At 57.3% G+C, this 57,671-nt stretch carries 47 protein-coding genes, 1 tRNA gene and 1 pseudogene (2 of these 49 only partly in view); 31 read left to right on the plus strand and 18 right to left on the minus strand.

All coding sequences use genetic code 11. The features are described from left to right. The 3 genes in view from gcvP to SynPROSU1_RS13045 are tightly spaced (at most 56 nt apart) and all read right to left on the minus strand, a layout consistent with a single transcriptional unit that may run on beyond the window. On the minus strand, positions 1-390 hold the 5' portion of the coding sequence (gene gcvP, locus SynPROSU1_RS13035; protein ID WP_186570869.1) for an aminomethyl-transferring glycine dehydrogenase. 2,481 nt of this gene lie to the left of the window's left edge; only the first 390 of its 2,871 coding nucleotides appear in the window; the start codon lies at positions 388-390; its stop codon lies off the left edge, out of view. Positions 391-446: 56 nt separating this feature from the next. After that, positions 447-836: a glycine cleavage system protein GcvH gene (gene gcvH, locus SynPROSU1_RS13040; protein WP_186570870.1), complete on the minus strand. Its 390-nt coding sequence runs from the start codon at positions 834-836 to the stop codon at positions 447-449. A 10-nt stretch (positions 837-846) separates the two neighbouring features. After that, positions 847-2,127 (minus strand): methionine gamma-lyase family protein, encoded by a 1,281-nt coding sequence (locus tag SynPROSU1_RS13045; protein ID WP_186570871.1) that lies wholly within the window; start codon positions 2,125-2,127, stop codon positions 847-849. 211 nt (positions 2,128-2,338) lie between these two features. Between SynPROSU1_RS13045 and SynPROSU1_RS13050 the strand changes: the two genes are divergently transcribed. The 10 genes from SynPROSU1_RS13050 (at position 2,339) to SynPROSU1_RS13095 (ending at position 27,646) form a co-directional block, all read left to right on the plus strand. Further along, complete coding sequence (locus SynPROSU1_RS13050) at positions 2,339-3,196, plus strand: acyl-CoA desaturase (protein ID WP_370586285.1); 858 nt, start codon at positions 2,339-2,341, stop codon at positions 3,194-3,196. Positions 3,197-3,528: 332 nt separating this feature from the next. Beyond that, positions 3,529-16,914, plus strand: coding sequence for a SwmB domain-containing protein (locus tag SynPROSU1_RS13055; RefSeq protein ID WP_186570873.1), 13,386 nt, complete (start codon positions 3,529-3,531; stop codon positions 16,912-16,914). Between the two features lie 65 nt (positions 16,915-16,979). Beyond that, positions 16,980-17,438 carry a 50S ribosomal protein L9 gene (gene rplI / locus SynPROSU1_RS13060; protein ID WP_186570874.1) on the plus strand — a complete coding sequence of 153 codons (459 nt, stop codon included), beginning with the start codon at positions 16,980-16,982 and terminating at the stop codon, positions 17,436-17,438. Between the two features lie 70 nt (positions 17,439-17,508). Then, positions 17,509-18,915, plus strand: coding sequence for a replicative DNA helicase (gene dnaB / locus SynPROSU1_RS13065; RefSeq protein WP_166016292.1), 1,407 nt, complete (start codon positions 17,509-17,511; stop codon positions 18,913-18,915). Between the two features lie 85 nt (positions 18,916-19,000). Next, entirely contained in the window at positions 19,001-19,966 is a 966-nt protein-coding gene (locus SynPROSU1_RS13070; RefSeq protein WP_186570875.1) for a helix-turn-helix domain-containing protein, read from the plus strand. A gap of 97 nt (positions 19,967-20,063) precedes the next feature. Continuing rightward, the gene (locus tag SynPROSU1_RS13075) at positions 20,064-23,870 is read left to right on the plus strand and encodes an Ig-like domain-containing protein (RefSeq protein WP_186570876.1); all 3,807 of its coding nucleotides are present in this window, start codon (positions 20,064-20,066) and stop codon (positions 23,868-23,870) included. A gap of 27 nt (positions 23,871-23,897) precedes the next feature. Further along, entirely contained in the window at positions 23,898-25,829 is a 1,932-nt protein-coding gene (mnmG, locus tag SynPROSU1_RS13080; protein WP_186570877.1) for a tRNA uridine-5-carboxymethylaminomethyl(34) synthesis enzyme MnmG, read from the plus strand. Between the two features lie 24 nt (positions 25,830-25,853). Next, positions 25,854-26,522 carry a pilus assembly protein PilZ gene (locus SynPROSU1_RS13085; protein ID WP_255444690.1) on the plus strand — a complete coding sequence of 223 codons (669 nt, stop codon included), beginning with the start codon at positions 25,854-25,856 and terminating at the stop codon, positions 26,520-26,522. Beyond that, complete coding sequence (locus SynPROSU1_RS13090) at positions 26,519-27,118, plus strand: chorismate lyase (RefSeq protein ID WP_186572407.1); 600 nt, start codon at positions 26,519-26,521, stop codon at positions 27,116-27,118. The genes SynPROSU1_RS13085 and SynPROSU1_RS13090 overlap by 4 nt, the downstream gene beginning before the upstream one ends. Positions 27,119-27,208: 90 nt before the next feature. Further along, positions 27,209-27,646: a hypothetical protein gene (locus SynPROSU1_RS13095; RefSeq protein ID WP_186570878.1), complete on the plus strand. Its 438-nt coding sequence runs from the start codon at positions 27,209-27,211 to the stop codon at positions 27,644-27,646. Here SynPROSU1_RS13095 and SynPROSU1_RS13100 read toward each other — a convergent pair. Together SynPROSU1_RS13100 and SynPROSU1_RS13105 are read right to left on the minus strand one after the other, a co-directional pair. Continuing rightward, entirely contained in the window at positions 27,643-28,200 is a 558-nt protein-coding gene (locus SynPROSU1_RS13100; protein ID WP_186570879.1) for a hypothetical protein, read from the minus strand. The two genes, SynPROSU1_RS13095 and SynPROSU1_RS13100, sit on opposite strands and share 4 nt — an antisense overlap. A gap of 105 nt (positions 28,201-28,305) precedes the next feature. Then, entirely contained in the window at positions 28,306-28,881 is a 576-nt protein-coding gene (locus tag SynPROSU1_RS13105; protein WP_186570880.1) for a SprT family zinc-dependent metalloprotease, read from the minus strand. Between the two features lie 44 nt (positions 28,882-28,925). On the opposite strand from SynPROSU1_RS13105, the gene SynPROSU1_RS13110 reads away from it, so the two are divergent. Genes SynPROSU1_RS13110 through SynPROSU1_RS13120 form a run of 3 tightly spaced genes read left to right on the plus strand, consistent with a single transcriptional unit; the run spans position 28,926 to position 31,562 of the window. Next, a complete protein-coding gene (locus SynPROSU1_RS13110) occupies positions 28,926-29,345 on the plus strand; it encodes a hypothetical protein (RefSeq protein WP_186570881.1) in 420 nt (139 codons plus the stop codon). Further along, positions 29,338-31,380 carry an NAD-dependent DNA ligase LigA gene (ligA, locus tag SynPROSU1_RS13115; protein ID WP_186570882.1) on the plus strand — a complete coding sequence of 681 codons (2,043 nt, stop codon included), beginning with the start codon at positions 29,338-29,340 and terminating at the stop codon, positions 31,378-31,380. Before SynPROSU1_RS13110 ends, ligA begins: the two co-directional genes overlap by 8 nt. Beyond that, on the plus strand, positions 31,377-31,562 hold the full coding sequence (locus SynPROSU1_RS13120) for a hypothetical protein (protein WP_186570883.1): 186 nt from the start codon (positions 31,377-31,379) through the stop codon (positions 31,560-31,562). Before ligA ends, SynPROSU1_RS13120 begins: the two co-directional genes overlap by 4 nt. Here the strand turns inward: SynPROSU1_RS13120 and SynPROSU1_RS13125 are convergent. From SynPROSU1_RS13125 to SynPROSU1_RS13150, 6 genes and pseudogenes are all read right to left on the minus strand, one after another. Next, entirely contained in the window at positions 31,538-32,161 is a 624-nt protein-coding gene (locus tag SynPROSU1_RS13125; RefSeq protein WP_186570884.1) for a TVP38/TMEM64 family protein, read from the minus strand. The genes SynPROSU1_RS13120 and SynPROSU1_RS13125 overlap by 25 nt on opposite strands. A 34-nt stretch (positions 32,162-32,195) precedes the next feature. Beyond that, on the minus strand, positions 32,196-32,984 hold the full coding sequence (locus SynPROSU1_RS13130) for an ABC transporter permease (protein WP_186570885.1): 789 nt from the start codon (positions 32,982-32,984) through the stop codon (positions 32,196-32,198). After that, positions 32,984-33,781 carry an ABC-2 family transporter protein gene (locus SynPROSU1_RS13135; protein ID WP_186570886.1) on the minus strand — a complete coding sequence of 266 codons (798 nt, stop codon included), beginning with the start codon at positions 33,779-33,781 and terminating at the stop codon, positions 32,984-32,986. The genes SynPROSU1_RS13130 and SynPROSU1_RS13135 overlap by 1 nt, the downstream gene beginning before the upstream one ends. Beyond that, a complete protein-coding gene (locus SynPROSU1_RS13140) occupies positions 33,781-34,755 on the minus strand; it encodes an ATP-binding cassette domain-containing protein (RefSeq protein WP_186572408.1) in 975 nt (324 codons plus the stop codon). Before SynPROSU1_RS13140 ends, SynPROSU1_RS13135 begins: the two co-directional genes overlap by 1 nt. A gap of 323 nt (positions 34,756-35,078) precedes the next feature. Next, positions 35,079-35,426 (minus strand): putative quinol monooxygenase, encoded by a 348-nt coding sequence (locus tag SynPROSU1_RS13145; protein ID WP_186570887.1) that lies wholly within the window; start codon positions 35,424-35,426, stop codon positions 35,079-35,081. Positions 35,427-35,813: 387 nt separating this feature from the next. Next, positions 35,814-36,047: pseudogene (locus tag SynPROSU1_RS13150) on the minus strand (hypothetical protein); the annotation flags it as partial. Positions 36,048-36,306: 259 nt separating this feature from the next. On the opposite strand from SynPROSU1_RS13150, the gene SynPROSU1_RS13155 reads away from it, so the two are divergent. Further along, on the plus strand, positions 36,307-38,682 hold the full coding sequence (locus SynPROSU1_RS13155; RefSeq protein WP_186570888.1) for a S8 family serine peptidase: 2,376 nt from the start codon (positions 36,307-36,309) through the stop codon (positions 38,680-38,682). A 93-nt stretch (positions 38,683-38,775) separates the two neighbouring features. On the opposite strand, the gene SynPROSU1_RS13160 is transcribed toward SynPROSU1_RS13155, so the two are convergent. Next, complete coding sequence (locus tag SynPROSU1_RS13160; protein WP_186570889.1) at positions 38,776-41,520, minus strand: valine--tRNA ligase; 2,745 nt, start codon at positions 41,518-41,520, stop codon at positions 38,776-38,778. A 126-nt stretch (positions 41,521-41,646) separates the two neighbouring features. Between SynPROSU1_RS13160 and SynPROSU1_RS13165 the strand changes: the two genes are divergently transcribed. The 4 genes from SynPROSU1_RS13165 to SynPROSU1_RS13180 all read left to right on the plus strand — a co-directional run bounded on the left by SynPROSU1_RS13165 (position 41,647) and on the right by SynPROSU1_RS13180 (position 46,984). After that, positions 41,647-42,876, plus strand: coding sequence for an extracellular solute-binding protein (locus SynPROSU1_RS13165; RefSeq protein WP_255444692.1), 1,230 nt, complete (start codon positions 41,647-41,649; stop codon positions 42,874-42,876). After that, a complete protein-coding gene (locus SynPROSU1_RS13170; RefSeq protein WP_186570890.1) occupies positions 42,873-44,147 on the plus strand; it encodes a mechanosensitive ion channel family protein in 1,275 nt (424 codons plus the stop codon). Before SynPROSU1_RS13165 ends, SynPROSU1_RS13170 begins: the two co-directional genes overlap by 4 nt. A 264-nt stretch (positions 44,148-44,411) precedes the next feature. Continuing rightward, complete coding sequence (locus tag SynPROSU1_RS13175) at positions 44,412-45,662, plus strand: extracellular solute-binding protein (protein WP_186570891.1); 1,251 nt, start codon at positions 44,412-44,414, stop codon at positions 45,660-45,662. After that, positions 45,659-46,984: a mechanosensitive ion channel family protein gene (locus SynPROSU1_RS13180; protein ID WP_186570892.1), complete on the plus strand. Its 1,326-nt coding sequence runs from the start codon at positions 45,659-45,661 to the stop codon at positions 46,982-46,984. Before SynPROSU1_RS13175 ends, SynPROSU1_RS13180 begins: the two co-directional genes overlap by 4 nt. Here SynPROSU1_RS13180 and SynPROSU1_RS13185 read toward each other — a convergent pair. Continuing rightward, positions 46,964-47,587, minus strand: coding sequence for a 2OG-Fe(II) oxygenase (locus SynPROSU1_RS13185; protein WP_186570893.1), 624 nt, complete (start codon positions 47,585-47,587; stop codon positions 46,964-46,966). The two genes, SynPROSU1_RS13180 and SynPROSU1_RS13185, sit on opposite strands and share 21 nt — an antisense overlap. Continuing rightward, entirely contained in the window at positions 47,584-48,036 is a 453-nt protein-coding gene (locus tag SynPROSU1_RS13190) for a protein phosphatase (RefSeq protein ID WP_186572410.1), read from the minus strand. Before SynPROSU1_RS13190 ends, SynPROSU1_RS13185 begins: the two co-directional genes overlap by 4 nt. Before the next feature lie 54 nt (positions 48,037-48,090). Here SynPROSU1_RS13190 and SynPROSU1_RS13195 point away from each other — a divergent pair, with 54 nt between their 5' ends. The 8 genes from SynPROSU1_RS13195 (at position 48,091) to SynPROSU1_RS13230 (ending at position 53,560) form a co-directional block, all read left to right on the plus strand. Beyond that, positions 48,091-48,348 (plus strand): hypothetical protein, encoded by a 258-nt coding sequence (locus SynPROSU1_RS13195; protein ID WP_011365486.1) that lies wholly within the window; start codon positions 48,091-48,093, stop codon positions 48,346-48,348. Positions 48,349-48,447: 99 nt separating this feature from the next. Then, a complete protein-coding gene (locus tag SynPROSU1_RS13200; RefSeq protein ID WP_186570894.1) occupies positions 48,448-49,356 on the plus strand; it encodes an oxidoreductase in 909 nt (302 codons plus the stop codon). A gap of 37 nt (positions 49,357-49,393) precedes the next feature. Continuing rightward, on the plus strand, positions 49,394-51,322 hold the full coding sequence (locus SynPROSU1_RS13205) for a 4Fe-4S binding protein (protein ID WP_186572411.1): 1,929 nt from the start codon (positions 49,394-49,396) through the stop codon (positions 51,320-51,322). 4 nt (positions 51,323-51,326) lie between these two features. Then, positions 51,327-51,737, plus strand: a complete 411-nt coding sequence (locus SynPROSU1_RS13210) for a transcriptional repressor (RefSeq protein ID WP_186570895.1) — start codon at positions 51,327-51,329, stop codon at positions 51,735-51,737. After that, entirely contained in the window at positions 51,734-52,471 is a 738-nt protein-coding gene (locus tag SynPROSU1_RS13215) for an MBL fold metallo-hydrolase (protein ID WP_186570896.1), read from the plus strand. Before SynPROSU1_RS13210 ends, SynPROSU1_RS13215 begins: the two co-directional genes overlap by 4 nt. A gap of 38 nt (positions 52,472-52,509) precedes the next feature. Further along, the gene (locus SynPROSU1_RS13220; protein ID WP_186570897.1) at positions 52,510-52,746 is read left to right on the plus strand and encodes a chlorophyll a/b-binding protein; all 237 of its coding nucleotides are present in this window, start codon (positions 52,510-52,512) and stop codon (positions 52,744-52,746) included. A gap of 96 nt (positions 52,747-52,842) precedes the next feature. Continuing rightward, on the plus strand, positions 52,843-53,142 hold the full coding sequence (locus tag SynPROSU1_RS13225; RefSeq protein ID WP_186570898.1) for a TIGR03894 family protein: 300 nt from the start codon (positions 52,843-52,845) through the stop codon (positions 53,140-53,142). A 100-nt stretch (positions 53,143-53,242) separates the two neighbouring features. Continuing rightward, complete coding sequence (locus SynPROSU1_RS13230; RefSeq protein ID WP_186570899.1) at positions 53,243-53,560, plus strand: hypothetical protein; 318 nt, start codon at positions 53,243-53,245, stop codon at positions 53,558-53,560. Between the two features lie 33 nt (positions 53,561-53,593). Here SynPROSU1_RS13230 and SynPROSU1_RS13235 read toward each other — a convergent pair whose 3' ends face one another. Both SynPROSU1_RS13235 and SynPROSU1_RS13240 read right to left on the minus strand, forming a co-directional pair. Further along, entirely contained in the window at positions 53,594-53,836 is a 243-nt protein-coding gene (locus SynPROSU1_RS13235; protein WP_186572412.1) for a hypothetical protein, read from the minus strand. Between the two features lie 7 nt (positions 53,837-53,843). Next, complete coding sequence (locus SynPROSU1_RS13240) at positions 53,844-54,029, minus strand: hypothetical protein (RefSeq protein ID WP_186570900.1); 186 nt, start codon at positions 54,027-54,029, stop codon at positions 53,844-53,846. A gap of 232 nt (positions 54,030-54,261) precedes the next feature. On the opposite strand from SynPROSU1_RS13240, the gene SynPROSU1_RS13245 reads away from it, so the two are divergent. Next, entirely contained in the window at positions 54,262-54,435 is a 174-nt protein-coding gene (locus SynPROSU1_RS13245; protein ID WP_186570901.1) for a hypothetical protein, read from the plus strand. Between the two features lie 105 nt (positions 54,436-54,540). Continuing rightward, positions 54,541-54,930: a putative quinol monooxygenase gene (locus tag SynPROSU1_RS13250; RefSeq protein WP_186570902.1), complete on the plus strand. Its 390-nt coding sequence runs from the start codon at positions 54,541-54,543 to the stop codon at positions 54,928-54,930. Between the two features lie 426 nt (positions 54,931-55,356). On the opposite strand, the gene SynPROSU1_RS13255 is transcribed toward SynPROSU1_RS13250, so the two are convergent. Next, positions 55,357-55,428 (minus strand) — tRNA-Val (locus tag SynPROSU1_RS13255). 58 nt (positions 55,429-55,486) lie between these two features. Here SynPROSU1_RS13255 and SynPROSU1_RS13260 point away from each other — a divergent pair. Both SynPROSU1_RS13260 and mazG read left to right on the plus strand, forming a co-directional pair. Next, positions 55,487-55,969, plus strand: a complete 483-nt coding sequence (locus tag SynPROSU1_RS13260; protein WP_186570903.1) for a metal-binding protein — start codon at positions 55,487-55,489, stop codon at positions 55,967-55,969. A gap of 33 nt (positions 55,970-56,002) precedes the next feature. Then, a complete protein-coding gene (gene mazG, locus SynPROSU1_RS13265; RefSeq protein ID WP_186570904.1) occupies positions 56,003-56,836 on the plus strand; it encodes a nucleoside triphosphate pyrophosphohydrolase in 834 nt (277 codons plus the stop codon). Between the two features lie 4 nt (positions 56,837-56,840). Here mazG and arfB read toward each other — a convergent pair whose 3' ends face one another. Then, entirely contained in the window at positions 56,841-57,275 is a 435-nt protein-coding gene (gene arfB, locus SynPROSU1_RS13270) for an alternative ribosome rescue aminoacyl-tRNA hydrolase ArfB (protein WP_186570905.1), read from the minus strand. Between the two features lie 304 nt (positions 57,276-57,579). Here arfB and speE point away from each other — a divergent pair, with 304 nt between their 5' ends. Further along, positions 57,580-57,671: the start of a polyamine aminopropyltransferase gene (gene speE / locus SynPROSU1_RS13275; protein ID WP_186572413.1), read on the plus strand. 751 nt of this gene lie beyond the right edge of the window; the window shows 92 of its 843 coding nt (coding positions 1-92); it begins with the start codon at positions 57,580-57,582; its stop codon lies off the right edge, out of view.

A 57,671-nucleotide genomic window follows, 5' to 3' on the forward strand; every position in this document is an offset into this window, starting at 1 on the left:
GAGCTCACTGATCAGGGTCTGAAAGTTCAGCAGGGCCTCGAGCCGCCCCTGGGCGATTTCCGCCTGATACGGGGTGTAGGCGGTGTACCAAGCCGGATTTTCAAAAACGTGACGCTGAATCAGGGCCGGGGTTGCAGTGCCGTAGTAACCCAGCCCAATCAGGGAGCGTCGCACCGTGTTGGTCTCGCTCAGCTGCTTGAGCTGCCTGAGCGCTTCCGCCTCGCCACAACCCTCGGGCAACGCCTCATAGGGCGGCCCTGGATCAAGGATGTCGTCGGGCACGACATCAGCGATGAACTCCTGCAGATCGCTGTAGCCGAGTGCATTCAGCATCCGGATCTGTTCCGCCTCACTCGGGCCGATATGCCGCTGCGAAAAAGGAGAAATCAACGTCTGAAGCAGCGGCTCACAGGGGAGATCGTAAGAGCCGCATCCCGCCCTTGAGGTCAGCCGGCGTTGACCTTGGCGCTGTAGGCCTCCGCGGTCATCAGGCTCTCGAGCTCAGAGGGATCCGCCGGTCGCAGCACCAGCAGCCAGCCCTCGCCATGGGGATCGTTCTGCAGTTCCTCCGGACTGGCCAGCACCGCTTCATTGCGTTGCACCACCTCACCGGCAATGGGCGCGTACATGTCTTCGACGGCCTTCACCGATTCCACCGATCCGAAGCTGGTGCCCTTCGCCAGGTTGGAGCCCACGTCCGGCAGATCGACAAACACGATGTCGCCCAGTTGATCAACGGCGAAGGCGCTAATGCCCACCCTCACCAGCTCGCCATCGGCGTTGGCGTATTCGTGGCTGTCGGCGAAGCGGAAAGAGGCGGGGAACTCAAACGCCATCGACGCAGTTTCAGGTTTCCCCAGTTTGCGGGAGATTGATCAGGCCTGCCGCATTCAGGTCACACAATGCACGGGACAAAGCCAGGCGGATGTGAGCCCGATGGGTGCCGCCCTGCACATAGAGGTTGAAGGGTTCCCGCAGCGGCGCATCCGCCGAAAATTCACTGGTGGAGCCGTCGATGAACGTCCCTCCTGCCATCACCAGATCAGAGGCATAGCCAGGCATCGAGGCAGGAACCGGATCGAGATAAGCACCAACCGGTGACATGGCCTGGAACGCTCGACACACGACTTTGAGGGCTTCCGGACTGCCCAGCCGAACCGCCTGAATCAAATCGCTGCGCACCGCGCCCGGCCTCGGGTTCACAGGGAACCCCAGCCGCTCGAACACTCCCGCCACAAGGTCCGCACCGATCAAGGCCTCCGACACCATCTGCGGCGCCAGGAACAGCCCCTGCAGCACCAGCCGCTGCAGGTCAAATCCTGTGCCGCCCTCACTGCCGATCCCCGGAGCCGTGAGCCTGCAGCAGGCCTGCTCAACAAGATCTGCCCGGCCAGCGATGTACCCGCCGGTGGGAGCAATGGTGCCGCCGAGGTTCTTGATCAAGGAACCAGCGATGAGATCCGCCCCAACAGCCGTTGGCTCCTGCTCCTCCACCAACTCTCCGTAACAGTTGTCGACAAAGACCACGCAGTTCGGCTGGCGCGCATGGATGCGGTCACACAGCCCTGCGATCTGATCAACCGTGACCGAGGGACGCCAGCTGTAACCACAACTGCGCTGGATCAGCACCATCCGACAGGGCTGCTCCAAGACCTGGCTTAACGCCACCTCGTCCACGACCCCGTCGGGCTGCAGGTCGATTTCGTCGTATGAGACCCCGAACTCCGCCAGGGAGCCCTGGCCCTGACCGCGAAGACCGATCACCTCTTCCAAGGTGTCGTAGGGGCGCCCAGTAATCGACAACAGACGATCACCGGGCCTCAGCACCCCAAACAACGCTGCCGCAATCGCATGGGTGCCGCTCACAAATTGCAGGCGCACTGCCGCAGCTTCGGCCCCCAGGACCCGGGCAAAGACCCGATCCACCACCTCACGCCCTTGGTCACCATGGCCATAACCAGTGAGCGAAGCAAAGTGCTGAGGGCCCACACGCTCTGCCGACAGCGCATCGAGGATCCGTTGCAAACGGAGCTCCACGGACGCGGTCCTCGCTGCGGCAAGTTCAGCCTGATCCCTCGCCACCACTTCGATCAGATGATTTGCAGTTGCACCAATCACCCGTTGCATTGCTGAGTCCTTGCCTTCATAGGTCCTGGCCGACGCCGGTCTTCCGAACGCGCATGTCTCTGCAATGCGTGAACTCCTTTAGATTTCTGTCATTAACGGCACCATCCGCTCCAAGGTTTCCCTGTCTGAGCGGCTTGTCAATTTCAGGAGAATCCGATTGGTTTCCTCGCAAACAGCTGACACCCGTGAGCTTCGCCAGCGGGCAGCGGTGATGGCACGGCGTGAGCCTCTGCCCGCCCGTCAGCGAAAACTGAAGATGGGTACCACCAGTTTCATGCTGGTGATGCACGTGCTCGCCACCGTGGCGCTGCTCCCGCGCTTCTGGAGCTGGCAGGGCGTTGTGGCCTTCGGCGTTCTCTATTGGATGACCGTTTTGGGCGTCACCCTGGGCCTGCACCGTCTGGTGGCGCACCGCAGCATGGTGGTGCCGGTGTGGGTTGAGCGCATCCTGGTGCTGATGGGCACCCTCGCCTGCCAGAGCGGCCCGATCGAATGGGTGGGTCTGCATCGCCATCACCATCGCTTTTCGGATCAGCCGACTGATCACCATGACGCCGGGCGCGGACTTTGGTGGAGCCACAGCGAGTGGATGCTGCATGACATCCCTGCACTGAAGGAATTGGACCGCTACGCCGGCGACCTTCAATGCGATCCGTTTTATCGCTGGCTTGATCGCTGGTTCCTACTCCTACAAATCCCCCTGGGACTGGGCCTGTACTGGTTTGGTGAAGCTGCACAAGTGCATGGCGGCGGCCTTGGCTTGGTCCTGTGGGCCATCCCACTGCGCCTCGTGGTCGTCTATCACGTGACTTGGCTGGTGAACTCCGCCACCCACGCCTTCGGATACCGCAACTTCGACTGCCCTGACCTGTCCCGCAACTGCTGGTGGGTTGCTTTGCTCTCCTTCGGAGAGGGCTGGCACAACAACCACCACGCTCATCCGGCGAGCGCTCGTCACGGTCTGCGCTGGTTTGAATTCGATTTCACCTGGCAACACGTGCGGCTGCTCAAGCGCCTTGGCCTGGCAAGCAGGGTTCGCACTGCTCGATACGTTCCTGGAAATTCATAACCGCCTGACAAACTCGCGCTCTGCCTGATAATTCAATTCATAAAAAGCCCTGCTCGCGGTCAGAGCAGGGCTTTTTTGTGCATGGCAATCATGCCTAAATCAGTCCTTCGCCCACATCCACTCGGCGGCAGCCAATAACAAGAATCCTCAGAAATCGCTAGCCATTGCTGGTCCATATCGGACATTTTTTGAATCGATCAGACGAAGCAATCAGAGATCACCATCAAACATGAGCGGTACAGATCGAGCATTTTTTCGTATCCCTCAGCTGGGGGATACGGGACCTCACTGGAAACACTCATAATCCATTCATAAGGGACTAAACAAAGGCAATGCCTTACGTTGACGGGCTAAATGTTGAGCTATACCAAGGGATTAACTTTGACAGCCTAGTTGCAACAAATATCGAGGAAACGATCAACCTTGATGACAGTTATGACACGGGGGATGGAGATGAATGGTCAATACGTGCCCAAGGAGAAATCCAAGCCTGGACGACAGGAACAAATCGCTGGTACACACTTAGCGACGACAGAGTTCGCATCTGGATCAACGGTGAACTGGCAGTCAACAACCCGACCGACCACCCTCAGACGTACGACTTAGTTACAGCAACAGGCCTCACAAATGGCCAGTGGTACAGCATAAAAATTGAATTCGCTGAGAACACTGAGGTAGGGAGATTAGCGCTTCGTCAGTATTCGAACTACACCCAACTCGTCCCCAAAGAACAACTTCGCTTCAATACAAGCGCACCCACCTTCCAATCAGCGGCTACATCCACTGATGGAACCAAAGTTGTCCTCACATACGACAAAGCACTCTCCTACGAGGAGGCAAGCGACTGGGCAAGCGCCACCTCCTCCACCACTGCAGCCACCTCCGACTTTGCAGTCACAACAGACGGCTCCGCTAACGCCGTCACCGCTGTTGCCATCTCAGGCTCCACCGTTGAGCTCACCCTCACCAACACCGTCAAAAACGATCAGACGGTCACCGTTGCTTATACCGATCCAACATCCGGTAACGACGCCAATGCTGTTCAAGACAACACTGGCAATGACGCTGCCTCTCTAACCAGCACCTCCGTCACCAACAACTCCACCGAGGCGGCACCCCTCTTTTCCTCCGCTGCCACCTCAACCGACGGAACCAAAGTCATCCTCACCTACGACGAGGCACTCGACTCCACAACAGCCGCAACATCCGACTTCGAGGTCACAACAGACGGCTCCGCTAACGCCGTCACCGCTGTTGCCGTCTCAGGCTCCACCGTTGAGCTCACACTCACCAACACCGTCAAAAACGATCAGACGGTCACCGTTGCCTACACCGATCCAACATCCGGTAACGACGCCAATGCTGTTCAAGACAGCTCTGGTAATGACGCCGCATCGCTGAGCAGCACTTCGGTCACCAACAACTCCACCGTTGCTGGCACCGTCACCAACAACTCCACCGTTGCTGGCACCGCTCCCACCTTGTCCTCCGCTGCCACCAACAGCGACGGCACCAAAGTTGTCCTCACCTACAACGAGGCCCTTTCCTCCACAACCGCAGCCACCTCCGCATTCGCCGTCACGACCGATGGCTCCGCTAACGCCGTCACTGCCGTTGCCATCTCAGGCTCCACCGTTGAGCTCACCCTCACCAACACCGTCAAAAACGATCAGGCGGTCACCGTTGCTTATACCGATCCATCCGGCTCAAACGACGCCAATGCCGTTCAAGACAGCTCTGGGAATGACGCCGCATCGCTGAGCAGCACTTCGGTCACCAACAACTCCACCGTTGCAGGCACCGCTCCCACCTTCTCCTCCGCTGCCACCAACACCGCCGGCACCAAAGTCGTCCTCACCTACAACGAGGCACTCGACTCCACAACTGCAGTCACCTCAGCCTTCGCGGTCACAACCGATGGCAGTGCTAACGCCGTCACCGCCGTTGCCATCTCAGGCTCGACCGTTGAGCTCACACTCACCAACACCATCAAAAACGATCAGGCGGTCACCGTTGCCTACACCGATCCAACCTCCGGCAACGACGCCAATGCCGTTCAAGACAGCTCTGGCAATGACGCCGCTTCTCTAACCAGCACTTCGGTCACCAACAACTCCACAGTTGCAGGCACCGCTCCCACCTTCTCCTCCTCTGCCACCAACTCCGCCGGCACCAAAGTTGTCCTCACCTACAACGAGGCCCTCGACTCCACAACTGCAGCAACATCCGACTTCGCGGTCACAACCGATGGCGCCGCTAACGCCGTCACCGCCGTTGCCGTCTCAGGCTCCACCGTTGAGCTCACCATTACGCGGACTATCGCGAGTTGGCAGACGGTCACCGTTGCCTACACCGATCCAACATCCGGCAACGACGCCAATGCTGTTCAAGACAGCGCCGGCAATGACGCGGCCTCTCTAACCAGCACCTCCGTTACCAATAACTCAACGCAAAAGTTTGCACAAATCGGCAGCAACATCAATGGAGACACATCATCCGATTTCTTCGGACGAGCCGTTTCATTATCCAACGATGGAACAATCATCGCCGTTGGAGCAAGCACTGGAGCAGGTGATAACGCAAATGCTGGCCACGCTCAAATCTATGAATGGAATTCAGGAACATCTGCTTGGGACCAACGCGGAAGCACCATCAATGGAGAGAGCAGTGGAGACAAGTTCGGCGAATCAATTGCACTCTCCGGCGACGGCAGCATTGTAGTCATCGGTGCCAGCAATCATGACACACCTTCACGCGATATAGGCTACGTTCAAGCCTACGAATGGGACGGTTCGAACTGGAATCAACTTGGGGCTGATATTCAAGGAGAAGCACAAGATGACTTCAGCGGATTTTGTCTCTCGCTATCAGACGACGGCACCATTGTTGCTATCGGCGCAGGCTCAAACGATGGCGGCGGCGACATGTCGGGCCATACACGCATCTACAAATATGACGGCACTGATTGGAACCAACTGGGAGCCGATCTTGATGGAGCCGCTGCTGGCGACAGAACCGGAGAAGCAGTAGCCATTTCCGGAGATGGCCAAACCATTGCCATCGGTGCTTACAAAAGCGACAGCAATGGAACTGACTCGGGCCATACCAGCATCTACCGCTTGAACGGCTCGGCTTGGGGAGCCTTGGGCAGCGACATCATTGGCGAAGCAGCAGGAGACGAAAGTGGCGGCAGAGCGATTGCACTATCTGAGGACGGCACAATCGTTGCGATTGGCGCCATCAAAAACACAGGCGGCGGAACAGGTGCCAATACAGGGCATACCCGCATTTTTCAGTGGAATTCAGGCACCTCATCCTGGGACCAACTTGGAGACGATATCGACGGTGAAACTGCTGGTGATCTCAGTGGTCGATCGGTCGCACTTTCCTCAAATGGAACGGTTCTCGCCATTGGCGCCATCGAAAATGATGGAGGCGGATCCAATTCCGGTCACGTCCGTATTTATCGATTAGTTAGCGGGAGTTGGGTCAAAACTGGGGAAGATATAGATGGCTTATCTGCAAATGACGAAACAGGTCTATCAATCTCACTTTCAGAAGATGGCAACACTCTCGCCGTTGGATCTGGGAGCAGTGCTGATTACGTCCGCATTTTTGATTTACGGCTCGACGTCACAGCCCCCACCTTCTCCTCCGCTGCCACCTCAACCGACGGCTCCAAAGTCGTCCTCACCTACAACGAGGCCCTTTCCTCCACAACCGCTACCACCTCTGCATTCGCGGTCACAACCGATGGCGCAGCCAATGCCGTCACCGCTGTTGCCGTCTCAGGCTCCACCATTGAGCTCACCCTCACCAACACCGTCAAAAACGACCAGACGGTCACCGTTGCCTACACCGATCCTTCCGGCTCCAACGACGCCAATGCTGTTCAAGACAGCTCTGGTAATGACGCCGCATCGCTGAGCAGCACTTCGGTCACCAACAACTCCACCGTTGCTGGCACCCCTCCCACTTTCTCCTCCGCTGCCACCAACAGCGCCGGCACCAAAGTCGTTCTCACCTACAACGAGGCCCTTTCCTCCACAACCGCTGCCAACTCCGCATTCGCGGTCACAACCGATGGCGCAGCCAATGCCGTCACCGCTGTTGCCGTCTCAGGCTCCACCGTTGAGCTCACACTCACCAACACCGTCAAAAACGATCAGGCGGTCACCGTTGCCTACACCGATCCAACATCCGGCAATGACGCCAATGCTGTTCAAGACAGCTCCGGCAATGACGCTGCCTCTCTAACCAGCACCTCTGTCACCAACAACTCCACCGTTGCTGGCACCGCTCCCACCTTCTCCTCCGCTGCCACCAACAGCGACGGCACCAAAGTCGTTCTCACCTACAACGAGGCACTCTCCTCCACAACCGCAACCACCTCCACATTCGCGGTCACAACAGACGGCTCCGCCAACGCCGTCACCGCTGTTGCCATCTCAGGCTCCACCGTTGAACTCATCCTCACCAACACCGTCAAAAACGATCAGACGGTCACCGTTGCCTACACCGATCCAACATCCGGTAATGACGCCAATGCTGTTCAAGACAGCTCCGGCAATGACGCTGCCTCTTTACGCAGCACATCCGTCAACAACAAATCAAGCGTTGATGGCACAGCTCCGATATGCCTTACTGCTGAAACGACTAACGATGGCAGCAAGATTGTTCTTACCTACGACGAGTACCTTTCATCAACAACTGCTGCAATCTCCTGCTTTACGGTCAAAACCGATGGCGAGATCAACCTCATAACCGCAGTCACCACCTCACGCTCCACTGTCCTTCTATCTCTTAAGAACACGATTAAGAAGGGCCAAACGGTCACCCTGGATTACAACGATCCATCAGCTGTCAACGACGCCAGAGCTCTCCAGGACGGCGCAGGCAATGACGCAGCGTCCTTCACCAACAGCACTGTCACCAACAACTCCACCGTTGATGGCACGGCACCAACCCTTCAATCTGCAGCGACCTCCACCGACGGCACCAGAATCGTTCTCACCTACAACGAAGCACTTTCATCAACAACCGCTACCAAGAGTGATTTCACTATCACAGCCGATGGCATAAACAATGACGTGAAGAGCGTCGACATCTCTGGATCCACCATCATTCTCGGCCTAAGCACCACAATCAAACAAGGCCAAGCGATCAAACTGGATTACGACGATCCCACTACCCTGAACGACGCCAATACCATCCAGGACGAAACAGGCAATGACGCCCTATCTCTGACTGACGAAAAGGTCACAAACAAATCAACCATACCCGCCAAAAAGCTTGTATGCAATAGCAAAAACGAAACCACCAAAGTCAAACTTAAAAACGTCAACTCTGGATATCTATATGGAATCGATGACGACAATCAGATTTTTGAAATCAATCCAAAGAACAAAACAACGTCTAAGATATTTGACACAGAACTACCAAACCCTAAAAAAAGCAATGGGGTAGCATATCACAAAGGATCAGGATCACTTTTGTTCTTTTACGAACAAACTCTTTACAGCTGGAACACAACAACAAGAGAACTTAGCCAGCACAAATTCAAAGAAGGCAAGACAGCAAGCGCAGCGATTTATGGTGATTCACTCTGGTGGATCAAATCAAATTCCAATCAGCTTTATCAGCTCGACATTAGCGACCTAAACAACGGAATGATCATTAGTGGAAGCCCTACCAAATATCTATTAGACAAATACACCAAAGCAGGTTTTGGAGATATCGCCATCAGCTCAGATGGCATTCTCTATGGGAGTGCAACAGGTGGACAAATCAAACGGGGTGGCTTTTTCTCATTCGATCTCCAATCAATCATCGATTCGGGGAAAACTAAAATTAATATAGAACACCACGGCTATAAACGATGCGGAAAGACTGAGTGGGTGCACAGCGAGAAAAAGATTCCGATTGGCATGCAGCTTGCACTCAGCGCAGACGAAAAAGTTCTATATGGACAAACACATCAAAACCAGTCAGCGAAAGGCCTCGACACCACAGGGCAATACTTCGTCTTTCGACACAAAGATTCTGATGGTCGCTTTACAAGCGAAATCGACTACGCCGACTACCAACAATCTCATAATCAACTTGATGGCGTTGGTTTCAGGGATATCGGTGGTGCAGGGCTAGACGCTATAGAAGAAGCAGAGGCAGCAGATATCCTCTCCTTCGAAGGAGCTAGTGGCGCCGAAACCAATGGCTCGGACATCAACAGAAAGCTGAATCCATATTTAAAATATTCAGTGATATTCAAGAAAGTTCTCAAGCGTGAGCAAAAGCTTATTTTTATCAACGAGAGCAAAGAAAGTCGCTCCGGCGCAGACATTTCAGACACACGCCTAAACGAAACAATTGAGTTTAAGACTGGAGACAAAAGCTTAGATCAACAATTTGAACGAAATAATAATGCCATCACTGTCCCACAAGGTGTCAAACAATTTGACATGCTGATCGATGTCATTGATGACGAGGAGGTCGAGGGAGATGAATCATTGATCCTTGCCATTGAAGGCTATCCAGATCTGGCACCAGCAAAGGCAACGATCATCGATAATGATTACGAGTGCGGCAAAAATCTCCTTAAAAATGGTGATTTTGAAGATGTTGAACAAAAGGGATCTCGTAAATGGTGGAACACCAAGACAATCCCAGGATGGGAACTCCTTAATAATGATGGGGAAGTTTGGACATCAGGCTTCAAAGGCATTCAGGACAACATAGATGGCAACAATTTCTATTTAGAATTGGATGCAAAACGTAAGTTAAATGCGATCTCTCAAACAGTCACGACTGAAATTGGCAGCGCCTACACGTTGAGCTTTGATTTACATCGAAGGAGAACGAATAAGAACGAAACCGTCGTCGTCAGCCTTAATGATATTGCCGCGAATTCACCTACTTCTGGAGAATGGCATACGCAAAGCTATAGCTTCATTGCAGAATCCGATCAAGCAATAATTAGCTTTAGCGAACCAAAAGACGAAAATGATAGCTATGGCGGATTGATCGACAATATCAGTTTGGTGAAAAATTGCACAGATAACGACTTTGAAGATGTCGACGTTGTTTCCTTCCATGCTGCAGATGGCAATGGTGCCGAGCTGACCGACGGCTTCAACACCTACCTCTCCTATTCGCTCTCCTTCGACGAAAAACTCAAAAAACAGCAAACACTCTCCTTCTCTCAATCACTCCCCGTCAACCAGCACAACGTTGATCCGAACGATGTACTCCTTGGCGCCGACATCTCATTCTTATCAGACAATTCAAAGAAAGATCGGGACTTCTCCCTCAACAACGGTCAGCTCACCGTTCCAAAAGGTATCTCATCCTTTGAAGCGCGCATCCCCATTGTTGATGACAAAATCGTTGAAGGCACAGAGTCGCTCACACTCTCCATTGCAGACTTAGAGGCCACTGCCCAAATCACTGATAACGATTCTATTGACAATGATTTTGAGTGCGGCAAAAATCTCCTTAAAAATGGTGATTTTGAAGATGTTGAACAAAAGGGATCTCGTAAATGGTGGAACACCAAGACAATCCCAGGATGGGAACTCCTTAATAATGATGGGGAAGTTTGGACATCAGGCTTCAAAGGCATTCAGGACAACATAGATGGCAACAATTTCTATTTAGAATTGGATGCAAAACGTAAGTTAAATGCGATCTCTCAAACAGTCACGACTGAAATTGGCAGCGCCTACACGTTGAGCTTTGATTTACATCGAAGGAGAACGAATAAGAACGAAACCGTCGTCGTCAGCCTTAATGATATTGCCGCGAATTCACCTACTTCTGGAGAATGGCATACGCAAAGCTATAGCTTCATTGCAGAATCCGATCAAGCAATAATTAGCTTTAGCGAACCAAAAGACGAAAATGATAGCTATGGCGGATTGATCGACAATATCAGTTTGGTGAAAAATTGCACAGATAACGACTTTGAAGATGTCGACGTTGTTTCCTTCCATGCTGCAGATGGCAATGGTGCCGAGCTGACCGACGGCTTCAACACCTACCTCTCCTATTCGCTCTCCTTCGACGAAAAACTCAAAAAACAGCAAACACTCTCCTTCTCTCAATCACTACTCGCCAACCAGAACAACGTTAATCCGAACGATGTACTCCTTGGCGCCGACATCTCCTTCTTATCAGACAATTCAGATAATGATCAGGACTTCTCCCTCAACAACGGTCAGCTCACCATTCCAAAAGGTGTCTCATCCTTTGAAGCACGCATCCCCATTGTTGATGACAAAATCGTTGAAGGCACAGAGTCTCTAACACTCTCCGTTGCAGGCTTCGAGGCCACGGCCAACATCACGGATAACGACTTTGATGATGTCGACGTTGTCTCCTTCCATGCTGCAGATGGCAATGGTGCCGAGCTGACCGACGGCTTCAACACCTACCTCTCCTATTCGCTCTCCTTCGACGAAAAACTCAAAAAACAGCAAACACTCTCCTTCTCTCAATCACTACTCGCCAACCAGAACAACGTTAATCCGAACGATGTACTCCTTGGCGCCGACATCTCCTTCTTATCAGACAATTCAGATAATGATCAGGACTTCTCCCTCAACAACGGTCAGCTCACCATTCCAAAAGGTGTCTCATCCTTTGAAGCACGCATCCCCATTGTTGATGACAAAATCGTTGAAGGCACAGAGTCTCTAACACTCTCCGTTGCAGGCTTCGAGGCCACGGCCAACATCACGGATAACGACTTTGATGATGTCGACGTTGTCTCCTTCCATGCTGCAGATGGCAATGGTGCCGAGCTGACCGACGGCTTCAACACCTACCTCTCCTATTCGCTCTCCTTCGACGAAAAACTCAAAAAACAGCAAACACTCTCCTTCTCTCAATCACTACTCGCCAACCAGAACAACGTTAATCCGAACGATGTACTCCTTGGCGCCGACATCTCCTTCTTATCAGACAATTCAGATAATGATCAGGACTTCTCCCTCAACAACGGTCAGCTCACCATTCCAAAAGGTGTCTCATCCTTTGAAGCACGCATCCCCATTGTTGATGACAAAATCGTTGAAGGCACAGAGTCTCTAACACTCTCCGTTGCAGGCTTCGAGGCCACGGCCAACATCACGGATAACGACTTTGATGATGTCGACGTTGTCTCCTTCCATGCTGCAGATGGCAATGGTGCCGAGCTGACCGACGGCTTCAACACCTACCTCTCCTATTCGCTCTCCTTCGACGAAAAACTCAAAAAACAGCAAACACTCTCCTTCTCTCAATCACTACTCGCCAACCAGAACAACGTTAATCCGAACGATGTACTCCTTGGCGCCGACATCTCCTTCTTATCAGACAATTCAGATAATGATCAGGACTTCTCCCTCAACAACGGTCAGCTCACCATTCCAAAAGGTGTCTCATCCTTTGAAGCACGCATCCCCATTGTTGATGACAAAATCGTTGAAGGCACAGAGTCTCTAACACTCTCCGTTGCAGGCTTCGAGGCCACGGCCAACATCACGGATAACGACTTTGATGATGTCGACGTTGTCTCCTTCCATGCTGCAGATGGCAATGGTGCCGAGCTGACCGACGGCTTCAACACCTACCTCTCCTATTCGCTCTCCTTCGACGAAAAACTCAAAAAACAGCAAACACTCTCCTTCTCTCAATCACTACTCGCCAACCAGAACAACGTTAATCCGAACGATGTACTCCTTGGCGCCGACATCTCCTTCTTATCAGACAATTCAGATAATGATCAGGACTTCTCCCTCAACAACGGTCAGCTCACCATTCCAAAAGGTGTCTCATCCTTTGAAGCACGCATCCCCATTGTTGATGACAAAATCGTTGAAGGCACAGAGTCTCTAACACTCTCCGTTGCAGGCTTCGAGGCCACGGCCAACATCACGGATAACGACTTTGATGATGTCGACGTTGTCTCCTTCCATGCTGCAGATGGCAATGGTGCCGAGCTGACCGACGGCTTCAACACCTACCTCTCCTATTCGCTCTCCTTCGACGAAAAACTCAAAAAACAGCAAACACTCTCCTTCTCTCAATCACTACTCGCCAACCAGAACAACGTTAATCCGAACGATGTACTCCTTGGCGCCGACATCTCCTTCTTATCAGACAATTCAGATAATGATCAGGACTTCTCCCTCAACAACGGTCAGCTCACCATTCCAAAAGGTGTCTCATCCTTTGAAGCACGCATCCCCATTGTTGATGACAAAATCGTTGAAGGCACAGAGTCTCTAACACTCTCCGTTGCAGGCTTCGAGGCCACGGCCAACATCACGGATAACGACTTCCCGAGCATTCAGCCCGCGCAACTCATCTCAATTTCAGGCAATACAGTTACAGAAGGATCAAATAAGCCCATCGTTCTTGAGTATACGTTCGACAAGAAGACACCCTTTAAGCAAGTTTTTCAAAGCGATTTCAGCACTAAAGCCGAAGATCTCCTTACAGCAAATAGGCTCGCCATTACGGGCCTAGATACCGAACCAATTGTCAAATTCATGGCAGATAATCTTGTCGAAATTGGAACTGATGGGCTCATAACAGTTCCCGAAAAAGTCGATTCCTTCACGGTCACCATTGATGTTATTGATGACAACATCCCAGAATTAACCGAGCAGCTCGTCAGCTCCATAGGCTCAATCGAAGGATCCGCCACCATCATTGATAATGACAGTCTTAAGCCACTATTGACCGCAACATCTATAGGTGCAACAGAGGGAAAAGATGACTATATGCGAGTCAATTTCTCATTCAATTTCGAAAGACAGGGTGACATGATTGTCATCCCGGAATTCCCTGAGCTACAACAACCACAAAGTGCAACACCGAATCTAGACTTCACGACGAACCTAAGGCTCAGCGACAATCTAAGCTTCAGCAATCTGCTAGAAAACAAAATCAATATCAACCAAAATGTCACTAGTTTTTATATAGACATTCCTATCATTGATGACACACTCATTGAAACAACCGAAAGCATAAGTCTCACCCTGAGGGTCGACGATGCAGATTATGCACCCTTTAAAGAAACCATTATAGATGTAAACAATTCAACAATGCTAAGGATTTACGACAATGACCCTGTTGATAACCAAGAAATAAAATATCCAAAGATCGAATCCATTGACGCCAATGCCGTCACCGAGGGCGATGATAACAATCTCGTCTATACCGTCAAGCTCGATCGCAGCACAGCCAAAGAGACATCCTTTGCCTTTGCTGTTTCCGGAGATGCCATCGGCGCAGCTGAAAATATCCCTAATCAGGTCGACTATCTCAATGCTTACAATGTCACCCTCTCAAACGGTGTGACAAACAATGGTGATGGCACGATCACCATCCCGACAGGCATTGAATCTTTTTCGGCTTCAATTCCCGTGATCGATGACAACCTCATTGAAAACACAGAGCAAGCGATCCTCTCGATTAGTACTCATTCTGGCACTGGGCAAATCTTCGATAACGATCCTCGTCCAACGCGCCCCACACCCAATCCAAACCCATCAGACCAATCGAAACCTACACCTCCCCCATCGATCATCCTCATTGATGCCAACGCCGTGAGAGAAGGAGATGGCAACAACCTTCTCTACACCATCCAACTCAATCGAACCGCCTCTACAGATCTCACATTTTCCTTTGGAGTTTCAGGTGATGCCATCGGAGGACCTGTCGACACCACAACTATGGTTCGTCAATTAAGTACCACTCAAAAGAAGCTCAGAGCTCAGGCATCAACACGATCCAATCATCGATCGACGTCAAGCAAGGAGAGTCACACTGCTGCAGATTTATCCAAACAGGTCGACTACCTCAATGCTGGCAACGTGCTCCTCTCAAACGATGTAGTGAATAACGATGATGGTTCCATCACCATTCCAGCTGGTGTTCAATCCTTCACCGCTTCGGTTCCCGTCATTGACGACTCCCTTATCGAAAACACAGAAACCGCCATTCTCTCCATTGGTTCACACTCGGGAACTGGACAGATCTTCGATAACGACTCTCCACCCACGTCAGCAAAGCTCCCTCCATCGGTAACGTTCATCGACAGCAATTCAGTGACTGAGGGGGATGGAAATAATCTTCTTTATACTATTCAGCTTGATCGAGCCTCGTCTTCAGACACAACCTTCACTTTTACGGTTGCAGGCGATGCTATCGGTGCATCAAAAAATATTTGCAATCAGGTCGACTATCTCAATGCTGACAATGTGATTTTGTCAAATGGCGTAACAAACAACGGGAATAGCTCCATCACCGTCCCGGCTGGTGTTACCCAATTCACAGCTTCAGTGCGTGTGATCGATGACTCCCTCATTGAAAACACCGAGACCGCCATCCTCTCGATTGGCACAAATTCAGGAATTGGAGAGATCTTTGATAACGACTCTCTTCTTGTCCAAAACAGACCCGGCTCTCGTCCGGCACCAATCATTACCAAGATCAAAGCCAATACTGCACTCGAAGGTGCCGATGAAGACTTGATTTACCGTGTCTCTTTTGATCGCCGACATCGGTCAAGACGACACTACCAATTTAAAATTGGTGGGGACGCAAGCTATGGCCTCGATTATTTAACGGGCAAGAACGTTGTCATCACCAATGGAGTAGCCAGTAATAACGAAGGCACTGTCACAGTCCCCAAGGGAGTCAAGAATTTTGATGTTCATGTTCCAGTTGTTGATGACAACATCATTGAATCGACTGAAATCGCATCGATTCAAATTGGAAGACATCAGGGCATCGGTCAAATTCTTGACAATGACACCCGTCCGACATCAACACCAGCAACGCTAAGTATTAGTGACGATAAACAAGGCCTAAAGGCCAATGGACCCAGTGGTTCTGGGCTTTGGGTCAAGCTCAAAGTGGACGAAGCTCGCGACCGATGGCAAAACAATCTCGTTCTCATCAATGCCAAAGGAAAGACTGTTGGAACGCTGGGCTCTACTCCCCAAACGCACCGCTATCCCAAAGCAATCCGTGGCGAAAAGCACATCTACTTAGAGGCTGGTGAAACCATTCACTTCCTCCAACAAAGCAACAATCACAAGCGTCTTAAAACGCCAAGGCTGGAGCTGTCGACTCCTGAGCCCAATGCTGTTGCCATCGCCTTGGAAGATGGCAGAGCAGGGAGTGGTGACTTCGATGACCTGATGGTCCAGGCAACAGCGCTTGATCAACCTGAAAGTCAACAGGCCGTCAAAACCGCTAACGCCCAACGCTCGACCTCCGACGGCATCCTCAACCTGAACTGGATGGAGACGGACCAGCAGCTGATCTTGGACACCCTGAAGAACACTGATCCGGACAACCGCATCGGACTGGTGCAATTGACTCGCCAACAGTCATCTGAGTTCACCGTTAACGGCATTGGAATCAACCGACCAAAAGCCTTTCGTCAGGCTCTACGCGACAACTTGATCGAACCAGATCAACAAATTCTGGATGGCGACAAGATCAATCAACGCTGGCATCTCTCAGCGAATGAAGCCGGCTTTTACGCCCCTGTCCTCATCACTGACGAAAATCTGGTGTTCAGCTTCGGCAGAACCACGGCAGTCGATGGGGAACAGCACCTCAAGGTGTTGGGGGAAAACATCTTTGGCTTCGAAGACGACTTGGCTGGCAAAGGCACCGACTGGCATTACGACGACGTCGTCGTTGCCGCAACGCTCGCGTAAGGCAGAGGCCTCACTCGGAGGCGTAGAGTTGCTGATCGCATCGACCCAGTCGTCCGTCCGCTCCCATGCCTAAGCGTGTAAAAGTCGTTCTGAATGAGGACCTCCTCAGCCTGGGCAAGGACGGAGACCTGGTGGAGGTTGCTCCGGGTTACGCCCGTAACTTCTTGCTCCCCTTCGGCAAAGCTGTGCCTCTCACCCCAGCGGTGATGAAGCAGGTGGAGCACCGCCGGGCCAAGGAAGCTGAACGCCAGGCAGCTCTGAAGCAGGAAGCCCTCGACTTCAAGACCGCCCTTTCCACCATCGGTCGTTTCACCGTCAAGAAGCAGACCGGTGAAGACAACGTGCTGTTCGGCACCGTGACCAACGGTGATGTGGCCGAAGCCATCGAAGCAGCCACCAAGAAGGAGATCGACCGCCGCGACATCCTGGTGCCTGAAATCCACCGCACCGGCAAGTTCACCGTCACGGTGAAGCTTCACAGCGAAGTCACCGCCGAGATCAACCTGGAAGTGGTGAGCTACTGATCCCTGTTAAACGGCACTCAAACGGCTCATCCGAGCCAGAGTGTTATTCCTTTCGTAACGCCCTGCCGCCATGGTGAGCGTCCCCCTGCCAGAGAAGAATGATGGGGGACGCCGTGGTTATGGCCAGGGTCGCCGCGACGACGAGCCGAACTTCGAGGCCCTGCCCGATTCCGTCCCGCCCCAGAACCTTGAGGCGGAAGAGGCGGTATTGGGCGGCATCCTGCTTGATCCTGATGCAATCGGCCGAGTGGCTGACGTGCTGCAGCCTGAAGCCTTCTATCTGAACGCCCACCGGGAGATCTTTCGCACCGCCCTGATGCTGCACGGCCAGGGCAAGCCCACGGATCTCACTGCCATGAGCGCCTGGCTGGCCGACACCGGCGCCTTGGAGAAGGTGGGCGGCAACAACCGACTGGTGGAGTTGGTGGAGCGGGTTCCCTCCACCGCCTCGATCGAGCAGGTGGCTCGGCTGGTGATGGACAAGTTCCTACGCCGCCAGCTGATCCGCTCCGGCAACGAAGTGATTCAGCTGGGATTTGATCAGAGCCTGCCGATGGAACAGGTGCTGGACCAGGCGGAGCAGAAGATTTTCGCCATCAGCCAGGAGAAGCCCTCCAAGGGTCTGACCCCCACAGCCGAAATCCTCACCCAGACCTTTGAGGAAATCGAGAGCCGCTCCCTTGGCACCTCAGTGGCCGGCATCCCGGTGAACTTCTACGACCTGGATGCAATGACCCAGGGCCTGCAGCGCAGCGACCTGATCATCGTGGCGGGGCGGCCGGCCATGGGAAAAACCTCGATCGTGCTGAACCTGGCCAAGAACGTGGCGCAGCTGCACGACCTGCCGGTGTGCCTGTTCTCCCTGGAGATGAGCAAAGAGCAGCTCACCTACCGCCTGCTCTCGATGGAGGTGGGCATTGAAGCGGGCCGGCTGCGCACCGGCCGCTTGCAGCAGGAGGAATGGCCGCTGCTGGGGCAAGGCATCAACAGCCTTGGCCAATTGCCGATCTTCATCGACGACAAGCCCAACTCCGGCGTGCTGGAAATGCGCTCGCTCTGCCGGCGGCTGATGGCCGAACAGGGCAAAGAGCTGGGGCTGGTGATGATCGATTACCTGCAACTGATGGAAGGCTCGGGCTCCGACAACCGAGTGCAGGAGCTGTCGCGCATCACCCGGGGCCTGAAGCAAATGGCCCGGGAACTGAACGTGCCCGTGATTGCCCTTTCCCAGCTGAGCCGGGGTGTTGAGTCACGCACCAACAAGCGACCGATGCTGAGCGACCTGCGGGAATCGGGCTCGATCGAGCAGGACGCCGACTTGGTGCTGATGATCTATCGCGACGAGTATTACAACCCGGAAACTCCAGACCGGGGTATCACCGAAGTGATCGTGACCAAGCACCGCAACGGACCGGTGGGCACAGTGAAGCTGCTGTTCGAGCCCCAGTTCACTCGCTTCCGCAACCTGGCGGCCTGATCCTCTCGGCACGTCCGAAACATCTGGCCATGAAGCACGCCATCAGACCAGACAAAGCTCGGCAGACATCAGCCCATCTGCCCCTGTGAAGCGCCTCGATGCAACATTCGAGAGTTGCAGTGACCTGCAGGAGCTGTTCCAGCCGCTTTCACCAGATCTTGTCGCCCTGCAACTGAGCTGCGGAGCACTGAAGGGACGGGTGCAGGCCTGGGGGTTTGACGGATTTCGATTGAATCTGCTGAACACCAATCAAACCCTGTTCCTCAGCGGCTCGCGGCGAGCCGGAACCTGCACGCTGACCCTTCCCCTAGATCAAGCCGAGACCGACACGGATTACAGAGCCCAGGGCATCACCATGCCGTGGCCGGGCTTAATGGGATACAACCGCGACTTGATCGATTTCGATCTCAAGCTTCCCGCCGGAGCCCAGTTGGCAACGGTGGTGATCAGCAAGGCGGCCTGGCTCGATCTGCATAGGCAAACGGACGGGCCAATGATGATGAAACGCTGGGAACAGACCAATCAGCTGGAAGTTCGAACACCCCTGCGTGATCAGCTTCAACGCCAACTCATGGCAATGATTCATGGCCAAGCAGATTCACAGCAGACCGTGGATTCTGTTCAGTTAATTCATACCCTGATCCAATGCTTTGAAGAACCAACAGCAAAGACACTGCCGATCGCCAAACGGGAAGCGCGGCACCAAGCGGCCATCGACCTGCTGCACTGGTGTGCCAAGCATCCCAAAACACCACTAAAGATTGAGGAGATCAGCTCCGAGATTTATCAATCACGGACATCGCTGTTCCAAGGATCCAAAGAACACTTTCAGCGCACACCGCTCGAACTGCAACGCTCCATCCGCTTGGATCGAGTGCGGCAGTTGCTGCTCAACCCCAAGCAACGCCACAACCAAGGCCTCACGGGCGTGAGCGAGATTGTGGAAGAGATGGGCTTCCGCAGTCGGAGCCACTTCGCCCATCGCTATGAACAGCACTTTCATGAGCTGCCACGCGAGACACTCAACCGAAGCCACACCAAAGCACCCTGAAGCTCTAAAAGCCGAAACTGCGTACTTTTCGGCCCCTAAGGCAGCAAGCGAAAAGCTCATAATCCATCGCAAGGTCTGAGAGTTTCCTGAGAGGGTGTTGCTGGACGATCGTCTTTATCAAGATTGGCTGCTCCAGCTGCAGACCTGGGCAGCTGATGGGCGACTCCTCTCAGCTGGTGTTGATGCCCTGCAGCTGAAGCGTGGTGGCTCAAAGCAGAAGCTGAAAAGGATCGCCAATCGGCTCTCGAAGAGTGACACGCGGGACCTTCCCCCCACTGTTTTGCTGCCGAGCAGCGCCATGCCTGGCGCCGCTGGAGCGTATGCGAAAGCCACAAAAACGATCTACGTCAACCAGGAATGGATCAAAAATGCAAATAAAATTGATGCAATTAGAGTCCTAACAGAAGAATTTGGGCATCACTTAGACAACCAGCTTAAGGAGGAAGACAGCCCTGGCGACGAAGGCGCTATCTTCGCCGAACACTTACTCAACTCTTATTCTAAGGGTGCAATATCAAGCGCCCAAACAAACTTAATTAATGAAAATGACCATGGCTGGATCAGTGTTAATGGTCGACTTCTAGAAGCAGAATTTGCAGTATACAATGGTACATCAGGTGATGACAATTACAACGGCGATAGCTCAGACGAGACGATTTATGGATATGGAGGCGCCGACTTCTTAAAAGGCGGGGGTGGATCAGATTACATCTACGGCGGTGGCGGTGCTGACCGGATCCGTGGCAAATGGACAGGAGATTTAGTAGAAGACAACGGCGCCTTCAATTACTTATTTGGTGGCGAAGGAGACGACATTATCTGGGGAGCCAGCAAAAAAGATATTCTGCGTGGTGATGGCAATCAAAGCGGGCAAGAATCCTCAGACAACGACGGCAATGACCTTCTTAGAGGGAATGGCGGGAATGACTTACTAACAGGCGGCAAAGGCCAAGATCGCCTTGATGGCGGAGGCGGCAAAAATATATTTGATGGCGGCCCAGGAGCAGACATTACGTGGGGAGGAGGAACGAGCAGCGAGGATGTATATCAACATGATGGCGACTCAGTCATTTGGACAAATGCAGAAAACCTGGGAAGCAGCGCAACACTAATCAATAACGAAACAATAACATTTGGGAATGGCGTAGACGTTATTTATGACTTCGATTATACATATTACAACCTCTATTTACCCAACAATTCATTCAGCCTCATAAGTGGTGGAGATGCCTTAAGTGGCCTCACAATTGGGCAAAACTATTTTATTCAAGGCAGCTGGTCTCACTCTAGCTTCTCAAATCACAGTTCAAACTATGGCTCCAATAATTACTCTGGCTCATTTACAACCGGAGAAAGCACAAACTCGAGCGAAGACTACAGCTTCTTAGTCCTTTACAACGCACAAGCAACAGACTTTTTCAGCGCAAGCAACACCAACTTTCTTGTTCTTGAATTTGATTACGACGAAGTCCATCCAACCGACATGGTTGCGGATATTGGCAGCACCAATCCTCTAAATGGGCAAAAAATAATGATCAATGGGCCCGGCGGCAATGCAGGTAATGGCAGCACATCCTTTTCCTTAGCCGAAAACAATTCATCTGTGCATACATTCTCCAATACCGGCAATGTTCCTGGCGGAAAATCGATTTTTTGGTCACTAGCAGGAGGCGCTGATGCATCACTCTTTTCAATCAATGAATCGACTGGCGCACTTTCATTTAATACAGCTCCCACATATGGAAACAACACCGATGCCAACTCTGACGGGACTTACGAGGTTGACGTTATGGCAACCCTCGGAGCCACCGGCTCTACTGCGAGTGCACGTTCGATTGAACTGGGCAGCGTTAATACGTGGCAGTCCGTTTCCATCACGATCACTGATGCCACCGCACCAACCGTTCAATCCGTCAGCAGTTCCACCGCCGATGGCACCTACAAAGCCGGCGACGTCATCACCATTAACGTCGTCTTCTCTGAGGCCGTCACCGTCAACACCACTGGCGGTACTCCACAACTCACCCTCGAAACCGGATCCACAGATCAGACCGTCTCCTATTCCTCTGGCACCGGCACTGACACACTCGCCTTCTCCTACACCGTCCAAGCCGGCGACACATCCGACGACCTCAACTACAAGGCCACATCCTCTCTCGCCCTCAACGGCGGCACCATCCAAGACGCCGCAGGCAATAACGCCACCCTCACACTCCCGGCACTCGCCAGCGGTGATTCCCTCGCCGGAAACAGCGCCCTTGTCATCGACAACTCTGCGCCCACCATCGCCATCACAGAGGACGATGGTGATGACTCCCTAGGTGTTGGTGATACCGCAACAATCACCTTCACCCTCTCAGAAGCCTCCTCCAACTTCGTTCAATCCGACGTCACTGTCTCCGGCGGCAGCCTCTCCAATTTCTCCGGCTCCGGCACCTCCTATTCCGCCACCTTCACACCCAACAACAACAGCACCGCCAATGGCGTGATCTCCGTTGCAAGTGGCACCTTCACCGATGCGGCCAATAACGCCAACACCGATGGTTCCGATGCCAATAACTCCGTCACGTTCACGGTCGATACCACCACCACTCCTTCTCCAAGCCCATCCCCAGCGCCGACACCCGATCCAACTCCAACACCCGATCCTTCCCCATCTCCTGCACCACAAGACCTTGATCCGCTCCTGTTCAAGGTCACCCCACTTGCCAAGTTAAACAAACGCCTCACCTACAGACTTCAACGCAATCGAGGCACACATCAACCCATCCTTGATCTCAACAATCGCGCCACGCAAAACGATTTAGAAGCAACCGGTGAAAACATTCGATATCGCATTCAATCAGGCAATAAAAACAATCTCTTTAAAATCAATCCACAAGGTATACTCTTCTTGCGCAAAAGCTCCAATTCAAACCCGCGCAAAACAAGGCTTTATTCGCTCATACTCAGTAGTACCAGCGCGCTACGCAGCCAGCCAACAACCCTTCAAACCTTCGTCATTCTCCAATCGCAACAACCCCATCCCAAAAGCTGCGTTGACTACACGATCAAACCCAAAATCCGCAACCAGCGCATCATCGGCACCCCCTGCGACGACACCATCCGCGGACGCCACAGCGATGACCTTCTCCGCGGCCATGCCGGGCATGACCTGATCAAAGGTCGCGAGGGCAGCGATCTCCTCCGCGGACACAACGGCAACGACACCCTCCGTGGAGGCAAAGGCGACGACACCCTCAACGCGGGGCTTGGCAACGACAACCTCAACGGACAACGGCACAGCGATCTCCTCCGCGGCCGTAGCGGCAGCGATCTCCTCCGCGGACACAACGGCAACGACACCCTCCGTGGAGGCAAAGGCGACGACACCCTCAACGCAGGGCTTGGCAACGACACCCTCAACGGACAACGGCACAGTGATCTTCTCCGCGGCCGTAGCGGCAGCGATCTCCTCCGCGGACACACCGGCGACGACACCCTTCGTGGCGGCAAAGGCGACGACACCTTGAGCGGTGGCTCCGGCAACGACACCCTCAACGGGCAACAACAAACAGACCTCCTCCGCTCTCGCAGCGGCGACGATCTCCTCCGCGGGCACAGCGGCAACGACACCCTTCGTGGCGGCAAAGGGGACGACACCTTGAACGGAGGCTCCGGTAACGACACCCTCAAAGGCGGGCTAGGGGCAGATCGATTCCGGCTCTCCCAAGGCACGGATCACATCCTTGATTTCAAACCCCATCGCGGCGACACCCTCCAGCGCCCCGCTTCAGCAACCCTGCAGTTCATCCAAAACCAACAACACCTCCTTCTCCTCGATCCCAACGACAACATCCACACCACCCTCCACAACACATCCCTGGAGGCCTTACTCAAGGCTCAGCCTGAGCTGTTGAACTGAACAACTGCTGCTGCCGATAATGAAGCCATGAGCGTCTCCGCCGCCCCCACCGAATCCTTCGACGTGATCGTGGTCGGCGGCGGCCATGCCGGTTGTGAAGCGGCGATCACCGCGGCTCGGCTGGGATTGAACACCGCCCTGTTCAGCCTCAATCTCGATCGGATCGCCTGGCAGCCCTGCAACCCCGCCGTCGGGGGGCCCGCCAAAAGCCAGCTCGTCCATGAAGTGGATGCCCTCGGTGGCGTGATCGGGCGCCTCGCCGACGCCACCGCCATCCAGAAACGCATCCTCAACGCCAGCCGCGGCCCGGCGGTGTGGGCTCTGCGCGCCCAGACCGACAAACGCCTCTATTCCCGCCAGATGCTGCAACTGCTGCAGCACACCCCCAACCTCGCCCTCAGAGAAGCGATGGTGACTGGCCTGGAAACAACCGGTGAAGTGGACCAGCAACGCATCACCGGGGTCCGCACTTATTTCGGCAGCGTCTATGGGGCTGATGCGGTGATCCTCACCGCCGGCACCTTCCTGGGGGGCCGCATCTGGGTGGGGCATCAATCGATGGCCGCCGGCCGGGCCGGTGAACAGGCTGCCGAAGGGCTCACCGAAGCGCTCCAACAGCTCGGGTTCCAGACCGATCGGCTCAAAACCGGCACCCCCGCCCGGGTCGACCGGCGCAGCATCGCCCTCGACCAGTTGGAGGAGCAGCCCAGCGATGCGGCCGATCGCTTCTTCTCCTTTGATCCAGCCGCCTGGGTGAGCGGTGAGCAGATGAGTTGCCACATCACTCGCACCACTGCCGAAACCCATCAGCTGATTCGCGACAACCTCCACCTCACGGCCATCTATGGCGGCGTGATCGACAGCAAGGGCCCGCGCTACTGCCCTTCTATCGAAGACAAGATCGTTCGCTTCGCGGACAAAGACAGCCACCAGATCTTCCTCGAGCCCGAGGGGCGCGACACCCCGGAGATCTATGTGCAGGGCTTCTCCACCGGCCTGCCGGAACCGATTCAGCTGCAACTGCTGCGCAGCCTGCCAGGCCTAGAGCAAGCCGTGATGCTGCGCCCGGCTTACTCGGTGGATTACGACTACCTGCCCGCCACCCAGCTCAAGCCATCCCTGGAAACCAAGCGGGTGCGTGGCCTGTTCAGCGCCGGCCAGCTCAATGGCACCACGGGCTATGAGGAAGCCGCTGCCCAGGGCCTGGTGGCCGGCGTCAACGCCGCACGGCTGATCGGCGGGCAGGAGTCGGTGCACTTCCCCCGCGAGGGCAGCTACATCGGCACGATGATTGACGATCTGGTGAGCAAAGACCTGCGCGAGCCCTACCGGGTGCTCACCAGCCGCAGCGAATACCGCCTGATCCTCCGCGGCGACAACGCCGACCGACGCCTGACGCCGTTGGGCCGAGAGCTGGGCCTGATCGACGACCGTCGCTGGCAGCTGTTCGAAGACAAACTTCAGGCGATGGAGGGCGAAAAGCAAAGGCTGGAAACCGTGCGGCTCAAGGTGAGCGATCCGGTGGCTCCAACTGTGGAGCAAGAAACAGGCGCACCCATCAAAGGGTCAATCACCCTGGCCGACCTACTGCGCCGACCCGGCATGCACGCTGCGGATCTGGTGCGCCATGGCCTGGCGGATGCCGATCTGCCCCTGCCGGTGCGGGAGGGAGCCGAGATCGACATCAAATACAGCGGCTACCTGCAACGGCAGCAACAGCAGATCGATCAGGTGAAACGCCAGAGCCAGCGCAAGCTGCCTGCCGATCTGAACTACGCCGGCATCGGCACCCTCTCCAACGAAGCCCGCGAAAAGCTTGCTGCGATTCAACCCAGCACCCTTGGCCAGGCCAGCCGCATCCCCGGCGTCAGCAAGGCCGACACCACAGCCCTGCTGATGTGGCTGGAACTGCAGCAAAGGGACCGGCAACCCCTCGCCCCCACCGCAGAAGCTCGATAGCGTTGGCGTCCTGAATCGTCTGCGGTGTCAGCCCGGGTTCCTACCTCACGTGCCTACTGGAACCTGCGAGCCGAGCAGGTCATGGATCAGGTGTTTGACCATGCGACGGTCGTGGCGCCAGCCCAGCCGCACCTGGTGCCGGTGGATGTGGATGTGCACGAACCAACAGCAAACCCTGCCGACCAGCGCTCCCCCACCCCCTTGCTGCTGCCACTGATCAGTGGCATTGCCCTGGCCGGCGTGATCTGCAGCGCATGGCTGGTGAGCAGCCTGCAGCGCTCCCGCCTCGAACTGGAACGGCAGCAAAGCGTCGCCTTAATCGAGCGGCTGCGCGACCAACTCGCTGCGCAGGGGACCCGTGCGGAGGTGACAGCGATGCCCAAGGAGGCTGCCGTGGCCATCCCAAGCCTGGAACCGCTGACCCTGCCGATCCAGCAGCCGATGGCTGCCGCAACCGAAAGCAGCGATCAAGCCTCAGCTCCGATCGAGCTCATCCCCCAACTCACCGGTGTGGTGCAAGGGCCGGATGGCAACAGTTCCGCCATCTTCGGCCTAGGGCAGTCCTCTGTTTCCGCTGGCATCGGTGATGCCATTGGCAGCAGTGGCTGGGTTCTCACCGCCGTCACCGACAGCGGCGCCGTGATCAGCCGCAACGGCCTGAGCCACACCCTCTCGGTGGGAGGACTCTTCTGAACCCCACCCCGCGTCTTCACCCCTCACCGCACCAGCTCTGGCAAGCCCCCACCGACGCGGTGCTCTCTGCGGACGGGCCGCGTCAACTGCCCGGCCCCTGGCGGTTGATGCTGCTGGGCGATGGCAGCCCAACCCGCCACCTGCGACTCCTCACCGGATCCCCTGTGGCCGTGGATCTCATCGCCATGGAGGCTGACCAAACCGACCACCCCGGGGCACCCGAGGAAGTGAAAGAACTGATGGCCCCCCTGCTACGCCGCCAAGTGTGGCTGACCTGCGGCGGCACACCGCTGGCCTGGGCTGAAAGCTGGTGGAACCAAGCCGAAGCGGATTTGCACCTGCGGGACCGCAACCAACCGATCTGGAAAAGCCTGACCGAAGGACGCTCTGAGCTGTTCCGGGAGGTGGACGGCTTGGCCCTGGTGGAGGGAGATTGGCTCGACCAGACCTTTGGCTATCGCGGCCCCTATTGGAGCCGCCACTACCGCTTCTTCCGCCAAGGCAAGGCCCTCACCGTGATTCGCGAAGTGTTCAGCCCGCAGCTCGAAACCTGGCTCGGGCCCACGCTGCGCCAAGAGTTTCAACAAAGTTCATGAACAAACCCTCGAGTTTGTTGGGATTTGCTCTTGACAACTTGCCAAGAGTTGTGCTCTCAGGAAGATGTAGGCACTTCGGTTCACCGTGTCATGGCTGCCACCACCTCTTGGCTCAGCCTCACCGACCTCGGTCGGATCTACGGCATTTCAGCCATTCACTGCGGCAAGACCCTCGAGCATCAAGGCTGGCGTGACCGTCGGGGTCGCCCCACCCAGAGCGCACTCGACGCCAATGCCGCCATGCAGACAGGGCCCCACGGCCAAGGGCGAAGCGTGCTCTGGAACCGCGAAGTCTGCAGCCATCTGCTGGAACAAAAGGGGTACGAGCCCATGAGCCGCAGCCTCCAAATCGAACAGTGGACACAACTGCTGGAAGCACTCCAGGCCGGATCGCCGTCGATCACCGCCACAGCCGACCAAATGGCGGAAGAAATGCCCGGGGAACTGCTCGAGGATGTGAATCACAAACTGGCCGAACGGGGCTGCCGCTATCGGGTCAACCCACGTTCGCTTCACGCCAGCCGTTAATCAGCCCGGCGGCGGCTAGAACGCGGCAGTGCCCTTCTTGCGGAAGTCGGATTCGGAGCCGCTTCGGGCTCCAGACGGCGGGGCGTTTGCGCCGAACGTGACCAGCGCTGAACCCGGAAACTCTCATCCTCCGGCCAATCCTGCTGATCGGGACTGAAGTCCTGGGCCACAGGCGGTGTTGGCAGTGACTGTGTTGGGAGTGGCGCTGTTGGGAGTGGCGCTGGAGCTGACATTCGACGACGGCCCCGGCGTGAGATGGCATCGAGGGGTCGCCGAGCGGAACGCGAGGGAGGCGCTGGCTCCGGCCGGTTGTACCGAGGCTCTTGCCAGGGCTCCTGCCAATCGTCCTCCTCTTCCAGCAACCACTCAACTTTTTCTCCGACCCAGCGGCCCACCGAATCGAGATCCAAACCTGGGCGCCGCTGCCCGGGTCGCTGTCCGGGACGCCGGCCGGACACACCATCCACGAGCTGACGTCCGGTTTCCAAGAACTGGTCTAGACGGCGATCCCGCTGATCACGGAACCGTTCCAACCGATCGAATCGCTCCTCCATCTCCCGACGTTACCGACGCCGTCGTCGCAACCACTGTTCCCGTCGCAAACCCAGCAAAACAATCACCACACCGCCGCACTCAAGGGAAAGCCAGAACACCTCCATCTAGCCCTCAGCCTCCACGTAACTCAGCACGCAGCTGGCATCCCAGCGGCCGTGGAAATGCTCGATGCAGCAGGGACGGCAGGCTGCATTGCGCGTCCGCCTCCGGCAAGGGGTGCGACGCCCACAACGGGGACAGACCGCAAGCCAGCGGGGCGGGCGGGGCGGCACCGGATAGCTGTGGCGAATGCTCACCTGAAACTGACTTTGGGCCGCATTGATGGCAGCCATCCGTGCCCGGAATAGCGGTCCGTGGCTTTCCCGGCGGCGCTGCACCAGATCCACCCAGGCGTGAATCATTTCGTGGCAGAGCGTGCTTTCCGTAGCGATCTGCGGAAGCGGTTCCAACACGGGTCGCGACAGAACGATCTCGCTGCCGCGGCCCTCTCCCACCCCAGGGCCACGGCGGTAAAACCCCGCGGTGCGGCTCATCCGCCCATCACTCCAGCGTACCGCCGTCAGCGGCTGGCCCCCATCCACCAGGGCACCGCCGAAGTGCTCTCGATTGAGACGGTGAAACAACGGCAGCAGGGGCTGCAAAGGCACAGGACGGGGGGAGGAGATCCGAATCAGCGCCATCCTGCCGTGGTCAGTCAGACTCGGCCCTGCCTTGACAGCTGGTGATGGAACTGGGACTGGTGCGTGACATCGGCAGCAAAGCTCTGCTTGCCGGGGGAGTCACCCTGCTGGGGTACTGGATCTACAACGCCGTGAAGTTGGTGCTCGACGCCCGCGGCATCAACCCCCTGATCAAGCAGTTCTTCACCCAAGTGGCTGCCGGCCGCATCGATGCCGCCTACCTGCTCACCACCAAGACCTATCGGCAGCACGTGAGTCGCCAGCAGTTCATCCGCTTCCTGGCGGATCTCAAGCTGAACAAGTTTCGCAATCTCAAGTCCGGTCGGCCCCGGATGCAGGAAGGCAATTTGATCCTCACCGTCAAGCTGAAGTCCGAGGGCGACGAGGAACTCCCCCTTGACTTCACCTTCACCAAGCTGGAGGACAACTGGCGGATTGCCCGCATCAACCGGGTCAATGGCTGATCCGCACGAGCGGGCCGCAGAGCTGCGGCAACTGCTCAACCGTGCCGGCCACGCCTATTACGTTCTCGATGCTCCGGTGATGGAGGACGCGGTCTACGACCGCCTCCATCGCGAACTGCTCGAACTGGAACAGACCCATCCGGGCCTGCAACGTCCCGACAGCCCCACCCAGCGGGTGGGAGGTGCTCCGGCGGAGGGATTCACCAGCGTTGAGCACCGCGTGGGCCTGCTCAGCCTCGACAACGCCTTCAACCGCGACGACCTGCAGGCCTGGCATGAGCGGCTGCTCAGGGTGCTGGACCGCCCCGACAACACCCGCTTGCCCCTGGTGGGAGAACTGAAAATTGATGGCAATGCTCTCGCCCTGAGCTACCGAAACGGCGTGCTGGAGCAGGCCGCCACCCGCGGCGACGGCAGTCGCGGTGAAGAAATCACCGCCAACGTGCGCACGATCAGCACCATCCCCCTTCGCCTACAGATCGACAACCCACCGGAATGGGTGGAGGTGCGAGGAGAAGCGTTCATCCCCGATGCCACCTTCGCGGCGATCAATGCCGAACGCGACCAGCGTGGCGAAGCCGTGTTCGCCAATCCCCGCAACGCCTGTGCCGGCACCCTGCGGCAACTGGACCCGAAGGTGGTGGCGGCCCGCCGGCTCGACTTCTTCGCATACACCCTGCATCTGCCCGGTGACGCCCAACCCCCCAGCCAATGGGAGGCTCTGGAGTGGCTGAACACGGCCGGGTTCCGCGTGAATCCAAACCGGGAACTTTGCGCAGATCTGGCGGCCATCAACCGCTTCTGCGACCACTGGGAGCAGGGTCGCCATGACCTCCCCTATGCCACCGACGGCGTGGTGGTGAAGCTGAACGAACTGCTACTGCAGGACCAAGCCGGCTTCACCCAGAAGGCACCGCGCTGGGCGATCGCCCTCAAATACCCCGCGGAAGAAGCCCCCACCCGTCTGCTGCGCGTTGGCGCTCAGGTGGGCCGCACCGGTGCCATCACCCCCGTCGCTGAATTCGAAGCGGTGGCACTGGCCGGCACCAGCGTCAGCCGCGCCACCCTCCACAACGCCGATCGAATCGCTGAACTGGATCTGCATCTGGGCGACACCATCGTGGTGCGCAAAGCCGGGGAGATCATTCCTGAAGTGGTGCGGGTGCTGCCGGAGCTCAGACCAAGCGACGCCACACCGGTGCAACTGCCGGATCAGTGCCCCGAATGTGGCTCCAACCTGGTGCGGGAGGGCGATGAAGCCGCCACCCGCTGTGTGAACAGCAGCTGCCCGGCGATCCTGCGGGGTGGCCTGCGGCACTGGGTGAGCAAAGGCGCCCTGGATGTGGATGGGCTCGGCAGCAAGTTGATCGAACAGCTGGTAGACCGCGGCCTGGTGCGCTCGCTGGCCGATCTCTACCGTCTGGATGCGGCTCTTCTCGCCAGCCTGGATCGGATGGGAGACAAGTCGGCCACCAACCTGGTGGCCGCCCTGGAGGCCTCCAAACAGCAGGCCTGGCACCGCCAGCTCTATGGCCTAGGTATCCGCCACATCGGCGAGGTCAACGCCAAAGCGCTCGCTGCCAATTTTTTCAGCATCGACAGCCTCGCGGCAGCCGCTCTGGATGCCCCCGAGCAAGTTGCCGCACTGCATGGCATTGGCCCTGAAATCAGCGCCAGCCTTGGCCAATGGCTGCACACTCCCGCCAACCAACAGCTGCTCCGAGACTTACGCAGCGTCGGCCTCTCCCTGGAAGCGAGTGCCTCAGAGCAGGAGGCCGCGAGCCAAGCCGGAGCCAACACCGATGGCGTGCTGCAGAGCAAGACCCTGGTGCTCACGGGCACGCTCCCCAGCCTGAGCCGCAGTGAAGCCAAAGCGCTGATTGAAGCGGCCGGCGGCAAGGTGAGCGGCAGCGTCAGCAAAAAGACCGACTATCTGGTGGCGGGCGAGGCCGCCGGCAGCAAACTGACCAAAGCCGAGAGCCTCGGGGTGACGGTGCTCAGCGAAGACGACCTCACCGCCATGCTGCAGCCATGAACCAACCCACCCCTGCCCTGCATCGCTGGATCAAGACCGACTGCGGACGGGCCAAGTTGGCTGACCTGCAGCAGCGCACCGGCACAATCGCCCGCATGCGACTGGCCTGGTTCATCCTGATCGCTGCCCTGCGGGACTGGCGACTCGCCGATCCAGATCAGAGCGACGTCTCCACATCCTGAAGGGCCCGCCGTGCCGTCCGGCTCACCAGCCACACCACTGCCAGCGTGGCGAGAACCCCAACCACCCGCAGCGTCCAGGTGCCGGCATCCGCCTCACCCCCCAGCACCTCACCGAAACGGGCCACATCGCCGGCCAGTGCACCCAACCCGCAAAACAGCACTGTGCCGGGAAGGATGCCAATCAAGCCAATGCTGTAGTCCCGCAGGCTCACCTCACTGAGGCCATAGGCCAGGTTGAGCAGGGAAAAGGGAAAGGCGGGCGAGAGGCGCGTCAGCAGCACCAACTTCAACCCCTCCTGGCTGACGGCCCGCTCCACTGCCTGCAGCTTGGGGAGCTGCTTCAAGCGGCGCTGGGCCCAGTTGCGCAGCACCGAACGTCCCAGCAGGAACACCACCACAGCCCCCAGGCAGGCCCCAACAAACACCAGCCCACTGCCTAGCCAAGTGCCGTAAAGCACCCCGGCCAGCATCGAGGCCCACACCCCCGGCAGCAGCAGCGTCACCCAGAGGGCATAGAGCGGAATGAACAGCAGCGCACCGGCCGGGGAGCGCAGCAGCTCCAACACATCCGGCAGCCAATGCTGAACCAAGGAGATCAAGCGGAATCACCCACGCATGGCGTGGAGCATTGCACTAACTGGATGCTGAGGTGTAAAAGCGCAGGGCAAAAAGCCAAAACGCTCGCGCCGCCGCAAAGAACAGCACCGCCAGAGCCAAGCCCGCCAGCAGCATTGGTGCCGCGGCTTTCCCGAGCAACACCTGTGCGGGAACCGTGGTGAGGAAGGCCACCGGCAGCACCAGGGTGAACAAAAGGCGCAAAGCCGGCGGGTAGGCGTTGAGGGGATAGCGGCCGGAGGCCAGCAAAGCCCGCAACACCTCCGTGGCATTCCAGGTTTTGACGAACCAGATGCTGGTGGCAGCGATCAGGAACCAGAGCGAATAGAGGATCAAGCCACCGGCCAGCAGCATCACCAGCACGGTGAAGAAGGAGAACAGGCTGAGCACCACACCGGCCTGATGGCTTCCCCAGGCCAGGAGCCCCAGCCCCAGGCCGATTTCCGGCAGTCCGGCCGGCGAGAGCGTTCGCAGCGACAACCAGAACTGACTGTCAATCGGCTTGAGCAGCACGAAATCCAGGGTGCCTTCGCGCACATGGGTGACGATCGCCCCGAGATTCGGGCGCAACCAGGTGGTGGCCATGCCATCGAACACGGTGTAAAGCCCTTGCACCATCAAGGCCTGGGCCCAGCTCCAGCCCCCCAACGTCTGATCGGGGCCATAAAACAGCGAGAGCAGAAACAGGCTGCCGCTGAGGCTCATGGCCACCGCCAGCAGCTCGATCAACACGTTGGCCTGGTACTCCAACTGCACCGCTACGGCGGTGCTCCAGAAGCGACGCAACGTCCGCCAGTACCGCCCCATCAGGCCCCCATCGCGCTGTAACGGCGCACGCCTACCCGCCAGAGCAGCAGCACCAACGGCAGCAACAAAGCAATCCAGGCCAGTTGCGCGCCAAAACCCGCCATCAGATCTACCGGCTGACCGGCCAGCACCCGGGCCGGGAAGTCGATCAAATACGGGAAGGGCGTCCACTGGGCCACGGCCCGCACCGCCGGCGGGAATGCCGTGAGCGGCGCCAACAGGCCGGAGAGGAACACAAAGGGAATGAACTGAAGCCGCTCGAGGGCGCTGGCTTTTTCACTCCAGAAGCACAAGGCCGCGATAAGACTCTGGAACAGGAAGGCGATGGCAAAGGCCATCCAAGTGGCCAGCCAGGCGAGCAAGAACCCGCCCAAGGAGGGCAGCCAGAAGGCCTGGGGTTGCACTGCAAAGAAGATTGCAGCAATCAAGGCCGCGAAGGGCAGGCGGGTGAGCTGCTCACCGAGGTGAGCCGCCACGTAGCGCCACAGCGGGTGCAACGGCTGCAGCAGATAGGGCGACAAGCGGCCCAGCAGAGCGTCTTCTTCAAAGGCATAGACCACCCACACCACCGAGAACTGGCGCACCAGATAGGCGCTGAGGAAGTAACGATCCAGGGCCACACCATCGAGCCCCAAGCCTGAGCGGGCCTCGCTGCAACTCCAGACGCTGAGCATGATGAAGGGCAGCACACCGGAGAGCGCCCACAGGGCGATCTCGGCGCGATACTCGAGCATGTGGGCGTATTGGGAGCCCAGCAGAACCCGAACAATCCGCCGATTCAACCCGAAAATCCGCATCAGACGCGCCCCTGACGGAACAGCCCACCGATCAATTCCTCGATGGGCGGATCGGTCACATCCAGATCACGCACGGGGAAGCGATCCAACAACTGCGCCACCACCCCGGTGAGCTGATCCCGGGGCACCAACAGCCGCACGTCACAGCCCTCCAGCTGCTCAAGACGCCCCAGCCCTACGAGATCCTGAGGCTCAACCGGCGACTCCAATTTGAGCCGCACCTCCCGCTCCGGCGCCAGCTGATCAGCAAGCGCCTCGAGGGGGCCGTCATGAAACAACCGCCCCTGGTGAATCAGCAGCACCCGGGGACACAGCGCCGTGATGTCAGCCATGTAGTGGCTGGTGAGCAACACCGTCGCCCCCGTGCGGCGGTTGTAGTCCGACAGGAACTGCCGCACCCGGGCCTGGGCATTCACATCCAGCCCCAGCGTGGGCTCATCGAGGAACAGCACTTCCGGCTCGTGCAGCAAGGCCGCCAGCAATTCAGCCTTCATCCGCTGGCCAAGGGAGAGCTTGCGCACCGGCCGAGTGAGCTCCTCCCCCAGCTCCAGGAGATCGGCCAGCTCGTTGACCCGCCTCCGGGCGACGCCATCGGGGATGCCATACACCGCCGCATTCACCCGCAGGGAATCCATTGGCGGCAGATCCCAGAGCAGTTGCTGCTTCTGCCCCATCACCAGGGTGATCCGGCGCAGAAACTCCGCCTGGCGACGCTGCGGCCGGTACCCCGCCACCTGCACATCTCCAGCGCTGGGGTGGATCAACCCGCAGAGCATTTTCAAAGTGGTTGTTTTTCCAGCGCCATTGGCACCAAGAAAGCCCACCATCTCACCGGGCTCGATCGCGAAGGAAACGTCCTGCACCGCCGTCACATCCCGTGCGCGGCGGCGGATGAAATGGCGCAGGGTGCCAGCAAAACCGGGCTGCTTCTCGGCAACCCGATAGGTCTTGCTCAGGCCATCAACACAGATCAGCGCCATGGTGCAGATCGAAATTCACGCATTGATCAACACCTGCTTGCAGAAAAGTCAAACATGGGAGACACCAAACACCAGCGAAGCAACAAGCATTCAAAAGACATGAGCGCTGACATTCAATAAAGAATCAAGCGCTTGAAGCACCAATCCAGAATCATGAACATCGACAATCCCAATTTTAAACAAGTAGTCGGCGATGCACAGTTGATTATTAATCAAGATTGCAAGCAAAAGACAGCCAAATACTAAAGCGATGCACTCATGCAGCCACCAACAACGAACCAAGCACGATTCGATTCAAGCTCTCCCTGCGCATGAATTCAAACCTTTTTAAAGGCCGAAACAGGAGCATAAATGACATTCAGATCTCCAACTTGGTATTTTTTAACGTAAGAATACCAGTGCTTAAAATGAGCCGTATTAAGATGCTTTTGAAAGGCATCGTAACTCTCCCACTGCTCATTCCAAACGAATAGACTGGGGTCATTGATGTCCCGATTGCAGGTATAAAGGCTTGGACGCTCTTGCTCTTCCGTTTCAGCGAAGAGTGTTGTAGTTATTTGCTTGTACTCTTCATAATGATCATCCGGAATCTCTAAACGAATTTGTCCAATGACATGAATTGGAACCTCAACATCATGAGATGACGACGAGATAGCAGGAGACAAGCAAATGCCGAACGCAACAAGAAGTGAGCAAATTGTTAAACTTAAATATTTAAAGCAGCTTAGAGTAGGAAAAACTCGAGAAAAAGAGGTTGGCCTAGCCACCATTAGCTTTTATTAGTTTTCATTAGCATAGCAAATACCGAGATCGTAAACTTCGTATCAGCACATCGACAAGATCATTGGAACAACTCACACAGCACATCATGGATGGTTCATCCAGGCGGGCATGATCTGGTAGCAAAAATCACCTCATCACAACAACAATTGCAAGGGCATCACCACAGCCCTCTTGAATCAGCTCAATGAGCGCGAGTGTCTCGACAACACAGATTGCATCAAGGACTGACTGCCAAGCCCGAAAAGAATGCTGGTCTCTCCAGATGGTGCTCAGCTGAGGTCCGCCAGGCGCTTGCGCGCCAGATCCGCCTGGGCCTGCTTCTCCACCAGGTTGGCCTGGCATTCCGCCACCACCTCCGGCGGCGCCTTGTCGGCGAAGTTGGGGTTGCCCAGCCGGCCCGCCAGACCCTTGATCTCCTTCTCCGCCTTGGCGATGTCTTTCTCGAGGCGACCCTTCAGCGCATCAAGGTCCACCAAGCCTTCAATCGGCAGCAGCACTGCATAGCGACCCGCATGTCGGCACAGAATTCTCACGGGGTCAGACCCTGCACTTGTTGAGCCTCTAAAGAAAGATCAAAGCCTGTCTTGGCTGAAGACATTCGATGTCGAACTCAATCATTGATCTCAAGCAAGAAAGCAAGTGAGCAAGGTCACAACGCAACGTGATTGCAATCAATGGGAGACGGATGGCGCGATGCGAGAACAACACGGGGAGGAGAAACCCCAAGCCATCAAAAGAACATCAGACCCAAGGAAATTCACCATGAACACCAAACAACTCAAAACAAGCACTGCATCAAAAGCCGGGAACTGGCGCGACGAACTCCATAAGTCTGTGCGTCAATCCATTGAGTTCTTTTCAGACCAAAACAATCTCACCAAGGAAGAGCAGAGCAACATCCAAGGCTGGGTGGTCGCAGGCCCAGATGAGAAAAGCCTTCTTCAATTCAATCGTTATGCCAAAAAATTAGGCCTCAAAGCAGAAAAGACGGCCTTGAGCAATGAAGGCTATGGAATCGATGAGCTGCAACTCAAAGGATACCAAGCAGGATCAAAACAAGATTACACAAAGCTCAGCAAAATCGCCAAAAAACTAGACCTCGCCTTCTGGCATGAAGTGGAGCAAATCCATGTGAGCTACGGGGCCATCAACCAGAACGAGATCACGGAAGGCGCCTTCGATCCAGACCTGAGAGACGGAGATCAAGCGGATGACATCAATGGCGATGGAATAGCTGATCCACTGTTCCAGCTTCTGGCCAGCGATCCAGCCAACGGCAGCTATGGCGTCAATGCTGTTGGAGCCTGGGACCAAGTCAGCGGCGAAGACGTGCGTGTTGGCGTTCTGGACAGCTTTTTCGACCTGAACCACAGCGACCTGCAAGCCGCACTACCAACCAGCGTCGACTGGGATGGCGACGGCGTCGATGACGCAGTCGATGCCAACAACAACGGCATCGCCGATGTGTTTGAACCAGAAGGATTCACATATGCCCTGGGATCTAATCTTTGGCCCGTCAATGATCGGAGGAACAGAGGCCAATCGCACGGAACATCCGTCAGCGGTATCGCCGTGGGGCGGATCAATGGTGAATCAGGAGTTGGTATTGCCCCAGAAAGCGAATGGCTGCCATTCGGGTTTATAGACCGTCAACCCGATTGGCCCTCAGCGGATTATTACAACTACGCCAATGTCGTCAACAACAGCTGGGGCCTTTCGGGAATCAATGGCACATTTCGCACCAACACGCCACAACAAGCCGCAAATTGGCAGATGGCAACCGAGCGATCCATCCAAGTTGTGGCAGCGGGAAATGATCGAGACCCAGGACTGACTTTTACCCGAGGATGGGACAACAGCAACAACAGTGCAAAGGCAAGGCGTGAAAATATTGTCGTCGCAGCGACAATGAGAAACGGCGAAGTTGAGCAATACAGCACCCCCGGGGCAAGCATTTTCGCCAGTGCGCCAGTCAATGGATCCAATTTCCGTTTTGACGATTCATCTGGTGCAAACGCCAATCAGCAACGCACGGTGACAGCCGATGTGACGGACGATCCAGCAATTGATGGCGGCCCCAACAATGACAACGCTGGCTACGTCAACGGCCCGACACACACCCGGTTCAATGGCACATCAGCAGCTGCACCAATGGTGACCGGCACCATTGCCCTGATGCTGGAAGCTAACCCCAGCCTGGACTGGCGCAATGTTCAACACATCCTGGCCCAGACATCAACCAAAAATGGACTGATTGACAGCAACGGTGATGGACAACTGGATGCGATTGACCCCAATGCAGGAGGAAACGCAGCCAATCCTGCAGCTGCCGGCACGATTGAGATGCGAGACACGTTCACGCCGGGAGTCAACACAACGTTCGATATCAACGATGGCCATAACACCGGCTGGTTCCAGAATGGTGCCGGCCACTGGGTCAGCGATTCCTTTGGCTTCGGCATCGTCAATGCCGGCGCCGCCGTTGAACTCGCCAGTCGCTGGAGAAACGTCGCACCAGAACGCAAGGTCAGCACGAACAGCATCCTGGCCAGCCCATTCACCATTCAAGAAGGCAACCTGGGTGGGCTCGATTCATTGGATGAGGCAGGCAGCTGGGAGGTTGACGACCACCTCTCCGTTGAATGGGTTGAGCTCAACGTCAAGCTGGATCTTCCGGAACAGGATGAGATCATGCTGGCCGTCCAATCACCATCAGGAACACGATCGGTGCTGATGGCACCAGGCGGCAGCGATGCAAGGCCCTTCCCAAACCGTCGCAACAGCTTTGGCGAGCGCACCTTCATCACCAATCAATTCTGGGGCGAAGATTCACGCGGCGAATGGAGCATCGAAGTCCTCGACACCAACGCTGATGGTGATACAGCACGCCTTTCCGAAGCATCACTCGACATCTTCGGCACAAAGGCAAACAGCATCACAAACTTCATCCCCTACTTGGATCCAGAAAAGAAGTTGTTTGAACTCCCCAAAGATTATTTGAAACCCATCCCAAACCTCCAGGACCTCCTGAATCCAATCTCTCAAATGCAATCCACAGATGAGCTCACAATGCCAATCAAAGGTGAGGTAACAAACAACCTATCGCCAACCATGATCGAACAAGCAACGCTCTTCTAAATCGATCAACACCCATCCATCATCAACGTCAGCGCTGTTGCAGCGCTGACGTTTTCTCTTGTAATGGTTCAGCGTTCAGCATGAATCGCCGAATCAGCTCAGGTCCGACAAGCGCTTGCGGGCCAGATCGGCCTGGGCCTGCTTCTCCGCCAGGTTGGCCTGGCATTCCGCCACCACCTCCGGCGGCGCCTTGTCGGCGAAGTTGGGGTTGCCCAGCCGGCCCGCCAGACCCTTGATCTCCTTCTCCGCCTTGGCGATGTCTTTCTCGAGGCGACCCTTCAGCGCATCAAGGTCCACCAAGCCTTCAATCGGCAGCAGCACCTGCAGCTCACCGCTCACCCCCGCCAGGGCCTTGGCCACCGGAGCGGCATCGGCCTCTGTTGGTGTCATCACCGCGACCGACTCCGCCCGGGTCAACGCCGTGACGTCGGCCGCAGCCCTAGTGAGTACCGCTGCCAGCTCGCTGCGGCCGGTGACGAAGCGCACCGGCACCGATTGGGAGGGCTTGAGGCCTGCCACGGCGCGCAGGTTGCGCACCACGCGGATGGCACCGATCAGCTCAGCGAACGAGGCTTCCAGCGCATCATCCAGAGCCGCTTCATCGAGCGCCGGCCAGGGCTGCAGCGCCAGGAAGGTGGTCTCCGGCTCACCCGTGACGCTGTGCCAAAGCTCCTCGGTGAGGTGGGGCATCAGCGGATGCAGCATCAGGTGCATCTGGCTGATCACCTTGGCCAGCACCTGCTTGGCCACCCGCTGATCGGTGAGAGCCTCCGCCGAGGCGTTCTCACCGGGATTCAACCGGCGCTTGCTCAGCTCCAGATACCAGTCACAGACGTCGTTCCAGGCGAATTCATAGAGCCCCTTGGCCGCTTCACCCAGGCCGTAATTGCTGTAGCGCTCGGCCGTCTCCCGATTCACCCGGGCCAGGCGCGACAGGATCCAACGATCAGCCAGCTGGAGGGCACCGGGGTCGGGATCCCCCAGCTGGGCCGGGGTGTCGCCGCCCAGGTTCATCAGGGCGAATCGGGTGGCGTTCCAGAGCTTGTTGGCGAAGTTGCGCGAGGCCTCCACCGTGGCGGAGGTGTCCTTCTTGCGGTCGTAATCCAGACGGATGTCCTGACCGGCACCAGCCACTTCCCGCACCAGGGCGAAGCGCAGGGCATCGGTGCCGTAACGCTCGATCAGCAGCAGCGGATCGATGCCGTTGCCGGCGCTCTTGCTCATCTTGCGGTTCTGCTCGTCCCGCACCAGGCCGTGGATGTAGACGTCCTGGAAGGGCATCTCGCCGGTGAAGGCGCCGGCCATCATTGTCATCCGGGCCACCCAGAAAAAGATGATGTCGAAGCCCGTCACCAGGGTGCTGGTGGGGTACCAGCGCTGCAGGTCAGCGCTGCTTGCATCCGGCCAACCCAGGGTGGAGAAAGGCCAGAGGCCACTGGAGAACCAGGTGTCGAGCACGTCCTCGTCCTGCTCGATCTCCGCCGTCGCGCCGTACTCCTCCTTGGCCTTCTCCAGGGCTTCGGCTTCGTTGCGGGCCACCACGTAGGGCGTGGTGTCGGTGTATTTGCCGCCGGTCTCGCTGATCACGAACCAGGCGGGGATGCGATGCCCCCACCAGAGCTGGCGGCTGATGCACCAATCGCGGATGTCGGTGAGCCAGTCGCGGTAAACCTTCTCCCAACGCTCCGGGATGAAGCGTGGATCCTGCTTCTCCAGCGCTTCGCGGCAGCGGGCCGCCAAAGGCTCGGTTTTGACAAACCACTGGGTGGACAGCAACGGCTCCACCGGCACCTTGCCGCGATCGGAATAGGGAACGCTGTGGCGATAGTCCTCCACCTTCACCAGCAGCCCCAGCTCCTCCAAGCCGGCCACCACGGCCTTGCGGGCCTCAAAGCGATCGAGCCCCTCGAACTGACCTGCCTTCTGATTCATCGTGCCGTTCTTGCGCATCACCGTGATCTGGGGCAGACCGTGGCGCTGGCCGATGGCGAAATCGTTGGGGTCGTGAGCCGGCGTCACCTTGACGCAGCCGGTGCCGAAGTCTTTCTCCACGTGGTCGTCGGCCACGATCGGAATCTCCCGACCCACAAACGGCAGCGTGAGGGTCTGACCCACCAGGTGGGCATAGCGCTCATCGGTGGGATTCACCGCCACCGCCGTATCGCCCAACATCGTTTCGGGCCGGGTGGTGGCCACCTCCAGATGGCCTTCACCGCTGCTGAGGGGATAACGGAAATGCCAGAGGTGACCGTCCACCTCCTTCATGTCCACCTCCAGATCGCTCACCGCCGAGCCCGAGGCGGGGCACCAATTCACCAGGTATTCACCGCGGTAGATCAGCCCCTGCTCATGCAGCCGCACGAAGGCCTCTTTCACCGCCTCACTGAGCCCCTCATCAAGGGTGAAGCGCTGGCGCTTCCAATCAACGGAGTAGCCCAGACGGCGCAGCTGGCCAACGATGCGGCCACCGCTCTCGGCCTTCCACTGCCAGGCCCGCTCCAGAAAAGCGTCGCGCCCCAGATCATGGCGGGTCTTGCCCTCCTCCTTCAGCTGCTTCTCGAGGATCGTCTGCACCGCGATCGAAGCGTGGTCGGTGCCAGGGAGGCAAAGCACGTTCTTTCCGGCCAGCCGCTGATAGCGCACGATCGTGTCGATCAGAGCCGTATTGAAGGCATGTCCCATGTGCAGGCTGCCGGTCACGTTCGGCGGCGGGATCACCACAGAGAACGGTTCACCAGGGGTGGTCGGGTCGGGATAGAACGCTCCCTGGTCGTCCCAGGCCTGTTGCCAGCGGGCCTCCGTGCCAACCGGGTCGTAGGTCTTGGCCAGTTCGGGCACGGAATGCTCAGCGGTTCAGCCGGCCATGCTCGCAAAGCCCTGCCCACTGCGGCCAACGTCCCTAACATCGACCCACCAGGGTGATGGAAGGAGCTCAAGCTGGCTCGAACATCTCAGGCCTCAATCGTGAAGCTTCGGTTCGGAGCGGGTCTGCTGCTTCTTGCCCTGATCCTGAGTGGCTGCAGCGTGCTTCCCAAAACAGCGCCCGTGATGCTCTACCTGGCGATGGTGAGCGGTAATGACGACCGCATCAGCAGTGCCACCCAGAAAGAGGCAAGACGCCGTGTCGATCTGATCGTGTCCAGTTTTCGAAAGCTATACCCGAATGTTCGGGTGCAAGTGGCTCTCTACCAGCGCTCCAAACTGTCGTCAGAGTTGCGCAAGCGCAGCCGGGCAGATCTTGGCCCTGATCTGGTGCTGACCGATGTCCAACAAGCGAAAGAACTGCTCCTCGAAGGCATAACAGATCCTCTGCCGAGAAGTCAGCGAAGCAGGAGGCAGACCGATCCCACCATTCTGAAGCAGGTGCGTCTCAAGGATGGGCGCCTGGCAGGGCAACCCTTGTTGATGTTTCCCCAGATGGCCTGCTTCAACACCGGAGTGATCAACAATCCTCCGAAAAGCTTGAACGATCTGCTGCAAGTCGGAGCAGCAGGCGCCCGGGTGGGCCTATCCGTGGCCATGCACGAAGTGTTGTGGACAGCAGGCAGCCTCAACACCTTGCCAGCACTAGCAGCGGCATCCCGCGGGCAGACGCTGTCCCCGACCCAACGCGAACGCATCACCACCTGGCTGACCTGGCTGCAACAGGCGAGCAATCAACGCAATCTCACTTTTTTTGAAAACCAAAGTCAGCTGACCACGCTGCTGGGAAATCAAGAATTGGATTGGATCAGCTGCACGTCAGACATGCTGTTTCGCTTACGAAAACGACTCGGCGACGACCTTGGCGTTTCCCCTTTACCCAGTGGACCCGACGCAACCGCTTCACCCGTGAATCGGCTCCGCGTTCTTGCTTTGGGCCGAGACTCCAGTAAAAACCAACGCTCCATGGCAATCGCCCTGAGCGAATACGTCACCAATCCGCTGGTGCAGAGGAATATTTCGCTGTTGTCGATGTCATTTGTACCGGTCAATCCCGATGTCATCATCCCAACGAAAAGCTCAAAAACCCTCGCTGCACTTGAGCAGGCACTCAAAGACACTCAAAAGCAAGGTGACGACTTAGCCGCTGTGGATGGAAATCGTCCACTGACCCAGCGGATGACCAAAGTGCTCATTCCACTTGTTTTCGGCGACAGCCAACCCAAAAACAGCGCAGATGAACTCGTGCCAATCATGAGAAGCGAGTCATGAATCAACTGTTCTGGGAAGTCGTTGGCTGGCTGGGATATTTGCAACGCACCTCGATTATTTTTCAGCTGTCGCTGATCATTGTCTTTGTCGTCTACTGGCGACTCGTTCGGCGTCATATAACAATAAAAAAACTTCCAAAAACCCTCCACCTGCTTATCGCCCCAGCAGGCCTCAGCCTGATCAGCGTCGTACTCAAAAGCCTCGGCTGGGATGCAGGATTGCTCTCTTACATGAGCCTGGGGTGGCTTGGATGGAATTTACTGAGCTTGCTGCACGAACTCCTGCAAAAGCTGATACCCCCGCAAAGGGTGCATGAACTTCAATCTCGGCTGATCAGGCCGATGTACTTGATTACAGTGGCACTGATGTTTATCAATCGGCTCGACAGCCTGAACGATTTATCAGTAATTGAAATAGGCCAACTGTTTGGCATCGCACTAACCATTGGCAAGCTATTCACATCTCTTCTGATGAGCTATCTGCTGCTCGTGGGCACGGGCCCACCAGCCGCAGGTCTGGCCTGGTTATTGCAAAAAATGCTCGGGTATTCCGAAGGAAGTCGCAAGGCCGTGGAATTGATCATCCGCTACGTGGTTGTTGGCATCGGAATTACGGCGTTGGGATTTCACCTCGGGCTGAATGGCACCGCATTGGTGGCGATCGCGGGCGGACTATCGGTTGGGTTGGGTTTCGGGATCAAGGAAGTCTTTTCAAACTTCATCAGTGGTATCTGGCTGTTGTTCGAAGGATCTGTTCGTCCAGGAGAAGTGCTGATGATCGACAACGACCCCTGTGAAGTTCGAAAGCTCGGCCTCAGAGCCACTGTGTTGTGGCGCGATCGAGACAACGCCGAACTTCTGATTCCCAATCAGATGTTCTTCACAGATCAAGCCACTAGCTACACCGCCAGTGACCGAATGCGCCGCAGCGAGATCCGCATCGGTGCTGCATACCGGCATGATCCGCGCCAGGTGCTTCAGCTGCTCGAGGCAACCGCCAGGCAAGTGCCCAGGGTGTTGAACCATCCAGCCCCAAGAGCCTTGCAGGTGCGATTTGGAGACTCAGCGATCGAATACTCGCTGCGTTACTGGATCGCCGATCCCATGAGCAACATCGGGATCCTGAGTGAGGTCAACCAGGCGATCTGGACGGCCTTTCAACAGGAGGGAATCGAAATTCCATTCCCCCAGCAAGTGAACACCATTCGAGAGACGCCTCGGCCCAGGAGCTGGCAAGACGCTCAGGACAGCCCTGAACAACCCTCACGTTGAGCCGACTCATTCAATCCACTGGCAGTGAATCTTGGTGCGTCATCAACGAAAGATGAGGTTGACGAGAGAGGTTTGCCACTTTCCTGCAGTCGCACTGAAATGCCCCTTGATCGTCGCGACTTCTGTCAGAAGAGTTCCGCACCAAGGGGGTCGTAAGCCTTGCCCAGTTCCAGCGGGGAATGCGCAGCGTTTCAGCAGGACATCCTCGCAAAGCCCTGCCCACTCCGGCCAACGTCCCTAGCATTTGTCCACCGAAGTGTTGGCATGGGGCTAATCCGGATCCAGCATCTGGCCCTGGGCATCGCGCTGACTGCCCTTACAGCAGGTTGCAGCAGTTGGCGTCCACCGGTCGTGATCAAGGTGGTTCGCACGATCAATAACTCAGAAACGATCTCCAGTAAGGACTACGAACGGCTGCGGGAGATCACTGAAGACGCCATTGATCACATCAGAAGTGTGGATCCCACCATCCGCCCTCAACTAACCCTGTCCTCCCAGAAAAATTTTGTTGATGAGATTGAAGATCAGACCCGTAGCGGCTTTGGCCCAGATCTGCTGATCACCGATAGCGACACAGCACTCGAGTTGTACAAGCGCAAGTTGGTAGATCCGATTGTCATCTCTCTTGAAGATCGTGCTGATACACCGAGCTATCTGTTCGACCTCGTCACAGCCAAGGACGGGCAACTGGTGGGCCGTCCGGTGAATCAGTTTGTGCAGTTGGCCTGCTTCAACAAGGAGCGATTGCCCTCTCCTCCCCAGACCCTTGAGCAGATGGAACAAGACAGCGAAGAAAACAACTTCGGCATGGCACTTCAGCTGAAAGATCTGTTCTGGAGTGCTGAATCATTTGACGCTGGCGAAGCCATGGAAGCCGCACTCGCGAAGCTACCTCCGGATGCTGAACGCCAGGCCAACGTGACCGCTTGGTTGCACTGGCTGGAAAACGCGAGCTATCAGCAAAACATTCGCTTTCTGAACGATCAGCGCACCCTCCGCGACGCCTTGGTGGCTGGAGAGCTGGATTGGATCACTTGCTGGAGCAGCAACCTGCGGGAATTGAGAGAGCAAATGAAAGACAAACTTGCGCTCGCCCCTCTCCCCAAAGGGCCTTCAACCAAGCTAAAAGCCGCCACCAAACTGCAGGTGTGGGCGCTTGGACGCAACTCCAGCCCAACGCAGCGAGAGAAATCCTTGGTGATGATCGATTTCATCACCAAACCCTGGGCGCAAAAAACTTATGCACTCGCAGGGCGCAATTCATTGCCCGTGAACCGCAAAGCCGCGAAGATCGTTGCCGCCAAAATCCCCGGCGGCACAGAAGCCTTGGTGATGTATGCACAGGAGTCGCTGAAGGCAAATGCCGCCAAAGGGCAATCCAAAGCGCGCGTGTTTCGCGATCCGGAGCGTTATGAAGCCATCTCGGATGCTCTGCTGGACACGATCTACGACGTCAGCTCCCCAGAGGAATCGAGTCAAAAAATCCTGAAAAGTTTGCGGGAGAGCGACTCATGATCACCGAAATCACTTCTGAAACCACGACCTGGCTGGGCTATCTGCAACGGGGTTCCGTGCTCCTTCAAGTGGGCTTGTTCGTCGCGGCCATTAGCAGCGAATCCCGGCTCAAGCGCAAGCTCAGTAGCCCACTGATCGCCAGCCTGAGCCATCTCATTGTGCCAGCAACGCTACTTGCCAGCGCCACCGTTTTGACAGCTGTTGGCGTCACCGCTGGCTATCTGCAGTATTTGTCCCTACTTTGGATGATCTGGCGCTGTGTGGAACCAACAAAGCAACTCATTCTCAACCGCTTCCCCAAAGTTCCGGTGGAAGAAATCGATAAATCATTTTTCCGACCCATTCTCTTGGTGTTCACAATCCTCACTTTTTTCCAGATGCTGGGGAGCCGAGAATCACTATCGCTTATTTCCCTTGGCGATGTCTTCGGGGTGACACTCACCATCGGCAAATTGTTCACCGCCCTAGTGATTGTGTATCTGGTGATCACCCTTGCCAGCCGACCGGCAGCCTTCGCTGCCTGGCTGGGGGGCGGCTTCTTTGGCATCAAGCCCCAGGGCCGCAAAGCCCTCGAAGTGATTCTTCGCTACTCGGTGATCGGCATCGGCGTGATGGGGGTGGCGTACTACATCGGAATCAATGGCACCGCCCTGGTGGCCGTAGCCGGAGGCCTCTCCGTGGGCATCGGCTTCGGCATCAAGGAGATCATCTCCAACTTCATCAGCAGCCTTTGGCTTTTGTTTGAGGGCTCAGTGCGTCCCGGAGAAATCCTGATGATCAATGGGGATCCCTGCACTGTGCGAAAGCTTGGGCTGCGCGCCACCCAATTGCGCCGCGGCCGCGACGGGGCGGAATTACTCATCCCCAACCAGAACTTCTTCACCCAAGAGGCCGAGTCGTACACCGCTGAGGAAACCTCACGCCGCGACGTGGTGATGGTTGGAGCGGCCTATCACCACGAGCCCAAACAGGTCATTGCAATCTTGGAAGAGGTAGCCCACCAGCACGAAAAAATCCTCCAATACCCACCACCAGCAGCATTCACGGTGGATTTTGCGGATTCCTCGATCAACTACAAGCTGCTGTTCTGGGTGCGCAACCCACTCGAAGCATTTGGTGTGGGGAGTGATTTGCGCCAAGCCATCTGGACGGCTTTTGAAGAGAACGGCATCGGCATCCCCTTCCCACAACGCCAGGTGTACCCAATGGAGTGGCCTCCCTCAAAAGATCAAACCCTGCGCATTGGTGCTACCGCCAATCAATTGCAAGTGGAAGACGCCACCCCAGAGGACCAGCCCAACTCAACGGGCGAGGCGACTTAGATAGTCCTCCTGGCATCCGGCGTTAATCCAACCGGTGGCGATCAGCTTGCTGGCTCGCTCGCTCACCCGTCCCCGGTGAATGTGAGAAGGACCAGCAGGGAAGATCACCAGCTTGCCCCGCTCTGCCGGTTCATGGTGGCCCTGCCAATGAAACTCGGTGCCCGCCTCCTCCACGTCGTTGCAATAAAGAATCCAGGCCAGCACCCGGTGCACCGGCTCAGTGGCCTCATCGCTGATGGTCCAATCACAGTGCCAACGCTTGAACCCTTCCCCCGGGGCGTAGTGCTGAAGATTGAAGATCGGATTCACAAACAGGCTCTGCTGAGGGCAGCACTGGCGGAACAGCGGTCGCTCCTGCAGATAGCGATCCAACCCTGCTGTCACGCCACGAAAAATCAGTTGTGAAAGCGCAAAGGATTCGGGTTCCGAGCGATCAATCGCCACCAAGCTGATGTCAGTGCTCTGTTTGGCGGGTTCCGCATCCCCGTCTGCACCAAAAGCGACCCCGGGTCGTCTCAGATCCTCACGACGGCCGTAAAACTCCGCCACGGCGTCAGCCACCGCCTCGAAGCCGGCATTGCTGTAGTGGCCGATCAGATTCATGCCACAGCCTCCAATCGGGGAATGGCCACGGCAGCATCGAGCTGTTGCCAACGCTCCCGATCAGGCACCACATGGGCCTGCAGCTGCACCCGCTCGATCACCGTGGCAGCGCGCTCAAGATCGAGCGGCACACCAGGCCCCATCGGCAGAACCAGCACCTGCTGTTCAGCCGGGTCAGCCATCACCTGGAGATCGAGGGACTCCAGCTCCCGTTCAAAGAAAACCCTTCGCATCCGGGTCGTGAGGCTTGGACCGAGCGCCTCGACGAAACGGGCCATTCCGGCTTCATCCCCAGAGCTGCCGCAATTCAACGACAACCAGATCAGTAGCTTCACCCAACTTTCCGCTGTCCACAGGGGCTGGAAGCTCTCCCGGTGTTGCCGCACCAGCTCAGCAATGGCGAAATCGAACAGCGTGGCCTGCAGGCCAGTGGCATCAGCGGAATCCATGCTGTTCATCCTCTCCTGTGAGAGGTCAGACTGGGATCACTGGTTGCTCTCACCATGGCCCTGGACCTGAACGATCCTGAGCTCGAGTTCTCTGATCTGGTTTACGCCTACCAGAGCTGGGTGATGGCGGTCATCAACGATGAAAAACTCGACAGCGACGACAAGTTGCTCACCGACGACATCGCCGAGGATGCCCTGAACTCGATGCGCTTTCTCCCCGGTGAGGTGACCAGCGCCATCGAAACCAGCCTGGCCCGCGTCTACGACGTCGACGCCGATGAACTGGCCGAATTGCTGTTCCCGGAAGACTGACCGGATCCGAACTGCCTCAACCTGCCCCCCAGCTGCGTCTGAACCAACGCCGCGACGGACCCCGAACTCGGCAAAATGAGTTTCTGTGTTCATGCACCGATGGGTTGGTCCACTGCTGACATCCCGAACCAGCAGGGGCGCGTTGCTCTGATCACCGGAGCCAACAGCGGCCTGGGCCTCGAAACCGCGCGTGCCTTGAAGAGCTGCGGGGCCACCGTGGTGCTGGCTTGCCGCAGCGCTCGCAAAGCGGACGCTGCCAAACAAGCCTTACTGCAGGAACGCGATGGAGGAGCAGTGGATCTGCTGGACCTGGATCTGGCGGACCTGGCCAGCGTCCAACGGGCGGCGAACACCATCGGCGAGCGCTTTGAATGCCTGGATCTGCTGATCAACAACGCTGGAGTGATGGCACCGCCGCGGCGCACCACCGCCCAGGGGCATGAACTGCAGTTCGGTGTGAATCATCTGGGACATATGGCCCTGACCCAGGCGCTGCTGCCGCTGATGCAGAACCGGCCCGACCCCCGCGTTGTGACGGTGACCTCCGGGGCTCAGTACTTCGGCAAAATCCGCTGGGACGACCCCAGTTGGAGCAAGGGCTACGACCGCTATGGGGCCTATGGCCAAAGCAAACTCGCCAATGTGATGTTTGCCCTCGAGCTGGATGCACGCCTGCGCGAGCAGGGCAGCCCCATCCGCTCCCTGGCGGCCCATCCGGGCATCGCACGCACCGAACTTCAACCCACCGCGATCGCCAGCGTTGGCAACCCCTTTGAGGCCCTGGCCTACCGGCTGATGGATCCTTTGTTTCAAAGCGCCAGCATGGGCGCCCTGCCGCAACTGCATGCCGCCACCGCTGCTTCGGCGCAAGGAGGCGAGCACTATGGCCCTGAGCAATTCGGTGGATTGCGGGGTGCTCCTGCGCTCTGCCGTGTTGCGCCGACTGCGAGCCAACCCGCCGAACGGCAGCGGCTCTGGAGCTTGAGTGAGCAGCTGATCCTTGGCTGAGTCCGGTGCCGGGCTGGAGCGGCTGGCCCCCTTCGTGATGGGTCGGGTCCGACGCGGCGTGGTGGGATCAAGTCGCTATGCCCAACGGTTGCGCGGTGCTGTGCTGGAGGCCGCCCGCAACCCGCAACGCCAGCCCGTGCTGATCAGTGGTGAGCCCGGCCTGGAAAAAGACAATCTCGCCGCCCTGGTGCACTACGGATCAGCTGAGCGCCGCCGTCTGCTGGTGCGATTGGATGCTGGCGATCTGCAGGGCAGCGCGCTCAGCCTGCTGAACGAGCTCGGATCCAGCACCCTGTTGGTGAGCGGCATGGACCGCATCGACGTCAAGGTCCAGCAGCGCTTGATCGGGATGGCCCGTGGCGACGCGCCGGAGTTCCAAGGACGCGTGCTTTTCACCAGCGAAGCCGCCATCCCGGCCCTCGACGGCCTGGTGCAAACCATCCGCGTTCCTCCCTTGCGGGTGCGCCGGACCGACCTAGGGGACTGGCTGCGTTACAGGCTGAGGCTGCAGAGCCCTGGACTCGGCTGGAGCCAGCCACCAGCCCTGCCGGACAGCGTGGTGCGAAGGCTTCAGAACCACGATTTCGCCAACAACCTGCGCGAACTCGAAGCGATGGTCGATCGCGCCCTGCGTCAGGCACGTCAGCAAAGCCAAGGCGAGCTTCCACCACTGCTCCCCGAAGAGGTCTTTTGGACCGAAGAAAAAACACGGCGGGCCCGGTTTGACATTTGGCGCTGGAAACCGCAGTTGCGGGACTGGATGCGCGCACCGTCGCTCTGGAACAAGTTGCTGTTCGGCCTGGTGAGCTGGCTGTTCGTGGCCGTGAACCTTGCGCTTTGGCTTGGCCCCCAGGACCGCGCCGCCAATCCGATGCTGACCCTGTTCTGGGCCTGGTGGTGGCCTTTGATCCTGCTGAGCTACCCCCTGGTGGGTCGACTCTGGTGCGCCATTTGTCCCTTCATGGTCTGGGGGCAAATCGTCCAACGGCTCACCCCATGGCGCAAGAAGCGCTGGCCCCATGGTGATGTGGACCGTTGGGGAGCACCTGCTCTAGCCGCCGGGTTTGCCGCGATTCTCCTCTGGGAAGAGGTCTGGAACCTTGAAGACACCGCCTGGTTAAGCAGCTGCCTGCTGTTGCTGATCACGGCAGGAGCAGTGATCAGCTCAACGGTGTTCGAAAAACGCTTCTGGTGCCGATACCTCTGTCCCGTCGGCGGCATGAACGGACTGTTCGCCAAGCTCTCAATCCTTGAGTTGCGGGCTGAAGTCGGCACCTGCAGCGGCAGCTGCAGCAGCTACGCCTGTTTCAAGGGAGGACCGGCCGACGGCGAGGGACTGGCAACCGAAGGCTGTCCGCTGGGGACCCATCCCGCCCACCTGAGCGACAACCGCAACTGCGTGCTCTGCATGACCTGCACCCAGGCCTGTCCCAACCGTTCTGTGCAGTTGCGACTGCGGCCACCTGCGGCCGATCTACAACGCAGCATGCAGGCGCCCGATGGAGAACGCGGACTGATCCTGGTGCTGGCTGGCGGAATCTGCCTGCACCACTGGGAGCGCCTGCTGGGCTGGCTGCCACTTGCACCAGCCTCCATGCATGAGGGGCCGCTACTGGCTCGACTCAGCTTTGCAACGCTGGCCCTTGCCCTTCCAGCTGCTGCTGGTGTGTGGCTTCACCGCCGTTGGCTGTATGCAGGATTGCCGATGCTCTGGGCCCTACTCCTGGCACGCCATCTACCCATCGGCATGGCCGAAGCCGGTACCGTTCTGCCGGTTAGCTGGCCGCAATGGTCCGCCGACCCCCATGTGATCGGCTTCTGCCAAACCATCCTGGTGGTCATTGGATGGGTTGGTGCTGTGATTTTGAGCCGTCGCTTGCTAGATCTCGACCGTCGGGCCTGGTTCACAGGCAGCATGGTGCTGCTCTTGGTGAGCCTCAGCGGCCGCTGGTTGGTCGCCCTTTAAACCCATGGCCAGTCTCCCTCCCGCAACCGAAATCAATGCCCGCCAAAAGGTGTTGTTGGCGAGTCTCCAGGCTTGTGGCGATGAAATGAGCGGTCAGCAACTGCACCGCAGCCTGGAGCCCAACCAAGCCATGGGCCTGGCCACGGTGTACCGCAATCTGCGTCAGCTGCAGCAACGGGGCCTGGTGCGCTGCCGCCACCTGCCCAATGGTGAAGCGCTCTACGCGCCGCTGGAGCGGGATCGCCACCACCTCACCTGCGTTGATTGCGGCAAAACACAATCCCTCGACCACTGTCCGATTCACGACCTGGAGGTGCCGGAAGACGGCCGCAAGGGCTTCGCTCTCCTGTTCCACACGCTTGAATTCTTTGGTCTCTGCAGCGACTGCCGCGAGCGGCAGCAAAACCCGTCATGACCCTGGCCGCCACCTACTACGGAGCCAACGGTTGGTTGCTCGAATTCGATGACCTACGCGTTCTGGTGGATCCCTGGCTGCGCGGCAACCTGAGTTTCCCCCCCGGAGAGTGGCTGCTGAAAGGGGAACTGCCCTGCGAGCGGGAGATCCCGGAGAACCTGAATCTGCTGCTGCTCACCCAGGGGCTCGCGGATCATGCCCACCCTGAAACCCTGGCCTTGCTGCCGAAAACCTTGCCCGTCATTGGATCCGTGGCCGCAACGCGCGTGGTTGAACACCTGGGCTTCACCAACGTGACAGCGCTCTCCCCCGGAGAGAGCACCACCCACCAGGGCCTGCAGGTGCGTGCCAGTGCCGGTGCACCAGTTCCCATGGTCGAAAACGGCTATCTGATCGACCATCCGGCCGGCTCGCTCTACCTGGAACCCCACGGATTTCTGGATCCAACACTGCAACCGCAACCGCTGGATGCCGTCATCACGCCGATGGTGGATCTCGGGCTGCCCGCTCTGGGGGCATTTGTCAAAGGTTGTTCCGTGGTGCCGCAACTAGTGGAACGCTTCCAACCCACAACAGTGCTGGCCAGCACATCCGGCGGTGATGTTCGCTTCGGCGGGGCCCTGAGCCGCGCTCTGCAGATGAAAGGATCCGTGGCCGGAACTGGAGCCCAGTTGCCAACAAGCAGCCGCTGGACCGATCCCACGCCGGGGGAACGACTGCTGCTGAAAAACTGATTTCATGGATTAAGCTTTGTAACAACAGCTTGAGCCTGATGAAGCCCACGCAAGCAAACGACTCTTGGTTCCAAGGCGTCGCCACGCGCGAGATCCATATGGAACAACTCAAAAAAGCGGAACGCTTCAACGGGCGGGCCGCCATGCTCGGCATTGTGATCGGGATCATCACCGAAGGCCTCACCGGTGCCGGCATCGTTCATCAAATCGGTCTGGGACCCCTTGTGGATGGCTACGCCGCCTGCCGCACCCAATTCCTGCCCTTCTGCTTCTGATCCAATTGAGGGGCTCTAACGGCCCCTTCATTTCCACCATTTCGGAAGGCGAATGCCCCCCGATGACGAGAATGGTGCTATTCACGCCCGACTCGAATGGCTGCTGACAAGGAACTGCTGAAGGAAGTGGCTCTGGAGCTGTGGAACACCACCAAAAAACTGCGTCCTGGCCTGCCGAAAGCACCCCGGGCCCAGCTGGTCTTGAAAGCACTGCTGACCATCGGCGACATGAGCGATCAACTGGAAGCCGCCATGGTGCTCGGTGTGATTGAGGCCCAGGAACCCGACGACGAACCGGTACAGGAAGGGACGGCAGGAGAAGACAAAACTGTCTCCGAGGACAAGATCGAGCGAGAAACGCCAAGGGTTGTTCGCAAGCGCTCAAGCACCCGCTGATCAGGGCTGCTGACGGACGCGGGCGAGACGAAAAGGACGCCTCAAGCTGACAGGTCGTCAACCCCGCGCCAGCCTGAGTAAGTGATGACTTGCTCTTTTGTTGAAACTCCCCTCCATTGCTGTTCTCGCTGCTGGCGTTCTTGCTCTTGGCCTTGGTTCGTGTGCTGAGAAAGAAGACGCCAAAGTCACCGACCTGAACAACCTCCAAGGGGACGTGATCGGCAAAGTGAATTGCAGCGAGCAGACCTTTGTTCTGGATGCCGACCAAGCCAAAGGCTTCGCGGAGTTTGCAGGCCAGTGGATGACGGTCGACGCCTTCGGCACGAAGTGGGTGGAAGAAACCGGGGACACCTTTGGCAGTCAACTGGCGATGCAAGTCGCAGAAGGTGCAATGGGTGAAGCCTGCGCCTCCGAATAAGCAAAACAGCAGAGACCAGCGCCACCGATCGCTTTAGTCACGGCGTTGCCGCTGCTGGGGACAATCGCCAGCCCCCAGCTGCCCTGTTTTGCAGGCCTCACCAATGACCTGCCGACGCTGTTCAGGGGTCGTCGCCCCACGTCGCAGCAACAGCTCAAACACAGCAGGGCTAATCAGCCGTTCCTGAAGGAGGGCCTCATTCGTTTGCGCTGCACTGGGCCAAGCCAGCACAATCCCGGCGGCGCAAGCGACAACAACGCAGGAAAGCTTCCCCATCATCCGCTCAACGTTGCATGGCAACCACCACTGCAGCAGCGGCAAGGGCCACGATTCCAGCCATCCAAAAGGTGTTCTGGCGTGCCAACAACCAAGTGGCGTTCCGAGACAAGGCCAGCCGGCCCGTTGCAAGCAGAGCAGTGAGCCCTACGAGCAGAACAACGGGCAACACCAATGCCAGGAACAGTTGCATCACCACATGCTGAGGGGACCCACCTTCCCAGGATGCTTCAGTCGAACGCTGAGTAGCTTTTAAGCCTCCGACCAACGGCTTCGACCTTGTCCTTGCTCATTGCCACGGCTGGCTTCATCGGACTGCTCTGGGTGACGCAAAGCCTGATCCGACGCAGCATGAACGACGGAAGCAACGGCTGAACGCGCACCACGACAGAGCGAATCAAGATGCGGGCAGACACGGAAGAGCCATGTCCCTCGGCATCTTGATCTCAACGCTCACCGGCGGTTTCCTGCTCGGGTTTGTGTTCTCGGCCTTGAAACTGCCATTGCCCGTGCCTCCCTTGGCAGGACTGATCGCTGCTGCTGCCTGCCTCGGTGGCTCAGCAACCTTTGAGCTGGTGCGACAACAGTGGCTGCGTTAACCACCAAGACGATGAATTGACCACTCGGGGATGGATGGGCCTGCAGGTTGCCCGGATGCTGGCCAACCTGTTGTCGACGCCCCAACCCCAAGAGCAAAGACGCCAATGTCAACCTTTGATCAGAGCACACCTTTCATCCTTTTGGCGCGCATTCACGTCAAGCCGGGATGCGTTGATTCCTACCTCGAGCTTGCAAGAGCTACCGATACCGCCGTTCAGGCATCTGAACCGGGAATGATCCACCACACCTTTGACCAGGATCCCGATGATCCACAGGCCTTTGTTTGGTCAGAGGTCTACGCCAACGACGCAGCCTTCAGCGCACATGTTTCTAATCCTCCAGTCCAGGAGTACCTCAAGAAGCATGCTGAGCTTGGCGATGGCTTCAGCATTGAGGTCTATGGAACGGTCAGTGATGCCTGTCGAACGCTGATGGAATCCTTTGGCTTACCACTCAAAATCTTTAAAACCAAACTGGGATACAGCAGGGTTTAGACCCATTGCGGAACGGCCAACCTCAACAGCGTTGAGGCAAAGAGAAAGAAAGCAAGCCCGAGCACTTTCTGGTGTGCAGGAGCCAATTTCAGTGATGAATTTGTTCCCTGGGGGCTTGATCTGCTTCCGCTTTCAGAAAACGGCGATGTTGAGCGGATGCATAGCCGCTGAGGTCAATTCGGCTGGCATTGCTGCCACCCTTTCTCCACTCCCTGGGGGGAGTGCTGAATCTTCGGTTCATGGAATCGAGTTATCGGTTCTCGCGCAGTGGGCCCTTACGGGGCTCTTTGGCGTCATCCCACCATTGCACACCTCTGCATCATTCCCACCAAAGCTTGCTCAGACCTCATCCCGAATGCAGGTTGACGCTGGTGGGTTCGGCAGTGCAAAAAGCCAAAAACCCAGTGCAGAAGTCGCTTTTCGAGATGGGCGATACCGGGATCGAACCAGTGACAATCTCCTTGTAAGGGAGGTGCTCTACCGCTGAGCTAATCGCCCCACCAAGCAGATTCTGCCTTAAGGCGTCAGGTTGGGGCCACACAAGAGCGCCGAAGGCTTGGCAACAGGTCGTCGCCATGACCAAAGCATCTGGCTCCTGAGTCTCCCGCTCGGGCTCACTGTTGGATTGGTGCTGGGACTCCATGCAGCACTCATCGCTGCAGCAAGCTGTCTGGCCGGTGGGCTCTGGCTTTCGCCCGATCTGGATACGCGCTCAAACGCGCTGCGGAGGTGGGGGATGCTCGGATTCCTTTGGTGGCCGTACCGACGTTTGATCCCCCATCGCTCGCTCTGGTCCCATGGTCCAGTGCTTGGCACAAGCGTGCGACTGGGGGTGCTGCTGACGTGGTGCCTCATCTTCAGCATGGCCATTCCGGCACTCTCACCATCAACGCTGCTGGCGGATCTCCAGCAGCTGATGCGCCAACACCCGCGAGAGTTCATCAGCCTGGTGGTTGGATTGGAAGGCAGCGCATGGATTCATCTGATCCTCGACGGTGACCCCTGGCCCCAGGAATGGTCCAACAAACGACAGCAGTGAGAGGGTGGGCGTCACCCAAGTTGTTGACCCTGCATGGCCAACGCACCATCTGATGCGATGCAGCGACTGATCGAGGTCGTGGCACAACTCAGAGATCCAACAACGGGCTGTCCCTGGGACCTGGAACAAACCCATGCCTCCTTAGTGCCCTACGTGTTGGAGGAGGCCCACGAGGTGGCTGATGCCATCCGTCATGGTGATGACAACCACCTCAAGGAGGAACTCGGCGACTTGTTGCTGCAAGTGGTGCTTCATGCACAGATCGCTGGGGAGGAGCAACGGTTCGATCTCGATGCAATTGCCAATGGCATCAGCGAAAAGATGATCCGCCGTCACCCCCATGTGTTCGGCGATGCCGAGGCCTCCAGCAGTGACGACGTTCGCCGCAGCTGGGACGCCATCAAGAGGCAGGAGCAAGCAGAAGCCCTGGCTGGCGCAACCAGTCCGCTCAGCGACCAGCTCAGAACCAAGGTGCGTGGGCTGCCGGCCCTCGCCGGAGCGATGACCATCTCCAAAAAAGCGGCCAAGGCCGGCTTCGAGTGGGATGACATGGACGGCGTCTGGGAGAAGGTCCATGAGGAACTTGACGAACTCAAGGAGGCCGTGGCCAACGGCAACCGAGGCCACGCCCAGGAGGAGCTGGGCGATCTGCTCTTCACCCTGGTGAACGTGGCACGTTGGTGCGGCATCGGGCCTGAAGAGGGCCTCGCCGGCACAAATCAGCGTTTCCTGGATCGCTTCTCCCGCGTTGAAGCCGCCCTGGGTGGGGATCTGCAAGGACGCAGCATCCACGAACTGGAAGTCCTTTGGAAACAGGCCAAAGCTGCCATCAGGGCAGAACAGTCTTCAACGTCCGGATCCAATTAATCGATCAGTCGTCCATGGATGGCCGGCTCCGCCGTTGACGCTTGAGATCACCACGCTTCTTCTTCGTGTCCAAACGCCGCTTCACCGCACCGCGGCCAGGCCGAGTTGATTTGCGTGCACGAGGCGGTGGCTGCAAGCCCTCCCGCAGAAGCTCCGCCATGCGATGCAATGCCTTCTGACGGTTCTGCCATTGGGAGCGTTCTTCAGCGACCACAACACGAAGACAGCCCTCCACCAACCTTGTCTCGAAGTACTCCACCAGTCGGGCGCGACGAAATGGACCAAGGCCAGAGCAGTTCTCGACATCCAGCACCAACTCCACACGGGAATCGGTGGTATTGACCCCCTGCCCGCCTGGACCAGATGAGCGACTGAACCGCCAACGCAGATCTCTGGACGGAATGATCAAGCGCTCATTGACGACCAGATCTTGCACCACACATGTCCCGGATCAAGAGCAAAAAAATGGCTTTTTGCCCGCCTGATTTATTCGAAGGCAAAGTATGTGACATAACCAGACCTAGAGCCTCTACAAATAAGCCATCAATCCGCAGGAAGGGATTGGCGGCAGTTGAAAAAACCTGCGACGCAAAAAGGCGGAGGGAGAACCGTGAGGAGGCGACGCTCCCTGCCATTCCCGTATCGAACACCACATCTAGAGGCCTGTCAACACTGAGGCACTACTGACGGTGTTCAAAACCGCACGCGCCAGAGGCTTAGCTGGAGAGATGCCTCGCCACCCCATGAGCAGCTGGATTGACGAAGAGCACCGCGGCGTCCGCTACGGATTGAAGGGAGAGGTGCTGGTCGAGGAGACCAGTCCGTTCCAGCGGAT

It is taken from the genome of Synechococcus sp. PROS-U-1, assembly GCF_014279755.1.
Taxonomy (GTDB): domain Bacteria; phylum Cyanobacteriota; class Cyanobacteriia; order PCC-6307; family Cyanobiaceae; genus Parasynechococcus.

Coding starts and splice junctions, on each gene's coding strand:
- SynPROSU1_RS13225 (WP_186570898.1), top strand. CDS start 52,843: ATGGCTGCTGACAAGGAACTGCTGAAGGAAGTGGCTCTGGAGCTGTGG.
- SynPROSU1_RS13205 (WP_186572411.1), top strand. CDS start 49,394: ATGGGTCGGGTCCGACGCGGCGTGGTGGGATCAAGTCGCTATGCCCAA.
- SynPROSU1_RS13245 (WP_186570901.1), top strand. CDS start 54,262: ATGTCCCTCGGCATCTTGATCTCAACGCTCACCGGCGGTTTCCTGCTC.
- mnmG (WP_186570877.1), top strand. CDS start 23,898: ATGAGCGTCTCCGCCGCCCCCACCGAATCCTTCGACGTGATCGTGGTC.
- SynPROSU1_RS13250 (WP_186570902.1), top strand. CDS start 54,541: ATGTCAACCTTTGATCAGAGCACACCTTTCATCCTTTTGGCGCGCATT.
- SynPROSU1_RS13210 (WP_186570895.1), top strand. CDS start 51,327: ATGGCCAGTCTCCCTCCCGCAACCGAAATCAATGCCCGCCAAAAGGTG.
- SynPROSU1_RS13095 (WP_186570878.1), top strand. CDS start 27,209: ATGGCTGCCACCACCTCTTGGCTCAGCCTCACCGACCTCGGTCGGATC.
- SynPROSU1_RS13220 (WP_186570897.1), top strand. CDS start 52,510: ATGAAGCCCACGCAAGCAAACGACTCTTGGTTCCAAGGCGTCGCCACG.
- SynPROSU1_RS13240 (WP_186570900.1), bottom strand. CDS start 54,029: ATGCAACTGTTCCTGGCATTGGTGTTGCCCGTTGTTCTGCTCGTAGGG.
- gcvH (WP_186570870.1), bottom strand. CDS start 836: ATGGCGTTTGAGTTCCCCGCCTCTTTCCGCTTCGCCGACAGCCACGAA.
- SynPROSU1_RS13045 (WP_186570871.1), bottom strand. CDS start 2,127: ATGCAACGGGTGATTGGTGCAACTGCAAATCATCTGATCGAAGTGGTG.
- SynPROSU1_RS13185 (WP_186570893.1), bottom strand. CDS start 47,587: ATGAATCTGATCGGCCACTACAGCAATGCCGGCTTCGAGGCGGTGGCT.
- SynPROSU1_RS13050 (WP_370586285.1), top strand. CDS start 2,339: ATGGCACGGCGTGAGCCTCTGCCCGCCCGTCAGCGAAAACTGAAGATG.
- SynPROSU1_RS13110 (WP_186570881.1), top strand. CDS start 28,926: ATGGAACTGGGACTGGTGCGTGACATCGGCAGCAAAGCTCTGCTTGCC.
- SynPROSU1_RS13105 (WP_186570880.1), bottom strand. CDS start 28,881: ATGGCGCTGATTCGGATCTCCTCCCCCCGTCCTGTGCCTTTGCAGCCC.
- mazG (WP_186570904.1), top strand. CDS start 56,003: ATGGCCAACGCACCATCTGATGCGATGCAGCGACTGATCGAGGTCGTG.
- SynPROSU1_RS13195 (WP_011365486.1), top strand. CDS start 48,091: ATGGCCCTGGACCTGAACGATCCTGAGCTCGAGTTCTCTGATCTGGTT.
- SynPROSU1_RS13100 (WP_186570879.1), bottom strand. CDS start 28,200: ATGGAGGAGCGATTCGATCGGTTGGAACGGTTCCGTGATCAGCGGGAT.
- SynPROSU1_RS13200 (WP_186570894.1), top strand. CDS start 48,448: ATGGGTTGGTCCACTGCTGACATCCCGAACCAGCAGGGGCGCGTTGCT.
- SynPROSU1_RS13155 (WP_186570888.1), top strand. CDS start 36,307: ATGAACACCAAACAACTCAAAACAAGCACTGCATCAAAAGCCGGGAAC.
- SynPROSU1_RS13170 (WP_186570890.1), top strand. CDS start 42,873: ATGAATCAACTGTTCTGGGAAGTCGTTGGCTGGCTGGGATATTTGCAA.
- rplI (WP_186570874.1), top strand. CDS start 16,980: ATGCCTAAGCGTGTAAAAGTCGTTCTGAATGAGGACCTCCTCAGCCTG.
- dnaB (WP_166016292.1), top strand. CDS start 17,509: ATGGTGAGCGTCCCCCTGCCAGAGAAGAATGATGGGGGACGCCGTGGT.
- SynPROSU1_RS13215 (WP_186570896.1), top strand. CDS start 51,734: ATGACCCTGGCCGCCACCTACTACGGAGCCAACGGTTGGTTGCTCGAA.
- SynPROSU1_RS13180 (WP_186570892.1), top strand. CDS start 45,659: ATGATCACCGAAATCACTTCTGAAACCACGACCTGGCTGGGCTATCTG.
- SynPROSU1_RS13190 (WP_186572410.1), bottom strand. CDS start 48,036: ATGGATTCCGCTGATGCCACTGGCCTGCAGGCCACGCTGTTCGATTTC.
- SynPROSU1_RS13235 (WP_186572412.1), bottom strand. CDS start 53,836: ATGGGGAAGCTTTCCTGCGTTGTTGTCGCTTGCGCCGCCGGGATTGTG.
- ligA (WP_186570882.1), top strand. CDS start 29,338: ATGGCTGATCCGCACGAGCGGGCCGCAGAGCTGCGGCAACTGCTCAAC.
- SynPROSU1_RS13055 (WP_186570873.1), top strand. CDS start 3,529: ATGCCTTACGTTGACGGGCTAAATGTTGAGCTATACCAAGGGATTAAC.
- SynPROSU1_RS13135 (WP_186570886.1), bottom strand. CDS start 33,781: ATGCGGATTTTCGGGTTGAATCGGCGGATTGTTCGGGTTCTGCTGGGC.
- SynPROSU1_RS13175 (WP_186570891.1), top strand. CDS start 44,412: ATGGGGCTAATCCGGATCCAGCATCTGGCCCTGGGCATCGCGCTGACT.
- SynPROSU1_RS13130 (WP_186570885.1), bottom strand. CDS start 32,984: ATGGGGCGGTACTGGCGGACGTTGCGTCGCTTCTGGAGCACCGCCGTA.
- SynPROSU1_RS13120 (WP_186570883.1), top strand. CDS start 31,377: ATGAACCAACCCACCCCTGCCCTGCATCGCTGGATCAAGACCGACTGC.